General features: G+C 70.9%; 46 protein-coding genes (2 of these 46 only partly in view). 18 read left to right on the top strand and 28 right to left on the bottom strand.

Annotation, left to right across the window (positions count from 1 at the left end; translation table 11 throughout):
* A protein-coding gene (locus HV826_RS06420) for a DUF2378 family protein (RefSeq protein WP_163781006.1) crosses the window boundary here: on the top strand, window positions 1-593 show its 3' portion. The gene continues 31 nt to the left of window position 1, outside the view; only the last 593 of its 624 coding nucleotides appear in the window; the start codon falls outside the window, past its left edge; it ends in the stop codon at window positions 591-593.
* Here the strand turns inward: HV826_RS06420 and HV826_RS06415 are convergent.
* Window positions 494-1,168 carry a hypothetical protein gene (locus tag HV826_RS06415; RefSeq protein WP_176409492.1) on the bottom strand — a complete coding sequence of 225 codons (675 nt, stop codon included), beginning with the start codon at window positions 1,166-1,168 and terminating at the stop codon, window positions 494-496. The two genes, HV826_RS06420 and HV826_RS06415, sit on opposite strands and share 100 nt — an antisense overlap.
* Before the next feature lie 197 nt (window positions 1,169-1,365).
* Here HV826_RS06415 and HV826_RS06410 point away from each other — a divergent pair, with 197 nt between their 5' ends.
* A complete protein-coding gene (locus tag HV826_RS06410) occupies window positions 1,366-3,009 on the top strand; it encodes a YifB family Mg chelatase-like AAA ATPase (RefSeq protein WP_176416120.1) in 1,644 nt (547 codons plus the stop codon).
* 23 nt (window positions 3,010-3,032) lie between these two features.
* Here the strand turns inward: HV826_RS06410 and HV826_RS06405 are convergent, their stop codons facing one another.
* The gene (locus HV826_RS06405) at window positions 3,033-4,409 is read right to left on the bottom strand and encodes an NAD(P)/FAD-dependent oxidoreductase (RefSeq protein ID WP_176416119.1); all 1,377 of its coding nucleotides are present in this window, start codon (window positions 4,407-4,409) and stop codon (window positions 3,033-3,035) included.
* 292 nt (window positions 4,410-4,701) lie between these two features.
* Here HV826_RS06405 and recA point away from each other — a divergent pair, with 292 nt between their 5' ends.
* Window positions 4,702-5,733 (top strand): recombinase RecA, encoded by a 1,032-nt coding sequence (gene recA / locus HV826_RS06400; protein ID WP_176416118.1) that lies wholly within the window; start codon window positions 4,702-4,704, stop codon window positions 5,731-5,733.
* On the opposite strand, the gene HV826_RS06395 is transcribed toward recA, so the two are convergent.
* The 4 genes from HV826_RS06395 to pssA form a co-directional block, all read right to left on the bottom strand.
* Complete coding sequence (locus HV826_RS06395) at window positions 5,730-6,239, bottom strand: DUF1285 domain-containing protein (protein WP_176416117.1); 510 nt, start codon at window positions 6,237-6,239, stop codon at window positions 5,730-5,732. The genes recA and HV826_RS06395 overlap by 4 nt on opposite strands.
* Window positions 6,240-6,296: 57 nt before the next feature.
* The gene (locus HV826_RS06390; RefSeq protein ID WP_407938384.1) at window positions 6,297-7,622 is read right to left on the bottom strand and encodes a hypothetical protein; all 1,326 of its coding nucleotides are present in this window, start codon (window positions 7,620-7,622) and stop codon (window positions 6,297-6,299) included.
* 206 nt (window positions 7,623-7,828) lie between these two features.
* On the bottom strand, window positions 7,829-9,094 hold the full coding sequence (locus HV826_RS06385; protein WP_176416115.1) for a CinA family nicotinamide mononucleotide deamidase-related protein: 1,266 nt from the start codon (window positions 9,092-9,094) through the stop codon (window positions 7,829-7,831).
* Between the two features lie 111 nt (window positions 9,095-9,205).
* Window positions 9,206-10,072: a CDP-diacylglycerol--serine O-phosphatidyltransferase gene (gene pssA / locus HV826_RS06380; RefSeq protein ID WP_176416114.1), complete on the bottom strand. Its 867-nt coding sequence runs from the start codon at window positions 10,070-10,072 to the stop codon at window positions 9,206-9,208.
* Window positions 10,073-10,165: 93 nt separating this feature from the next.
* Here pssA and HV826_RS06375 point away from each other — a divergent pair, with 93 nt between their 5' ends.
* Entirely contained in the window at window positions 10,166-11,329 is a 1,164-nt protein-coding gene (locus tag HV826_RS06375; RefSeq protein ID WP_176416113.1) for an alpha/beta fold hydrolase, read from the top strand.
* A 40-nt stretch (window positions 11,330-11,369) separates the two neighbouring features.
* Here the strand turns inward: HV826_RS06375 and HV826_RS06370 are convergent, their stop codons facing one another.
* Window positions 11,370-12,701 carry a hypothetical protein gene (locus tag HV826_RS06370; protein ID WP_368670850.1) on the bottom strand — a complete coding sequence of 444 codons (1,332 nt, stop codon included), beginning with the start codon at window positions 12,699-12,701 and terminating at the stop codon, window positions 11,370-11,372.
* Between the two features lie 610 nt (window positions 12,702-13,311).
* Between HV826_RS06370 and HV826_RS06365 the strand changes: the two genes are divergently transcribed.
* Window positions 13,312-13,581, top strand: coding sequence for an HU family DNA-binding protein (locus HV826_RS06365; RefSeq protein WP_002635502.1), 270 nt, complete (start codon window positions 13,312-13,314; stop codon window positions 13,579-13,581).
* 21 nt (window positions 13,582-13,602) lie between these two features.
* Here HV826_RS06365 and HV826_RS06360 read toward each other — a convergent pair whose 3' ends face one another.
* Both HV826_RS06360 and ltaE read right to left on the bottom strand, forming a co-directional pair.
* Window positions 13,603-14,610, bottom strand: coding sequence for a M23 family metallopeptidase (locus tag HV826_RS06360; RefSeq protein ID WP_176416111.1), 1,008 nt, complete (start codon window positions 14,608-14,610; stop codon window positions 13,603-13,605).
* Window positions 14,611-14,709: 99 nt separating this feature from the next.
* Complete coding sequence (gene ltaE, locus HV826_RS06355) at window positions 14,710-15,735, bottom strand: low-specificity L-threonine aldolase (protein WP_176416110.1); 1,026 nt, start codon at window positions 15,733-15,735, stop codon at window positions 14,710-14,712.
* A 68-nt stretch (window positions 15,736-15,803) separates the two neighbouring features.
* Here ltaE and nth point away from each other — a divergent pair, with 68 nt between their 5' ends.
* On the top strand, window positions 15,804-16,520 hold the full coding sequence (gene nth, locus HV826_RS06350; RefSeq protein ID WP_176416109.1) for an endonuclease III: 717 nt from the start codon (window positions 15,804-15,806) through the stop codon (window positions 16,518-16,520).
* Here nth and def read toward each other — a convergent pair.
* The 6 genes from def to galU all read right to left on the bottom strand — a co-directional run bounded on the left by def (window position 16,474) and on the right by galU (window position 27,458).
* Window positions 16,474-17,007 (bottom strand): peptide deformylase, encoded by a 534-nt coding sequence (gene def / locus HV826_RS06345; protein ID WP_176416108.1) that lies wholly within the window; start codon window positions 17,005-17,007, stop codon window positions 16,474-16,476. The genes nth and def overlap by 47 nt on opposite strands.
* A gap of 89 nt (window positions 17,008-17,096) precedes the next feature.
* Window positions 17,097-22,577: a response regulator receiver protein gene (locus HV826_RS06340; protein WP_176416107.1), complete on the bottom strand. Its 5,481-nt coding sequence runs from the start codon at window positions 22,575-22,577 to the stop codon at window positions 17,097-17,099.
* A 15-nt stretch (window positions 22,578-22,592) separates the two neighbouring features.
* The gene (gene priA / locus HV826_RS06335) at window positions 22,593-24,935 is read right to left on the bottom strand and encodes a primosomal protein N' (protein WP_255208377.1); all 2,343 of its coding nucleotides are present in this window, start codon (window positions 24,933-24,935) and stop codon (window positions 22,593-22,595) included.
* Window positions 24,936-25,068: 133 nt separating this feature from the next.
* Complete coding sequence (locus HV826_RS06330) at window positions 25,069-25,695, bottom strand: glutathione S-transferase family protein (RefSeq protein ID WP_176416106.1); 627 nt, start codon at window positions 25,693-25,695, stop codon at window positions 25,069-25,071.
* A 108-nt stretch (window positions 25,696-25,803) separates the two neighbouring features.
* Complete coding sequence (locus HV826_RS06325; protein WP_176416105.1) at window positions 25,804-26,559, bottom strand: hypothetical protein; 756 nt, start codon at window positions 26,557-26,559, stop codon at window positions 25,804-25,806.
* Window positions 26,556-27,458, bottom strand: coding sequence for a UTP--glucose-1-phosphate uridylyltransferase GalU (galU, locus tag HV826_RS06320; protein ID WP_176416104.1), 903 nt, complete (start codon window positions 27,456-27,458; stop codon window positions 26,556-26,558). The genes HV826_RS06325 and galU overlap by 4 nt, the downstream gene beginning before the upstream one ends.
* A gap of 60 nt (window positions 27,459-27,518) precedes the next feature.
* Here galU and HV826_RS06315 point away from each other — a divergent pair, with 60 nt between their 5' ends.
* Window positions 27,519-28,367, top strand: coding sequence for a hypothetical protein (locus tag HV826_RS06315; RefSeq protein WP_176416103.1), 849 nt, complete (start codon window positions 27,519-27,521; stop codon window positions 28,365-28,367).
* Window positions 28,368-28,369: 2 nt separating this feature from the next.
* On the opposite strand, the gene HV826_RS06310 is transcribed toward HV826_RS06315, so the two are convergent.
* Window positions 28,370-32,896 carry a hypothetical protein gene (locus HV826_RS06310; RefSeq protein ID WP_176416102.1) on the bottom strand — a complete coding sequence of 1,509 codons (4,527 nt, stop codon included), beginning with the start codon at window positions 32,894-32,896 and terminating at the stop codon, window positions 28,370-28,372.
* 24 nt (window positions 32,897-32,920) lie between these two features.
* On the opposite strand from HV826_RS06310, the gene HV826_RS06305 reads away from it, so the two are divergent.
* Window positions 32,921-33,940, top strand: coding sequence for a glycosyltransferase family 2 protein (locus tag HV826_RS06305; RefSeq protein ID WP_176416101.1), 1,020 nt, complete (start codon window positions 32,921-32,923; stop codon window positions 33,938-33,940).
* Window positions 33,941-33,944: 4 nt separating this feature from the next.
* Here the strand turns inward: HV826_RS06305 and HV826_RS06300 are convergent, their stop codons facing one another.
* A complete protein-coding gene (locus HV826_RS06300; protein ID WP_176416100.1) occupies window positions 33,945-34,889 on the bottom strand; it encodes an RluA family pseudouridine synthase in 945 nt (314 codons plus the stop codon).
* A 173-nt stretch (window positions 34,890-35,062) separates the two neighbouring features.
* Between HV826_RS06300 and HV826_RS06295 the strand changes: the two genes are divergently transcribed.
* Window positions 35,063-36,583: a peptidase M3 gene (locus HV826_RS06295; protein ID WP_176416099.1), complete on the top strand. Its 1,521-nt coding sequence runs from the start codon at window positions 35,063-35,065 to the stop codon at window positions 36,581-36,583.
* An 18-nt stretch (window positions 36,584-36,601) separates the two neighbouring features.
* Here HV826_RS06295 and HV826_RS06290 read toward each other — a convergent pair whose 3' ends face one another.
* On the bottom strand, window positions 36,602-36,949 hold the full coding sequence (locus HV826_RS06290; protein ID WP_163787377.1) for a hypothetical protein: 348 nt from the start codon (window positions 36,947-36,949) through the stop codon (window positions 36,602-36,604).
* A 224-nt stretch (window positions 36,950-37,173) separates the two neighbouring features.
* Window positions 37,174-38,208, bottom strand: a complete 1,035-nt coding sequence (locus tag HV826_RS06285; RefSeq protein ID WP_176416098.1) for a hypothetical protein — start codon at window positions 38,206-38,208, stop codon at window positions 37,174-37,176.
* A 105-nt stretch (window positions 38,209-38,313) separates the two neighbouring features.
* On the opposite strand from HV826_RS06285, the gene HV826_RS06280 reads away from it, so the two are divergent.
* The 3 genes from HV826_RS06280 (at window position 38,314) to HV826_RS06270 (ending at window position 41,788) form a co-directional block, all read left to right on the top strand.
* Entirely contained in the window at window positions 38,314-39,189 is an 876-nt protein-coding gene (locus HV826_RS06280; RefSeq protein WP_176416097.1) for a DUF2058 family protein, read from the top strand.
* Between the two features lie 138 nt (window positions 39,190-39,327).
* Entirely contained in the window at window positions 39,328-40,089 is a 762-nt protein-coding gene (locus HV826_RS06275) for an SDR family NAD(P)-dependent oxidoreductase (RefSeq protein WP_176416096.1), read from the top strand.
* Between the two features lie 139 nt (window positions 40,090-40,228).
* The gene (locus tag HV826_RS06270; protein WP_368670849.1) at window positions 40,229-41,788 is read left to right on the top strand and encodes a PQQ-binding-like beta-propeller repeat protein; all 1,560 of its coding nucleotides are present in this window, start codon (window positions 40,229-40,231) and stop codon (window positions 41,786-41,788) included.
* Between the two features lie 5 nt (window positions 41,789-41,793).
* Here the strand turns inward: HV826_RS06270 and HV826_RS06265 are convergent, their stop codons facing one another.
* The gene (locus HV826_RS06265) at window positions 41,794-43,623 is read right to left on the bottom strand and encodes a methyl-accepting chemotaxis protein (protein WP_176416094.1); all 1,830 of its coding nucleotides are present in this window, start codon (window positions 43,621-43,623) and stop codon (window positions 41,794-41,796) included.
* Window positions 43,624-43,874: 251 nt separating this feature from the next.
* Between HV826_RS06265 and HV826_RS06260 the strand changes: the two genes are divergently transcribed.
* A complete protein-coding gene (locus tag HV826_RS06260) occupies window positions 43,875-44,474 on the top strand; it encodes a hypothetical protein (protein WP_176416093.1) in 600 nt (199 codons plus the stop codon).
* Between the two features lie 6 nt (window positions 44,475-44,480).
* Here the strand turns inward: HV826_RS06260 and HV826_RS06255 are convergent, their stop codons facing one another.
* Entirely contained in the window at window positions 44,481-45,224 is a 744-nt protein-coding gene (locus tag HV826_RS06255) for a PP2C family serine/threonine-protein phosphatase (protein WP_176416092.1), read from the bottom strand.
* Window positions 45,225-45,529: 305 nt separating this feature from the next.
* Between HV826_RS06255 and HV826_RS06250 the strand changes: the two genes are divergently transcribed.
* Window positions 45,530-46,639, top strand: coding sequence for a hypothetical protein (locus HV826_RS06250; RefSeq protein WP_176416091.1), 1,110 nt, complete (start codon window positions 45,530-45,532; stop codon window positions 46,637-46,639).
* Window positions 46,640-46,644: 5 nt separating this feature from the next.
* Here the strand turns inward: HV826_RS06250 and HV826_RS06245 are convergent, their stop codons facing one another.
* The 3 genes from HV826_RS06245 to HV826_RS06235 all read right to left on the bottom strand — a co-directional run bounded on the left by HV826_RS06245 (window position 46,645) and on the right by HV826_RS06235 (window position 50,155).
* The gene (locus HV826_RS06245) at window positions 46,645-47,937 is read right to left on the bottom strand and encodes a choice-of-anchor X domain-containing protein (RefSeq protein WP_176416090.1); all 1,293 of its coding nucleotides are present in this window, start codon (window positions 47,935-47,937) and stop codon (window positions 46,645-46,647) included.
* A 24-nt stretch (window positions 47,938-47,961) separates the two neighbouring features.
* The gene (locus HV826_RS06240) at window positions 47,962-48,849 is read right to left on the bottom strand and encodes a hypothetical protein (RefSeq protein WP_176416089.1); all 888 of its coding nucleotides are present in this window, start codon (window positions 48,847-48,849) and stop codon (window positions 47,962-47,964) included.
* Window positions 48,850-49,033: 184 nt separating this feature from the next.
* A complete protein-coding gene (locus HV826_RS06235) occupies window positions 49,034-50,155 on the bottom strand; it encodes an aminotransferase class I/II-fold pyridoxal phosphate-dependent enzyme (RefSeq protein ID WP_176416088.1) in 1,122 nt (373 codons plus the stop codon).
* Window positions 50,156-50,267: 112 nt separating this feature from the next.
* Between HV826_RS06235 and HV826_RS06230 the strand changes: the two genes are divergently transcribed.
* Both HV826_RS06230 and HV826_RS06225 read left to right on the top strand, forming a co-directional pair.
* Entirely contained in the window at window positions 50,268-50,741 is a 474-nt protein-coding gene (locus HV826_RS06230) for a TlpA disulfide reductase family protein (RefSeq protein ID WP_176416087.1), read from the top strand.
* Window positions 50,742-50,756: 15 nt separating this feature from the next.
* Entirely contained in the window at window positions 50,757-51,803 is a 1,047-nt protein-coding gene (locus HV826_RS06225) for an SDR family oxidoreductase (RefSeq protein ID WP_176416086.1), read from the top strand.
* Between the two features lie 3 nt (window positions 51,804-51,806).
* On the opposite strand, the gene HV826_RS06220 is transcribed toward HV826_RS06225, so the two are convergent.
* Window positions 51,807-52,904, bottom strand: coding sequence for an MJ1255/VC2487 family glycosyltransferase (locus HV826_RS06220; protein ID WP_255217063.1), 1,098 nt, complete (start codon window positions 52,902-52,904; stop codon window positions 51,807-51,809).
* Window positions 52,905-52,973: 69 nt separating this feature from the next.
* On the opposite strand from HV826_RS06220, the gene HV826_RS06215 reads away from it, so the two are divergent.
* Entirely contained in the window at window positions 52,974-53,282 is a 309-nt protein-coding gene (locus HV826_RS06215; protein WP_176416084.1) for a hypothetical protein, read from the top strand.
* Window positions 53,283-53,420: 138 nt separating this feature from the next.
* A complete protein-coding gene (locus HV826_RS06210; RefSeq protein ID WP_176409296.1) occupies window positions 53,421-54,326 on the top strand; it encodes a LysR family transcriptional regulator in 906 nt (301 codons plus the stop codon).
* Window positions 54,327-54,329: 3 nt separating this feature from the next.
* On the opposite strand, the gene rsmB is transcribed toward HV826_RS06210, so the two are convergent.
* The 3 genes in view from rsmB to fmt are tightly spaced (at most 20 nt apart) and all read right to left on the bottom strand, a layout consistent with a single transcriptional unit that may run on beyond the window.
* On the bottom strand, window positions 54,330-55,646 hold the full coding sequence (gene rsmB / locus HV826_RS06205; RefSeq protein WP_176416083.1) for a 16S rRNA (cytosine(967)-C(5))-methyltransferase RsmB: 1,317 nt from the start codon (window positions 55,644-55,646) through the stop codon (window positions 54,330-54,332).
* A complete protein-coding gene (locus HV826_RS06200; protein ID WP_176416082.1) occupies window positions 55,643-56,566 on the bottom strand; it encodes a type II 3-dehydroquinate dehydratase in 924 nt (307 codons plus the stop codon). Before HV826_RS06200 ends, rsmB begins: the two co-directional genes overlap by 4 nt.
* A gap of 20 nt (window positions 56,567-56,586) precedes the next feature.
* Window positions 56,587-56,797, bottom strand: partial view of a methionyl-tRNA formyltransferase gene (gene fmt, locus HV826_RS06195; protein WP_176416081.1) — the end only. The gene runs 728 nt beyond the window's last position; only the last 211 of its 939 coding nucleotides appear in the window; its start codon lies off the right edge, out of view — the gene reads right to left on this strand; its stop codon occupies window positions 56,587-56,589.

The following is a 56,797-nucleotide window of genomic DNA, read 5'->3' as shown; positions in this document are numbered from 1 at the left end:
CCATCGAAGCCCTGTTCCTGCGAGCGCTGCACGGGCGTCTGACGCCTGAGTGCAAGGCGCGCCTGCGGCAGGCAGGGCTTGATGTGGACCAGAAGCTCCGGCCGGCCTACGCCTTCGACGCGTGGATGACGTTCCTCCGCATCACCTCGGAGGAGCTCTTTCCCCAACTCCCGCTCGAGCAGGGCACCTGGAAGCTGGGCGAGTCCTATATCGAAGGCTTCCGCGAGACGATGCTGGGCCGCGCCGTGCTCTCATTGCTTCGCGTGCTGGGACCCCGCAGGACGCTGATGCGGGCTACGCAGAACTTCCGGGCTGGCAACAACTACACGGAATCCAAGCTGCGTGAGCTGGGGCCCACCCAGTTCGAACTCTGGATGAACGAGGTAGGCCCCTACCCTGCCTTTACCGCGGGCATCATCCACGCGGGGCTGCGGGTGGCCGGCGCGCAAGACATCGTCATCGAGATGTCCGGCTACGACGGCCACGCCTGCGTCTACCGAATCAACTGGAGCGAGGCCTCGGTCTCTTCCGGCGTGGCGGGCAGCGGAGACTCCAAGGCCGCCAGCAGGTCGGGGTCCATCAGCTCCCTGTAGATGAACTCCGCCAGCAAGCCCGTCACCATCCAGATGGGCAGGATGTAGAGCGAGGTCATCTGCCAGAGAATGGCGCCGGCATCCGCGTAGTACCAGATGCGGTACCCCGTGAGCCGCTCCAGCATGACGCCGGAGAAGCCCTCGAAGAGCAGGATGACCACTCCGTACACGGCGGCGCGCAAGCCCGTGTGCTGGTACAACATCCAGCGGTAGAGCGGCTCGATGAAGCAGAAGCACGCCACGCCGTAGATGACGAACATCCACAGCGAGCACTGCCCGTACGCCGTGGCGATGGGCGTGTCCCAGATGGCGTTGAGCCCCAACCGGTCATCCACGCGCCATTGGAAGCGGAAGAGCGCCTCCAGCAGCGGTACGTGCTGGGCAATCCGCACCAGGTTGTAGAAGAAGATTTCGGCGCTGAGCCCCACCATGCCGTAGAGGCAGAAGCGGAACACGCCGAACGCCACCTTCATCCGTTGGCCACGTTTGATGTCCGCCCTGCGGATGCGAACCTGCCGGCGCTGACGAACGACCCCCGATTCCACTGCAGCCTCTGCCCCCATTGCGTCCCCCAAGGTGGGTGAAACGCTACCGGACTCGTCAGGGCATGGCTAGTCCTGGCTTCACAAATACCACGGGACTGAAACTCCGCCTCCCGAGGCTGAGATGGGCATCCGCTGCCGTGGATTGGCGCGCGCGAGCCGATGCCTGGGGTGGGACTCGGTACGTGCATTGCTGAAGGACTCCGCGCGGCACGGCGAGAGGACGGGACATGCTGGCGAGGGTGCGGTCGGGGGCGTTGATGGGTATCGACGTGGTGGTGGTGGAGTGTGAGGTCGACATGGCGCTCGGCCTCCCCTACTTCAACGTCGTGGGGCAGGCGGAGGGAGCGGTCCGGGAATCGAAAGTCCGCGTCATCTCCGCGCTGAAGAACACGGGCTTCGAGCTTCCCCAGAAGCGAATCACCGTGAATCTGGCGCCCGCGGATTTGAAGAAGGAAGGCGCGGCGTTCGAGCTGCCCATCGCATTGGGCGTCCTGGCCGCCGCGAAGCTGATGGACGAAGCCCCCCTGGGACGGCTTCTCTTCGGGGGCGAGCTGTCCCTGGACGGCACGCTCCGCCCCATCAAAGGGGTGCTTCCGTTGGCGGTGGCGGCGCTCAACGGCGGCTTTGAAGGCGTCATGGTGCCCTGGGCCAACGCGGCCGAGGCGGCGCTCGTCGAAGGACTGCACGTCTTTCCCGTGAAGACCCTGCGGGAGGCGGTGGAGCACCTGACGGGGGTTTGCAGCATCACGCCCTATACGCGGCAGCGTGAGCCCAGGCTCCTGGCACCAACGGGACAAGCGCCTGACATGTCCGATGTGCGCGGACAGGCAGACCTGAAAATCGCCCTCGAAATCGCCGCGGCGGGGGGCCACAACGTCCTGATGTCCGGGCCACCGGGCTCGGGGAAGACGATGCTGGCGCGGCGCCTGCCCGGCATCTTGCCGGAGATGACGTTCACCGAGGCCATGGAGGTGACGAAGGTCTACTCGGTGCTGGGGTTGCTGGGCGAAGACCACGCCTTGATGCGCGAGCGCCCCTTCCGCGCGCCGCACCACACCCTCTCCGACGCGGGGCTGGTGGGAGGTGGCCTCTCGGCGAGGCCCGGCGAACTCTCGTTGGCGCACAATGGCGTGCTCTTCCTCGATGAGCTTCCGGAGTTCCGGAAGAACGTGCTGGAAGTGCTGCGCCAGCCCATGGAGGAAGGCGTCATCCACCTGGCACGCGCCAACCAGAACATCACCTATCCCTGCCGGGTGATGTTGGTGGCCGCGATGAACCCCTGCCCCTGCGGCTACTACAACGTCCCCAACCGCCCCTGCACGTGCGGCGAGCAGCGCGTCTTCGACTACATGACGCGCGTCAGCGGGCCCCTGTTGGACCGCATCGACATCAGCCTGCAGACGCGCCCGGTGGAGTATCACCACATGGCCCGCTCGACGGTCCAGGAACCCTCGAGCCGCTATTACCGCGAGCGCGCCCAAGTCGCGCGCGAGCGTCAACGCGCCCGCTATCGCGATGAGCCGGGAATCCACTGCAACGCCCAGCTTCCCGCGCACCTGCTGCGCCGGTACTGCGACATGAGCGAACGGGCCGAGCACATGCTGCAGCAGGCGGTGCGGATGTTCGGCCTGTCCGCGCGAGCCCATGACCGCCTCATGAAGCTGGCGCTCACGCGGGCAGACCTCGAGGGACACGAGCGCATCGAGCAGTCCGACATGCAGCTCGCCATCAACTGCCGCATGCTGGACCGACGCGGGGCGATGCAAGGCAAGCTTCACGGCGCCCGCCCTGCCCCTCCGCCAGACGCCGCCGTCTGGCGGAACACCGGCCCCTCCGGCAGGGCCAGCCCGCTGGAGGACCTGGATGGCTGAGGACTGCCGCGCGCGGCAGTGCATCAGTGCGTCGCGGGCTCCGCGTGAGACGCCGTCGTCTGGAAGCGGGGCTCCGGGATGGACGGGGTCTCTCCGCCCACCGGCGAGGCGTGGGTGGACTGGAGCCGATCCAAGCGAGGCGAAGGGCCGGTGATGATGCGCGCCGACTTGCCAAACGTCAGGTACGAGTAGGCCCAGTTGAGCAGCACCGCCAGCCTGCTGCGGAAGCCGATGAGGAAGGTGATGTGGATGAACAGCCAGGCCATCCAGGCACCGAAGCCCGCCTGCTTGAAGCGACGGAAGGCGATGCCCACGGCGTGGCCACGGCCAATCACCGCGTAGGAGCCACGGTCCCAGTAGGAGAAGGGCTCCATCGGCTTGCCCTGCAACTGGCAGCGGATGTTGTGGGCGGCGTGCTTGCCTTCCTGCATGGCCGCGGGAGCAAGGCCTGGCACCGGCTTGCCCTCCGCATCATTGAGCGAGGCCAGGTCGCCAACGACGAAGACTTCATCGTGACCTGGCACGGTCAGCTCGGGCGTCACGAGCACGCGCCCGGCCCGGTCGAGTTCGACGCCCAGCGACCTGGCCACGGGCGATGCCGCCACGCCCGCGGCCCACAACACCGTCCGCGCGGGGATGAACTCCTTGCCAATGAAGACGCCTTGCTCGGTGATGTTGGTGACCCGAGCCCCCGTGCGAACCTCCACCCCCAGCTTCTCGAGCGTGCGGCAGGCCTTCTGTGACAGGTCATCCGGATAGACAGGCAGGACCCTGTCCACACCCTCGATGAGGATGATGCGCGCATCGCGCGGGTCGATGTTCCGGAAGTCCCCTGAAAGCGAATGCCGGCTGATTTCCGCCAACGAGCCCGCGAGCTCTACACCCGTGGGGCCCGCGCCGATGATGACGAAGTTGAGCAGCGAGCGACGAATCTCCGGGTCCGTCTCCCGCTCCGCCAGCTCGAAGGCCACCAGGATCCGCCGGCGAATCTCCACCGCGTCCTCAATGGACTTCAGGCCAGGGGCGAACTGAGCCCAGGCGTCATTGCCGAAGTAGGAGTGCGTGGCTCCCGTGGCGATGACGAGGTAGTCGTACCTCAGCTCTCCATCGGTGAGCAGCACCCGCTTGCCGGCGGTATCCACGCCCGTCACTTCCGCCAGCACCACCGCCACCTGGTGCTGCCCCAGCACCGCGCGGAGCGGCGCCGCAATCTCACTGGGACTCAGCGTCGCCGTGGCCACCTGATAGAGCAGGGGCTGGAACAGGTGATGATTCTGCCGGTCCACCATCGTGACACGCACGGGTGCCTTGTAGAGATGGCGGGCGGCATAGAGGCCGGCAAAACCACCGCCGAGGATGACCACATGGGGCACGTCTTCGCGCTTTGATTTCGGGCTCACGCAGGGAAGTTCATGCCTGCCCAGCTCATCTTCAACGCAAAGCACCATCCGCCATGCCGCCATGCGTGGGCTCCCATACTTGTTTCTCATGCGACTGCCGGAACGGCGCGCGCACACTCCACGCTACCGGACACACAGCCACGCACCTGGACACCTCGACGCTCATCTCTCAGGGGGGAGCGGGCGGCACAGGGGTTGCTTTCCTGTCTGTCCGCTGCGCTGGTGGCGCCATGACGGCGTCCCTGGACGCGGCATCCAACACAGCAAGGGCGGCGAGGGAGTGGCAGACGCGATGAGCAAGCTGGCGGAGAAGCTGAAGGCGGTGGCGGCGGCGGTGGCGAGCATCGAGAAGCAGTTCGGACGAGGCTCGGTGATGACGTTGGGCGGAGAGGCGCGCGAGCAGAAGGTGGCCGTCATCCCCTCCGGCTCGGTGGGAGTGGACCGCGCGCTGGGCGTGGGCGGCTACCCGAGGGGCCGTGTGGTGGAGGTCTTCGGGAACGAGTCCTCGGGCAAGACGACGCTCACCCTGCACGCGATTGCCCAGGTGCAGGCAGCGGGAGGCGTGGCGGCCTTCATCGACGCGGAGCACGCGCTGGACGTGTCCTATGCACGAAAGCTGGGCGTCCGAGTGGAGGAGTTGCTCGTGTCGCAGCCCGACACCGGCGAACAGGCGCTGGAAATCACGGAGCACCTGGTGCGCTCCGGCGCGGTGGACCTCATCGTCGTCGACTCCGTGGCGGCCCTGGTGCCACGGGCCGAAATCGAAGGGGAGATGGGAGACGCGCACATGGGCGTCCAGGCGAGGCTGATGAGTCAGGCGCTGCGCAAGTTGACGGGCGCGGTGAGCCGGTCGGGCACGTGCATCATCTTCATCAACCAGATTCGCATGAAGATTGGCGTGATGTTCGGCAATCCGGAAACCACCACCGGCGGCAATGCGCTGAAGTTCTACGCCTCCGTGCGCATGGAGATTCGCCGCACGGGCAACATCAAGGACGGAGACGCCGTGGTGGGCTCGAAGGCGCGAGTGAAGGTGGTGAAGAACAAGGTCGCCCCGCCCTTCCAGGAAGCCGAGTTCGACCTCATGTATGGCAGCGGCATCCACCGCGTGGGGGAAGTGCTCGACCTCGGCGTGGCCACGGGCCTCATCGAGAAGTCGGGCAGCCACTTCAGCCTGCGGGGAGAGCGCATCGGCCAGGGACGGGAGCGCGCCGCCGAGTGGCTGCGCGAACACCCCGACGTGCTGGAAGCGCTGGGCAAGGAGCTCACGGGGACCTCCGCCCTGCCTTCCCCGACTGCACCGGTGGAGGTCGCGGCCGCCTAGACGGAGGACGCCAACGCGTCCAGGGCGACAGGGACGGCGAGCTTGCGCTGACCGACACTCAGCACGAGCCCGCCGTCGGGCCCCTCCTCCAGGAGCAGCCCGAGCTGGTACTGCGCGTCGCGGGAGAGACGCGCCTGGGCCCGCCCCTGCTTCACGCGGCAGGACAGCACGCCGTCCGCGTCCAGATGCAGGCTGGCGACGTCCAGCGCCTCCGCAGTGCGATCACTCAGGCGCACGGACACCCGCTCGTTGGGAGTGACGTCCACGGTCCGGACCTCGTAGGCGGCGCCTTCCACCTGGATGAAGCACCAGTCGTTGCCAATGCGGAGCTGGTAGCGGCCCGCTTCGTCCAGCACGAGCGAGGCGTTGAAGAGTTCGATGATCTTGGGATGGAGGATGGGCTCGTCGTCGTGCCACCAGCGCATCCTGGCGTCGAGGCGGATGCCGCTGTCCTCACGGGTGTGCCAGCGCTTGCCGGGAGGCGGCTGTCCAGTGGGTGGTTGCATGACGTCTCTCATCTGCGCGTGGAGCGCGAAGGTTTCAAGCCCATGAAACGTGAGGCACTACCAGTTCCGGACAAGTTCCGTGTAGCCGCGGAAGGCCACGGCTCCCCAGAAGTTCACCAGCACGCCAAGCGCCACCGCGGCCAGCACCGCCCGACTCCGCAGGGACCAGCCACCCAATGCGAAGAGCAGGAGCAGGTAGGGCGTGTAGTCGAGGCTGAACCGGAAGCCGAACTGCATGTAACCGGTGTTCTGGTAGAAGAGCCCGGGCAGCGCGCACACCGCCACGGTGAGCCACACCGGCCAATGCAGGCGCGGGCGCGTCTTCGGTACCAACAGGAAGACGAGCAGCGGCAGCGTCAGCAGCAGCGTCAGCCCGTGCGGGTCATATCCCAGCTTCAACGGCGACAAGGACACCGAGGGCAGCTTGAAGAAGGCCGCCTCCAGGTTTCGTGGCAGGTACTCCCAATTGAAGAGCCCCGTGCGGTCGATGTCCACGTTGACGCGGTTGTTGAAGAGGTATGCGTGCCCGAACTCGCTCAGCCGGCCGTAGCGGTAGACGTTGTAGGCGGCCGCGAGCGCCGCCAACGGCGCGGCGCCCAACGTGAAGAGGCCCAGCTTCTTCGCGGCGGGCTTCCAGTTCCGCGCCAGGGCCTTGAGCTGCGCCAGACGAGGTTCCGGCCCGGGACACAGCGCCTCCAGCACGAAGAAGAGCCCCGTGAAGAGCAAGGGCGTCCGCGTGAGCGTCGCCATGGAGAAGAACAGGCCCGCCAGCAGCGGGCGATGCGCCCGGACGGCGTTGCGAACGTAGAGACAGGTGAGCGCCACGCCCATCACCTCGGCGCTGAACCAGACCTCTCCTCGGATGGCGCAGTAGAAGAACAGGGTGCCGAAGGCGAGGATGAGCGCCAGGGCCACGTTCTCGTTGCGGTTGCGCTCCGTCTCCCCTTCCTTCGCCAGGAAGCGCAACAGCGAGAAGAAGAGCGCCACCGCCAACGCACCGACGACGACGCCGAACGAGGTGTCATTGAACTGATAGCCGTGCAGTGCGACGAAGGGCAACATCGCCACCGCGGGGAAGGACGGGAAGCTCACGAACCAGCGGTCCGTTGGGAGCGGGCGCCCGGTGCAACGGACCTTGTCGCCGTTCACCATGCGGACGCAGGCCCAATCCTCCATGTTGGGCAGCACCTGCGGGTCCACGTCCAGCCGCCCCTCCAGCCACGCCTGGGCCTGGTAGACGAAGTGAGGCGCGGCGCTCTGGCGCAGGAAGCGCTGGGAGCTGAAGCTGGCGAGCACCACGAAGGCGACCACGAACAGCGCCACCTCCACGCGGTAGGCGGACAGCCACACGCGCGTGACGTTCAGCGGCAGTCCTCCCGACATGGGGGTACCCGGTGAGGACGCGGGCTCGGGTGACACCGAAGGCGAGGCGGCTTCAGGCTCGGAGGAAGGGACTGGCGCGCTGGCGGCCGCGGGCCCCGCATCCTGCTGCGGAGCGACGGGCGCGACAGCGGGCGCTCCTGACGCGACCGGTTCGGAAGCTCCCGGTTCGGAGGAGGACGGACGGGGGCGCTTGGACTTGGAACGGCTCATGGGGTAGCGGACGCGGCGAGCAGGTGCTGCCGCAGCATTTCAAGCGTGTGGGAAGCGGCGAACAGGCGCACGCGATCTCGGTCGCCGGTGACAGAGATGCGCTCACAGCGGGTGGGCACGCCAGGCGCCGACAGCGCGCAGTACACAGTGCCGACCGGGTCCTCCCGCGTGCCGCCACCCGGGCCCGCGTATCCCGTCACCGACAAGCCATGGGTCGTGCCGCAAGCAGCGCGCACGCCCTCCGCCATGGCCTCGGCCGTCTCGCGCGAGACAGCCGTGTGTCGTGCGAGCACGCCGGGAGGGACGCCCACCCATGCGGATTTCATCTTCTCCGAATACACCACCGCGCCGCCGATGAAGACCTCGCTGGAACCCGGCACGGCCGTGAGCTGCTGGGCGATGAGGCCACCGGTGCAGCTCTCCGCCACCGCCAGGGTGGCACCCGCCCGACGAAGCGTTTCGAGGACCACCGCGGCGTACGCCTCCGAGTCCACACCGAAGAGCTTCGTGCCCAGCAGCTGACGGCACTCCACCTCCACGGCGGCGAGCGCGGCATCCGCCTCCGCTTGCGAGGGGGCCTCCGCCATCAGCTTCAGGTGGTTTTCGGGTGCATGGGTCCGGAAGCCGAACACGATGCGGGGATGCCGGGGGCCCATGGGCGCGACCGCCAGGTCGAGCTCCGACTCCGGGATGCCCACCGTGCGCAACAGCCGGAAGGCCCGGTAGGTGCGCTCGGGGCGTGCGTCCAGCGTGGCGCGGATCCGCGGCAGCACCTCGCCTTCCAGGAGCGCCTTGAACTCACGGGGCACCCCCGGAAGGAAGAACACCTGGGCGCCTCCCAGCGTCATCAAGACGAGCGGCGCGGAGCCCTCGGGGTTCCTCACGGGCTCGGAGCCTCGAGGGACGCGGGCCATGCGCAGTGCGCTTGGGTTGGGCGACAGGCCTCGCGCGGCGTAGCGCTGGCGCAGCCAGTCGAGGACCTGGGCATCCTCCTCCAGCGGCACCCCCGCGGCCTCCGCGGCGCATTCGAGGGTGAAGTCGTCCGACGTGGGACCCAGTCCTCCCGACACCACCACCACGTCCGCACGCGAAGCGGCTTCCTTCAGCGCCTGGGTGATGTCCGGCCGCACGTCTCCCACCAGGACCACGCGCTCCACCTTAACGCCAAGGTCAAAGAGGCGGGCCTCCAGGTACGTGCTGTTCGTGTCCGTAATGAGGCCGGTGACGAGCTCGTCACCGGTGCACAGCAGCTCGACGCGCATGGGCCGCGCATCCTAGCGGCAGCCGGGCGACTGGGCACGGACCGAAGCGCCCCCCAGCCGCAACGCCCCCTGGTCTGGAAGGGGGCCGGGCGGGAAACAGCGGCCTCCAGGTCAGAGGTACGCGGGCCCGTCGTTGCCCTGGGTGGACTCCGTGTCCTCTTCTTCCTCGTCGTCGATGACCGTGGCCACAGCGACCGCGGCCACCGCGCAGGGGTCCGCCACCTTGCGAGCAACCAGCCGGCTGCGAACCAGCATCGCCGACTCCACCAGCCCCAGCGCGAGGTAGGCGCCGCAGCACGCCACCAGCACCCAGGCCGGGTGCAACTGGGTCGCGATGACCGTGCCGCCCACCACCACGAGCATGAAGGCCAGGGCGCTCTTCCGGTTGGGCCGCGTGTCCTTGAAGGTGCGGTAGCGCACCGTCGACACCATCAGCAGGGAGAGTCCCGCCACCGCCACCGCCATGGGCACCAAGGCGCCGTCGGCCAGGGGCTCCCCCTGCGTCGCCGCGTGGTGGGAGATGATGACGGAGACCAGCATGCCGGCCGCCACGGGGATGGGCAGGCCCACGAAGAAGCTGCCACCACCTCCGTGCGGGTTGCGCGCCGCCAGCACGTTGAAGCGCGCCAGCCGCAATGCGCCACAGGCCGCGAACGAGAACGCGATGAACAGCCCCACGAAGCCCAGGGGCTCAAGCGCCCACTTGTACACCAGGAGGGAGGGCGCCGCCCCGAAGGAGATGACGTCCGCCAGGCTGTCGAGCTGCACGCCGAAGTCGCTCTGCGTCTTCGTCAGCCGGGCCACCCGGCCATCGAAGCCGTCGAAGAACATGGCGAAGAAGATGGCCAGGGCCGCCTGATACAGCTGCACCGGTTCGGCGTCCCCTGTGCACAAGGTGATGGCGTAGAAGCCGCAGAAAATGGACGTGACGGTGAAGAGATTCGGCAGCACGAACATCAGTTTCCGCAACTTCATCATTCCCTCGACTTCCTCTGATGGCCGTGACTTCCCGGCGGCAGGACGGCGGGTGAACCGACCTTAGCAGGGTTTTATTTTTGAGAAGGAGGATGCATGGACGCTTCGCGGTGGGTGGTGTGGGTACTGGTCGCTGGAATCGCCCTCGTTCTTTGGAACGTCCTTTGGGTCGTGGCCGTGCGGCGATGGTACCGACCCAGGGCGGAGTTGCCCCAGGTCCTCCGCGCCCGCTGCGAGGACGGTTGGGAGCTGGTGATTCACGCGCGGCGCGCGACCGTGCGCCGATTCGAGGAGCCCGTGCTGCTGTGCCACGGGCTCGCGGCGAACCGGTTCACCTTCGACTTCGAGCCCCCCTACTCCGTCGCGCACTACCTGACCGAAGCGGGTTTCGATTGCTTCAGCGTCGAGTGGCGCGGCACCGGGCACTCACGCCAGCCGCCTCGAGGCCGGAGGTACACGGACTTCACCATCGACGACCACATCGTCCAGGACGGCCCCGCGCTGTTGGAGCTGGCGTTGAAGGAGACGGGTGCGAAACGCGCCTTCTGGCTCGGCCATTCCCTGGGCGGGCTGGTGGGCTACGGCGTCGGCCAAGGCCCGCACGGGGAGAAGCTTGCGGGGTTGCTCACGCTGGGCGCGCCCGTGCACTTCAAGTCGGAGCCCTTCCTGCGTACCCTCATCTCCATGGGCGTCCGCGCCGCCTGGCCCGCACGCTTCCGGCAGGAGTGGATGAGCGCAAGCCTCGCGCCCTTCCTGGGATACGTCACCCTGCCCCTGTCGGACCTGCTGGTGAACCCCGAGCACATCCCCCCCCGCATCCAGCGGCAGGTCTACGCGAACATGATGTCGTCAATGAGCCGCAAGGTGCTGCTCCAGTTCCAGGACTGGATTGAGCACGACGTGTTCCGCTCCTTCGACCACGCGAAGGACTGGCGCGCCGGCATCGCGCAGCTCCAGCTTCCGCTGCTCGTCATGGGCGGCAGCTCGGACCGGCTGGCCACGCCGGCCAACGTGGAGTCGCAGTTCGCGCTCGCCACCGCGCCCGACCGCACGCTGCACATCTTCGGCACGGACCACGGTGACAAGATGGACTACGGACATGGGGACCTCATCTTCGGCACCGGCGCGCCGTCGGAGGTCTACCCCGTCGTCCGAGAGTGGCTGGAGCGACATGCCTCCGCCCTGCCCGCCGCCATCACCGACCCCGCCCCCGAACAAGTGGAGGAGGCGCCTCGCGAGCCGGAGCGCTCCGTCCCCTGAGCATCCAGTCGGCGGGAGCAACGTTTGTCGCCGTGCGGGCTCACTTCGGACTGGCGTGGACACACCGCGCCGACAGGCCTCGCGTGTCCTCGGAGCGGAATTCCTTCAAGTGCACCTGCGTGGTGCCCTCGCACTCCGCATGGATGAACCCCGACTCCAGGCCACTCGCGGAGAGGGATTCCACGCGCAGTTCGCCGTTTCCCAGAGCGCCCAGCGCCGTCGCCGCCCCTTGAATGTCCACGTTGGCGGCGTTCATGCGCGCCAGGGTGTCCGTCAGCAGGCCCACGTACCCGCAGGTCTCCAGCTTCGCGCCCCGCAGTGACACGCGGGCATTCTGAGCCGCGAGGACACACGCGCCCTGCGCATCGCGCACCACGACGCCCTCCACGTCCGCTTCGACCTGACGCAGGTGCAGGCCATCCCCGGTGACACCGTCGGCCGTGTGCACCCGGCGGATGTCCACGTCGCGGAGCCGCAGCTTCCCGCGCAGCGCCATCACCCCGTACTCGGCGGCGCCGTCCACCCGAACGCCCTGGACGTCCAGGTCCCCGCCCGAGAACTGAAGCCCTCCATAGGCGCCGCTGTCCCGAATCACGATGTCTCGAAGCCGGGCGCGCGACACCAACAGTCCCATTCCAGCCCGAGTGGCCCGCACCGACGTGAAGCGGTGCACATCAAGCCTGCGTGCTCGCATGGAGGACACGCCGTACTCGTGCCCCATCACGGAGACCTCATCCAGGATGAGGGTGCCGTCCATCACCGAGAAGGCCGCCGCCTGCCCACCTTCCGCGGTGGAGCGCCGCACCTCGGCGTACGCGCCATCCACGCCCACTGCTGTCGCGGCACCCGTGAACTGGAGGGCCTCCAACGTGGCCCGCACGTCCGCGCCGCGCAGCCGCACGGCACGACGGTAGGGGCCGGTGAAGGTGCTCGCGCGGATGTGGGCCTCTACGGTGACTCCGGACTGCCTCGGGCCTCCCTGCCGCGCTCCAGCGCCCGTGCCAGCTTCGCTGTCGTGGTGGGCGCGCTCGGCGCCGTCCGTGTTCGACAGCACCTCGGGCGTGAACGAGGCGTCTCGCGGTGACGATGGCTCGCCACCCTCCGGAGACGGGGCGCGCCCACTTTCGAGCAGCACCCCCACCGTGGTCGCTGGCGCCGCCTCAAACCGACTGTCCTCCACGTCCAGCCGCCCCGCCGCCACACGCACCGCTCCCGTCACCTGCCCGCTGAAGCCCACCCGCCTCAGCCGGACACGACCGCCGTCCGTGAGCTCCAGCCCCCAAAGCCCACCCTGGACGACCAGGTCCGACAAATACGCATCTTTGCTCACCCGAAGCGCCGCGCGAGCGGAGTCCTCCGCGTGCAGAACCACCCCCGGCCCCTGCCCCTCCACCCGGACGCCGGGTGGGATCAGGAAAGGCCCCGAGTAGCGTCCGGGGGCTACCCGCACGGTCAGGCCCCCGGGCCGCGCCAGTGCCTCGCCAAGGCGGCGCAGCGGGCGCTCACGCGAGCCGTCGCCAGGCTCCGCTCCAGCCGCATCCACCCAGAGGGGGTCGGGAGCAGCGGACGACGCAGGCGGTGGCGCCCCGCGAGGCGCCGGGCTCCGGCAGGCGCTGGCGAGCAGCAGGATCAAGACCAGGAAGGTTCGAAAACGCACGCAAGCGAGCATCCTAGCGCCTTCCCGCCGGAGTTGACGCGAACGCGATCAGACCCCCTTCTCAAGTGATCAATATTCCAAAGACTTTCTTGAAAACACGATCACACACGGCTTTTTCCAATTCACCGCGAATGGGTGGCGACGATGTATCGGAAAGCGACGCGCCACGCTCTTCCTACGCCCGGTGTTTCAGAGGGCCAACTTTTCGTCTGGAGGCCGATTTTCCGGCTCCAAACCGCGGTCGGCATTGACAGGGAAAAGAGCGATTTGTTACCACCAGCCGGGTTAAAGCACTTCAAGGCCAGACAACGGACGGAGGGGCGTAATGACCAAGGCAGAGCTCGTCGAGGTGGTGGCGGCGCAGACACGTCTCACCAAGAAGTCGGCGGCGCAGATCCTCGACATCGTCTTCACCAACATCGGTAAGGCGGTGAAGAAGGACGCCCGCTTCAGCTACCCCGGCTTTGGAACCTGGTCGGTCCGGTCGCGCAAGGCTCGCAAGATTCGCAACCCGCAGACCAACGAGATGATGAAGCTCAAGGCGTCGAAGACCATCGGCTTCCGGCCCGCCAAGGAGCTGAAGAACTCCCTCTAGGACACCGCCCAGGGACTTCGCTCAGGGGCGCTCACCCGAAAGGGGGCGCCCCTGTTGCGTTGCGGGGTAGCGCCCGCCGGGCCCCCGGGCCACGGACGGCATGGGCTCCGGAGGCGGCTCCGCGTCACCCAGCGCATCCAGCGGGTCCATGGGCTGGCCGTCGCGCCACAGCTCGAAGTGGAGGTGGACGCCGGTGGCGAGCCCCGTCTCCCCCGCGAGTCCCACGGCGTTGCCTCGCTCCAGCACCTCGCCCGGGGCCACCAGCACGCGGGACAGGTGGCTGTAGCGCGTCACCCAGCGGCCGTCGTGTTGGACCGCCACCTGGAGGCCGTGGTCGCCATTGTGGCTCGCACGCAGCACCACGCCCTTGTCCGCCGCGTAGATGGGCTGGCCCTGCGTCGCGGCCAGGTCGACGCCCAGGTGGCGTCGGTGCACGCCCGTCACGGGGTGCCAGCGGTAGCCGAAGAGGCTGGTGACGGACACCGGCTCCACCGGCCAGGTGAAGCGCGGAAGCCGCTCCTCGGCGGGCTCGGGCGGCTGCTCCAGGCGGCGCAGCTCGGCGGTGCGCAGCGCCAGTCGGCCCACGCGCAACACCACCGCCTCGGCCAGGGGTGCCGGCATGTCGCCGTAGGTGAAGCCGTCCCGCTCCAGCTCGGCCTCCAGGACGCTCTGGGCCTGCAGCAAATCATCCGAGCCGACGCGCGGCGCCGCGGGACGCGACAGGAAGCCATCCAACGCGAAGGTCACCTGCTCCCAGTTCTCCACCTGGGCGGCGGGCATCGTCCCGCCTCGCGCCACCTGCTGACGGAGGCCCTGCGCTCGCGACGCGAAGGCGGCGAGCACGGCATGCAGCTCCGGTGCGGTCTCAGGCGCGGGCGGACGCACTCGGAGGGGCGCGGGCGCGGCATCCGGCGCGCGCGGCCGTGAAGCCGAGGTGGCGTAGAGCTCCTCGAAACTCATCTTCGGCTCCGCGCCACGGGTAGCGCAGGCACAAACACCAACAAAGGCGAGGAGGCTGAGGCGGCGCACGGCGGTGCGAGCCTACCATGCCCCGCCTGGAGCGCTCCTTCCCCACCCCGCGCGCGCCCAGGGGTGTCCACGGGCGCGAGTTTCACCCCAAGGCTTTGCTCAGCCCACGGCGCGGCGGATGCGCCGCAGGGCTTCGTCGATGTCGGCGGCGGACACATCCAGGTGGGTGACGAGGCGGAGCGTCCGCGGAGCGCCCGCGGGGTTCGTCAGGACCCCGTGCTGCTCCAGGCGCGCCACCATCTCCAGGGCGGGCCGGGAGAACTCCGCGAAGAGCATGTTGGTCTCCACCCGCGAAGCGTCGACCTTCACGCCAGGAAGCTCCGCCAGCCCCTCCGCCAGCCTGCGGGCGTTCGCATGGTCCTCCGCCAGCCGCTCCACATGGTGCTCCAGTGCATGGAGCGCCGCCGCCGCCAGGATGCCCGCCTGCCGCATGCCACCGCCCAGCCGCTTGCGCAGCCGGCGCGCCTCGCGAATGACGTCCGCGCGTCCCGCCAGGGCCGAGCCCACCGGAGCACCCAGGCCCTTCGAGAAGCACACGGACGTCGTGTCCGTCAGCGCGGCCCAGGCGGACACCGGCACGCCCAGGGCGACACCGGCGTTGAAGAGCCTGGCCCCGTCCAGGTGGACGACCAACCCCGCCTTGCGCGCCGCTTCCACGACGGCCCGGAAACGCGCCACCGGCCACACCGAGCCGCCACCCCGGTTGTGCGTGTTCTCCAGCGACAGCAGGCGCGTGCGCGGGTTGTGGATGTTGTCCTCGCGCACGGCCGCGCTCACGTCCTCCGGCGACAGCAGGCCACGCTGTCCCGGCAGTGGCTGCGGCTGCACGCCCCACAAAGCAGGCACCGCGCCCCCTTCGTAGTGGAGGATGTGGCTGCCTGCCTCGGTGAGCACCTCGTCTCCCGGCCGGCAGTGCGCGCCGATGGCCAGCTGATTGGCCTGCGTCCCCGAGGGCACGAAGACAGCGGCCTCCAGGCCGAGCCGCTCGGCCACCAGGGCCTCCAGGCGGAGCACCGTGGGGTCTTCGCCATAGACGTCATCGCCCACCTCGGCTTCGGCGATGGCGCGCCGCATGGCGGCCGTGGGCTGGGTGACAGTGTCGGAACGGAAGTCGATGCGCTTCATGAATCTCCCCGAATGGGTGCGTCCAACCGGAGCTTGGGCTCGCAGCCGGTGTGACATACAACGGCGCCGTGCCTGGACGTGAGACAGTCACTGAGAAGCGAAAGCGCGCGCTGCGGGTGATGGACCGCCTGGCCGCGGACATGCCGGATGCCCGCATCGAGCTGGACTACCGGACGCCCCTGGAGCTGCTGGTGGCCGTCATCCTCTCCGCGCAGTGCACGGACAAGCGCGTCAACCTGGTGACGCCGGCCCTCTTCCAGCGCTTCTCCGACGCCCGGGCCTACGCGGAAGCGGAGCCGTCGGACGTGGAGCCCTTCATCCGCACCTGCGGCCTGTACCGCGCCAAGGCGAAGAACATCGTCGCGGCCGCCCGGGCGCTGGTGCGGGAGCACGCCGGGCAGATTCCCTTGCAGCGGGACGCGCTGGAGAAGCTGCCAGGCGTGGGCCGCAAGACGGCGGGCGTGGTGTGCATCCACCTGGGAGGCGACGCGGCGTTCCCCGTGGACACGCACGTGAAGCGGCTCGCCTTCCGGCTCGGGTTCACCACGAAGGCGGACCCGGACAAGGTGGAAGCCGACATGCAGGCCGTGCTGCCGTCGGAGCGGTGGACCCTGGGCCACCAGCTCCTGGTGTGGCACGGGCGGCGGACCTGCTTTGCCCGCTCGCCCGCGTGTGAGCGCTGCGTCGTCGCGGACCTGTGCCCGAAGAAGGGCGTGAAGGGCCAGAAGGACGCCAGCGCTACGGAGACGCCGGCGCGCTCACCTCGCGCTCGCGCGAAGTCTTGAGGCGCTTCATCCGCTTGCGGATGAACTCGCGCTTCAGCGACGAGATGTGGTCCACGAAGACGGTGCCGTCGAGGTGGTCCGTCTCGTGCTGCACCGCGATGGACAGCAGCCCGTCACAGCGCAGCGTCTGCTCCTGACCGTCCGGGTCCAGGAACTTCACGGTGACCACGGCGGCCCGGTCCACATCCGCGGCCTCGCCGGGGATGGACAGACAGCCCTCGTTGTAGGTCGTGTCGCCTTCCATGGCGATGATCTCCGGATTGATCATCGCAAGGGGCTTCAGCTCCGGCTGGCTGTGCGTGGTGTCCAGCACGATGACGCGCTGGAGCACGCCGATTTGCGGGGCGGCCAGGCCCACGCCTTCAGCGGAGTACATCGTTTCGAACATGTCCTTCACCAGCGTGCGGGTGGAGTCATCCACCTTCGCCACCGGCTTGGCCTTCTGCTTCAGGACAGGGTCGGGCCAGATGAGGATCTCGCGGACCATGGACGCCGTCTTAATCTCCCCGGAGCGCACGGGCAACCGCTCCGGGTGAGCCGCCTCGCACTCCCGGGAGGCCGTCCGTCCAACGGGCGTCAGTCGAGCAGGCTCCGGGCGTACTCCGCGCGCAGCCGGTCGTCACCCAGGGCCTGGGCGGCCTCGGCGAGCACGGTGCGAATCTGCTGCGCGCGGTGCTGGAGCGCCGGGTCGGGGTGCCCCGCGAAGCGCAGGGGGTGGAACTCGGCGGCCAGCAGCGTGTAGGCGCGCTTGACCTCCTCGCCCCCCGCCGAGCGGGCCAGCCCCAACACCGTGAAGTAGTCCGCGTCCTGGACCTCCTCGAACTTGGCCTCCAGGCGCCGGACGTCCAGCTCCGGCGGCAGGTCGCCCGCGTCCGCATCCGTGGCGGGCTCCAGCGAGACGAGCCCCAGCGTCCGCGCCACCGCGAGCGACTTCAAGGCCGTGTCCTGCGGCAGCCCCGCCCCCAGGAGCAGCGCCTCCAGCGTGTGCTCTCCGTCCACCTGGGACAGGAGCTGGAGGTCCCGTGAAGGCAGGCCGAAGTCATCCGGGACCAGGTGGATATCGCCGCGGGTGACGCGCGCGCGCAGGCTTCCCGCGGCCTCCAGCAGGGATTCGGAGGTGAGGGTGTTGCGCAGGGCCTCGGCCAGCAGGTGCAGCGGCGGACGTGTGGCGGCGGCGAGCGCCACCTCGTGCGGCGCCGGCTCTGGCACCAGGCGGTAGAGCGTCGAGGGCTCCGCCAGCGCGTCCAGGAAGACCTGCTCGGTGTAGCGCTGGACCAGGGGCACCGCTTCGGATTCCCGCAGGTAGCCCCGGCCCCGCAGTGCGTCCAGCAGCGCGGCCGTGGTGGCGCTGCGCACCAGCCGCAGCTCCCCTTCCTGCCGCGCGTCGATGAGCCCGTCCGCGCGGGCCCGGTCGACCAACGACTCCCCTGGCGCGGAGGAGACGGCGCCCACGAGCGACCCGTCCCTCAACCAGAGGACGCGCAGGGCGTTCATCACCTTCAGCTCCAGCCGCATCTCCATGCGGGCCTCGCAGAGCCGGAGCACCAGCTTCGTCAGGCCATCCTGGGTGACACTGCCACTGCGAGCCACGGCCAGCTCGGGTCTGCCGGGAGGCGCCTCCAGGGGCAGCATGGAGGCTCGGGCCTGGGCGGCGGCTTCCTCCGCGTCTCGGAGCGCGCGCTCCTCCAGTTCCAGGCGCTCGCGCTCGGCGCGGGCTCGCTGCTCGGCGGACTCGGTGCGCAGAGTCTCCAGGGCCTGCTCGAGGGACTCGCGTGCTTCGCGCTCTTTCGCCAGGTTCTCTCGGGACTGCTGGTGCTCCAGGCGGAGCTCGGCGAGCTCCTCGGAGATTCTGGTGTTCTCCGCGAGGAGCCGGGACTCGGACTCGTTGCGGGCGCGGGACTCTTCTTCGAGCCGGGACTCCAGCGTCGCGCGCTGCTTCGCCTCCGCGTCCAGGCGGACTTCGAGGGCCGTGCGGTGGCGGCCTTCGGCCTTCGCGCGGGCGGTCGCTTCGGCTTCGGCCTGGGCGGATTGCTGGACGCGAGCTTCAGCCTCGGCACGGCGCTTCGCCTCGGCTTCGGCGCGGGCTTCCGCTTCGCGCCGTGCGTGGGACTCGGCTTCCGCCTGGGAGACGCGGAGTTCTTCTTCCGTTTGGGCCCGTGCCTTCTCGGCGGCGAGGGACTGTCCGTCTCGCCTGGCCCGGGCTTCTGCATCGGCGCGCTGCTGGGCCTCCTGCTCGGCGCGGGCTTCGGCTTCCGCGCGGGCCTTCGCTTCGGCTTCCGCGCGGGCTTCTGCTTCGGCGCGGGCCTTCGCTTCGGCTTCCGCGCGGGCTTCGGCTTCCGCGCGGCGCTCCGCCTCCGCAGTGGACTGTGCTTCTGCCTCCGCTCGTGCCTGGGTCTCCGCCTTCGCGAGCACCTCGGCTTCGGCGCGCAACGTGGCCTCGTGCTCGGCACGCGCCTCGGCTGCGGCTCGCGCCTCGGACTCACGGGATGCACGCGTGTCCGCGTCGGTTCGAGAGGATGCCTCGTTCTCCGCACGGACCTCGATTGCCGCACGCAACTTCGCCTCGCGCTCGGCGCGGGCCTCGAGTTCGGACCGTGCGGCCACCTCGGCTTCTGCTCGTGCATCGGCTGCGGCGCGCGCCTCGGCCTCGATTTCCGCGCGGGCTTCGGCTTCGCGTCGCGCGAGGGCCTCGCTTTCCGCTCGGGCCTCCGAGGCTTGCCGTGCGGCGGTCTCTGCCTCGGCGCGGGCCTCCGCGGCTTGCCGGGCAGCGGCTTCGCTCTCGGCTCGGGCCTCGGCGTCTTTCAGCGCGGCTGCCGCAATCTCGGCTTGGGCCTCGGCGTCTTTCAGCGCGGCTGTCGCGCGCTCAGCACGGGCTTCGGCCTCAAGTCGTGCAGCGGCTTCTTGCTCCGCACGGGCTTCGGCCTCCGTCCGGGCCGCGGCCTCGCTGTCAGCCTGGACCTCTGCGTTTGCACGCAGCTCCGCTTCCTTCTGTGCCCGGGATTCCGCCTTCTTCGCGCGAGCCTCTGCGTTCGCACGGGCCTCCGCTTCCTGTCCGGTGCGCGCATCAGACTCGGAGGTGATGCGGGTTTCCGCTTCCTCACGCGCGCGGGCCTCGGCTTCGGCTCGGGCTTCCGCTGCCTGGCGAGCCAGCGCCTCGGCTTCAGCACGCGCCTCGGCATCGACTCGCGCCGTGGCCTCAATCTCGGCTCGGGCTTCTGCCTCGGCACGCGCCGAGGCTTCAATCTCAGCTCGGGCCTCGGCCTCGGCACGCGCCGAGGCTTCAATCTCAGCTCGGGCCTCGGCCTCGGCACGCGCCGTGTCGATGGACTCCAGACGCGCTTCGGCGTCCATCCGAGCCGCGGACTCAATCTCCGCCCGGGCCTCCGCCTCCGCCAGCGCCGTCGCGACCGATTCCACCCGGCCGTCGGCTTCGGCGCGCGACGTGGCCTCAAGCTCCGCTCGCGCCGAGGCTTCGGCAAGCGCCGCCTCCGCGGACGCCAACCGTGCTTCGGCGTCCACCCGGGCCGCGGATTCAATCTCCGCCCGAGCCTCCGCTTCGGCCAGCGCCGCGGCCACGGACTCCGCACGGGCGTCCGCACCGGCTTCCGCCTGCACACGTGCCTCGGCGTCCGCCAGGGCCCGAGCAACCAGTTCCGATTGGGCTTCCGCCTCCGCCTGCGCACGCGCAGCCAGCTCCGCGCGCGCCTCCGCCTCCGCCAACGCACGCGCCGCCAGCTCCGCGCGCGCCTCCGCCTCCGCCTGCGCACGCGCAGCCAGCTCCGCGCGCGCCTCTACTTCCTCAAGGGCTCGCGACAGGCTCCGCGCACGCGCGTCCGCTTCGAGCCGGGCCTGTGCCTCCACATCAGCGCGGGCCTCCGCGGCCTCGCGGGCACGGGACTCCGCGTCGATGCGCGCTTCCGACACCGAGGTCAGGTCCTCGGCGGACTCGACCCGGCTCTCCGCAGCCTGACGGGCCTTGGACTCCGACTCGGCGCGGGCCTCTGAAACGACGCGCCCCGCGGCCTCCGACTCCAGGCGCGCCTCGAGCGCCTGCAACGCCTGGGTGCTCGACTCGGCGCGAAGCTCCGCCGCCTCACGGGCCTGTGTCTCGGCCTCCGCGCGGGCCTCCGCGTCGACGGCCCGAAGCTCCGCTTCCGCGCAGGCATCCTCGAACCGGCGGACCTGGGCCTCGACCTCGGCGGTGAGCGACTCCGCTTCCTCACGGAGCCGGACTTGCGCCTCCAGCTCCTCGCGCAGCGCCGAGAGGTCGCCCGTCTCCTGCGCGTCACGCGCCAGGGCGGCCCTGGCGGCGGCGTCCATGGACGAATGCGGCTCTCGCTGACGGAGCCCTTCCAGCTCCGCTTCGGCTTCCGCCCGCAGCAAGGACTCTCGCGAGCGCTCCTCTTCTTCCGCCGCGAGCCGCTCCTGGAGCCCCTGAACCTGCTGCTCGAGCTCGCGGCGCAGCGCGGCTTCCCGCTCCAGCGCCTCGGTGACGGAGCTCACACGCGCGTGGGCCTCCTCGAGCTGGCGCTCCGATTCCTCCTGCTGGGCCTGCCACTGCGCCATCAGCGCGGGGACCGCGAAGCCACCGGCGCCCGGGGCAGGCGTCTCGACGACGGGTGGCGCCTCGGGCGCGGGGCTCGACGCCTCCGCATCCGAGTCGAACCAGTCATCCCCTACGCTCGACGACCGCGACTCCGTGTCATCGTCGGACGGGGCCGACGCGGATTGCAGCTCCGCCTCCAGCAACTCCCAGTTGGACGCGGAGACCGCCGCCGCATCCGGGCCCTCAGCGGCCTGTTCCGGCTCCGGCGCGTCCGCGGATGCACCCAGCGCCGCCTCCGTGCCCCACGCGTCATCTGTCTCCGACGACGGCGATTCCGGCTCGGCGTCCACCGCCTGCTCGGGCTCAGCCGACGGGGCCTCACCGGGCATATCGCCCGCCCCATCCAGCTCCGAGTCCGCGCGCGCGGCGTGCTCCAGTTCGGGGTCCGGGGGCAGCTCCGTCCAGGACGAGCCATCCGTGGCCAAGGACGCGAAGGAGGCCTCCTCACGCATGGCGGACAGCTCCGCCTCCGCCGCGGAGAGCGCAGCTCCCGCCGGGGCCTCCGGCGTGTCGACATCGAAGAACCCCTCATCGCCCAACCGAGGCGCCAGGGCCGCCGTGCGCAGCGTGGACTGAGAGACGGCCTCCTCCGTCCAGGCCAGCTGCCCCACCGGCGGCGCATCCTCGACCGGCGAGTCCTCTTCACCCTCGAGCCCCGCGGACGCCTCGTGCGCGTCGCCTCCGGGCGCCTCGGCGGCCGTCTCACCGTCCACCGCCGAGCCCCAGTCCTGCCCCTGCGAGGGCTCGCCCCACCCATCCGCGGCGTCCGGAGCAAGCGCAGAGTCGATGGAGGCCATCGCCTGGGCCTCCACTTCCAGGTGCGCCCGCTCCATGGCGGTGTCCAGGTCGCGCGTGCGCTGACGCTCGCTGTGCCGCGCCGCCTCGTGGGCGGAGCGCTCCGCGTCCGTCATGGCCGCCAGCTCCCAGTCCGTCTGGTGCAGCGGCGCCAGGTCCCCGAAGAGCGCGTTCGCCAGCGCGGGGTCGCCCGCCACCGAGGGCGGCGGCGTCGCGTGCCAGGACTCCGCCTCCTCACCCGTGGCCGCCGAGTCACCCCCACCAGCCGGAGGCAGCTCCCGGTTCTCCACCACGTGCCAGGCGTCCGCATCCGCGGGAGCGTTGACCAGCGAATCCACCAGCGCGACGAAGGCCGCCCCTTCCAGGGGCAGCTGGGCCACGGGCGCGCTGAAGCCGGGGATGGATTCACCCAGGAGCAGCACCCGGGCCGACTTGCCATCCGGGTGCTGGAGCAACTCTTCCAGCACGAGGTGGCCCCGGCCGCTCTCCACGCCGGGCGCGAGCACGAGCAGCACGGGCAGGTGGTGCCCGTACGCAATGAGGGCATCCGCGGCGGAGGTGGCGAGGATGACCTCGTACCCTTCACGCGTGAGCAGGCGCCGCACGGCGGCGATATTGGCGATGTCGTCGTGGACGAGAAGAACCGGTGCGCCCATGGGGGGGCACCGAGTCTACAGCATGGCCCCCGGATCCACGTCGATCACGACCTTCACCGCGGAAGGAACATCCACCAGGGCCGCTTCCACCCTGGCGAGCAGCGGGGCGAGCGCCGTATGCGTTGGCCCCTTCAAGAGGAGTTGCCAGCGCGTCTTGCCCCGGATGCGGGAGATAGGCGCCAGGGCCGGCCCCAGCATGCGGACCCCGGCGGAGGCGGGGGGCATGTGCCGGGAGACGATGTTCCCCAGGGAGCGCGCCACGCTGGCGGTCTGCTCGGGGTGCTCCCCCTCCAGGCGGACGGCGGCCATGCGCGAGTAGGGAGGGTAGGCCAGCGCCTTGCGCCACTCCAGTTCTTGACTGGCGAAGCCGTCGAAGTCATGGGCCAGCACGCGCCGCACCGGCTCCGCGTCCGGATTGTAGGTCTGCACCAGCACGCGCCCCGGGTCCTTGCCCCGGCCCGCGCGGCCGGACACCTGGGTGAGCAGGTGAAAGGTGCGCTCGGCGGCGCGAAAGTCCGGGATGGACAGCGACGTGTCCGCCATGACGACACACACCAGCGTCACGCCCGGGAAGTCGTGCCCCTTGGCCACCATCTGCGTGCCCACCAGGACATCCAGCTCCCGGCGCGCGAACGAGGCCAGCAGCTCCGTCAGCCGCTCGGCGCTGCTGGCCGAGTCCCGGTCCAACCGGGCGACGCGCGCGGTGGGGATGCGCTCCAGCACCTCCGCCTCCACGCGCTCGGTGCCGATGCCCAGCTTGAGCAGGGGGCCGGTGCACTCCAGGCACTGCTCCGGCACCGGCATGGCCAGGCCGCAGTAGTGGCACACCACCCGGTTCTGCGAGCGGTGGTGCGTGAGGCACACGTCACACTCGCTGCACTTGAGCGACAGGCCGCACACCTCGCACAGGAGGACGGTGCTGTGGCCCCGGCGGTTGAGGAAGAGGATGACCTGCTGGCCGCGGCCAATCGTCTCCGCCATCGCCTCCAGCAGCGGCGGGCTGAGGATGGGCGCCTCCTCCGTCACCACGCCCTCGCGCGGACGCTCCACGCGCAGGTCCACCAGCTCGATGGTGGGCATGGGCCGGTCATCCACGCGGCGCTTCAGCTCCAGGAGCTGGTAGCGCCCGCGCTTCACGTTCTCCAGCGTCTCCAGCGCGGGCGTGGCCGAGCCCAGCACCACCACCGCGCCGGCCTGCTTGCCGCGCACGACGGCCAGGTCGCGCGCCTGGTAGCGCAGCTTCTCCTCCTGCTTGAAGGACGGGTCGTGCTCCTCGTCCACGACGATGAGCCCCAGGTTGTCCACCGGCGCGAACACCGCCGAGCGCACGCCCACGGCGATCTTCACGTCGCCCCGGCGCAGCGCCTGCCAGTGGAAGAGCCGCTCCCGGTCCTTCAACGCCGAGTGCAGCACCGCCACCTCCGCGCCGAAGCGGCTGCGGAAGCGGCCCACCAGCTGCGGCGTCAGCGCGATCTCCGGCACCAGGATGAGGCTGCCCTTCCCCAGCGACAGCGCGTGCTCCGCCGCGCGCAGGTACACCTCCGTCTTCCCGCTGCCGGTGACGCCGTGCAGGAGGAAGGGCTGGAAGGCGGCCGCGTCCAGGGCCGCGCGCAGCACCACGCCCGCCGCGTCCTGCTCCGGCGTGAGGTGGTCCGGGCGGCCCTGAATCAGGCCCTCCTTCACGCTGGCCTCCACCGTCTTCTCCTCCAGACGGGCGAAGCCGCGCGTGGCCAGCTTCTTCAGCGTCTCCCGCGCGCCCGGAATCGCGTGGGCGACCTCCTCCAGCGGCGCGCGGCCTCCCACGGCCAGCAGGTATGCGAGCGCGGCGGATTGGGCGGGCGCGCGCGAAAGCTCCGGCGGCACCTCGTTGACGAGCGCCACCGCGAAGTGCTGCACGTCCGGCCTGGCTTCCTTCTCATCCACGGCCTTCGACAGGCCGGGCGGCAGCGCGCCGCGAATCACCTCACCCAGCGGATAGCGGTAGTGCACGGCCGCGAAGCGCAGCAGCGCGATGAGGTCCTTGGGCAGCGACGGCGAGTCCTCCAGCACGCGCTGGACGGCCTTGAGCCGCACCTTTTCATCCGTCGGCGGAGACGCGGGCCCCAGGTAGAAGCCCAGCGCCGTGCCCCGGCCAAAGGGCACCAGCACGCGCTGCCCCGGCGCCAGGCGGCCCGCCAGCTCGTCCGGCAGGGAGTAGGTGAACTCGCCCCGGACGGGGCGGCCAACGGCGATGGAGGCCAGGACGGGAGTGCTCACTTCGGCGCGCACTGTAGCGGCGGCGGCGGGCTCAGACAGTTCCCGGCGGCTTTTCACACCGGAGGTGCGCACCGCCCCGCTCCACAAGGGTCGCTGTTCCATGACACTCCCTTCAACCAGCACCCCGGCCCCATCCGTCCTGCTACCGGGGTCCACAGTGCGCGAAGGGTCTGACATTCCCCGCCGGGTCCCGCCGTGAGACGGAACCCGGGGTGTCAGGAGGCCACTTCCGGGCTCAGGCCCCGGTGACCTTCTTCCACGAGGCACGGCTCCGCACGCGCTCCCACCAGGTCGCCACGTTCGGGTGCTTGCCGACGAGCTCGCCACCCCCCGCGGCGACGAAGAACTCCATGTAGGGCATCCACGTCACCTCGGCGAGCGAGAAGCCGTCCCCCGCCAGATACGGCTGCTTTCCCAGCACCGGCTCGATGATGCCGAAGACGCGCTCGACGCCCTGCAGGCCATCGTCGATGCGGGCCTGGTCCGGCGCGCCGCCCCCCAGCATCCCCTTGAAGAGGCGCTCCCAGATGACCTTCATCGCGTTGGGCGTGAAGTAACACTGCTCCACGCTGATGTACTGCTCCATGCGCGCGTACGCCTGCACGTCGGACGGCGTGAGCGCGGCGCCCGGCAGCTTGCGGTCCAGGTAGCGGATGATGGCGCGCGACTCGTAGAGCCGGAAGCCGTCAGAATCCTCGAACGCGGGGATGACGCCGAAGGGGTGGCGCTCCACATGCCCGAGGCTCTTCTGCTCACCCTTCGTGAGGTCGACGAGGACGAGCTCCGCCTCCTGGCCCTTCTCCGCCAGGGTGGCGAGGACCATGCGCGTGGCGGTGCTCATCGGGTGGCCGTACACCTTCATGGGACATTCCTCTGCGTCGCGGGCCGGGGAGAGTCCCGGCCAGGCGGGGCCAGACTCTTCATGGCCGCCGCCACCGCCGCAAGGAATTCAGGAAAGTGCCGGTTTTGACTACAGGGTGAAGAGCGAGTCGGGCAGGTTGGCCCGGTTGTCCCCCTTCAAGGCGGTGAAGCGCAGGTTGCGCTGTCCTCCGCGCCACACCTCGATGGTGCGGGGCATCCACTCCCCCGTGGCGGGCGAGTTGTAGTCCAGGAAGCGGACATCCCAGGCCGTCCCCGACGCGTCCGAGTAGCGCAGCCGGGCCGGGCGGAAGGAGTCCTTGTAGACCCAGAACTGCGGGCGGCCCTCGGCCATGTCGCCGATGACGTAGGCCACCTCGCCGCCGAAGCGCGCCAGTCCGGTGCGCCCCGTCTCGATGCCCAGGCTCTGGAGGTGGCGGAGCACCGCCTCCTTCAGCTCCTGCACGTTGCCGCTGCCCGTGGCGAGCAGCGGGCACACCTGCGCGACGAGCGCCGACATGGAGGGAATCTCGGTCCCCTGCACGCGGCGGCGGCCGCCCGACTGGACCACCGTGGACTGGGCGTTGCCGTCGGGCACGGAGGCCTCGAAGCGGCAGCGTCCGGGAACGCGGAGGGACAGCACGCCATCACCCTGCACCTCCGGGCGGTCCGTGGGCGCCCCCAGCGCGGCGCCGGCCTCCTTGACGGCCGGACCTCCGAAGCTGAGGGAGCCCTCCACGCGCAACGTGGACAGCCTCAGCTCGGCGCGCTCCGCCGACATGCGGCGGATGATGGAGCTGCCGGGCAGCACGTAGGCGGCCGCGGCGAAGGAGACCAGGACAGCGAGGAGTGCAACGGTGCGCTTCACGGCTTCTCCGTCTTCACGACTTCACGCATGTAGGCAAGCAGCCCGTCCCGCAGGTCCGGGCGCTTGAGCGCGTAGGCGATGTTGGCCTTCAGGTACCCCACCTTGTCGCCCGCGTCATAGCGCTGACCCTTGAAGCGGTAGCCGAGCAGCCCCTTCGTCTGCTGGAGCGCGGCCAGGCCATCCGTGAGCTGGATTTCCCCGCCCACGCCCGGCGTCTGGTTCTCCAGGATGGGGAAGATGTCGGGCGGCAGCACGTAGCGGCCGATGACGGCGAGGTTGGAGGGCGCGGTGCCCTTCTTCGGCTTCTCCACGATGCGGTCGATGCGCATCACGCCATCCCCCAGGTCCGTGCCCGCGGCGATGCCGTACATGTGCGTCTCACTGTCCGGCACTTCCATGAGCGCGATGACCGCCTGGTTGTACTGGCGGTACACGCGAGCGAGCTGGCGGATTCCCGGCTCCTCGGCGTCAATCATGTCGTCGCCCAGCAGCACGCCGAAGGGCTCGTCGCCGATGACGCTCTTGGCGCACAGCACCGCGTGGCCCAGTCCCTTGGGCTCCTTCTGGCGGATGCTGACGACGCGCACGAGGTCCGCGATGGCGCGCAGCTTGTCGGCCTCCGCCTCCTTGCCGCGCGCGCGCAGCGTCGTCTCCAGCTCGAAGGCGATGTCGAAGTGGTCTTCGATGGCGCTCTTGCCGCGGCCATTGATGAGGACGACATCCTCGATGCCAGCGGAGACCGCCTCTTCCACGATGTACTGGAGCGTCGGGGTATCGACGATGGGCAGCATCTCCTTGGGAACCGCCTTGGTCGCCGGCAGGAAGCGCGTGCCCAGGCCGGCTGCCGGGATGACACACTTGCGGATGAGGGGCTCTACCTTCGAGGTTTTGGAGGCCATGAGGGCTGGGAATCTATTGATGGCCTCTGACCCCATCAAGCCGGATAGGATGGACTTGTCATGTTGCTCCGCGCCCTGGTGCTGATTGCCCTTTGTGTGTCCACTACCGCCCTGGCGCAGCCGGCCGAGGACCTTCGCGATGTCATGAGCGCGCGCGCCTATGGCATGGGCGGCGCCTACCGGGCCCTGGGGCTGGGCACGGATGCCATCCTGGGCAATCCAGCGGCGATGGTCCTCTACCCGTCCTACCGGGTCGAAGGCACCGGCGCGTGGGATACGCGGCGGAAGGAAGGGCTGCTGGGCGTCTCCGTCATCGACGCGGCCACGAGCCGCCTGGGGATGGGGGTGGACTACCACTGGGTGAGCGTGGGGCGCGGCGGCGCGCGCGCCAGCGCCCACCTCAGCTCGATGGGCGTGGGACTGCCCGTCAGTCAGGCGCTCATGCTCGGCGCCACGGTGCGTTATCTGCGCATGAGCGGCCAGTCGCGGTTCGCCAACTCCGTCACCGGCGACGCGGGGTTGATGCTCCGGCTGTCGCCGTCATTGATGGCGGGCTTCTCCGCGCACAACATCGTGGACACCGGCAATGAGGAGCTGACGCGCTACTACTCGGCGCACGTCGGGGTGATGACGGGGCTGCTGACGCTCGCGGGCGACGTGCGCGCGGACTTCACGACCAATGACGTCACGACGTTCACCTACCACGGCGGCCTGGAATACATCCTGGGAGAGCTGTTCCCGGTGCGCGCGGGCTACTCCTACGACGGCTTCACGCGCACGTCGCAAATCAGCACGGGGCTCGGCTTCATGTCCGAGGGCGGCGGCGGCCTGGACTTCGGGTACCGCCACGACCTGGGCGGCCCCAAGGGGCGCATGCTGGCGCTCACCATCAAGCTGAACACGAACTGACGTCAGCGCGGCGCCCGGAGCGGCAGGTAGCGCTCCGACGCGGCGAAGCGCAGCAGCTCCACCAGCTCCGCCTCGTTGCCCCGGCGGGTCCGCAGGACGGACAGCGCGGGGCCAATGCTCCCGCAGGCCACCAGGCCCGCGCGGTTGGCGGAGTCTCGCGCGGCATCCGCGAGCGCCGACGCCTTGAAGTTCTGGGTGCCGGGCTCCAGCAAGGCCATGGCGCGCTCCAGGGCGCGTGGAGACAGGGACTCGCGCACCACGCGGGCCTCGGCTCCGGAGGCGCGCGGGTCCTTCAGCACCGTGGCCAGCAGCGCCAGGGCGCGGAGGAGCTGGCCGCCCTTGAGGGCCCGGAGCGCGAGCAGGTCCGGCGACAGGGACAGCAAGGCGCGGCCCACGTGGAAGCGCAGCTCCGGGAGCGGCATGGGCTCACGCAGCAGGAGCCGGCCCACGAGGAGGCGCGGGTGGCCCGCGTGCACGGCGGTGAAGGGCGGGCCGTCGTCCTCGGCGAGCACCAGCTCGGGCAGGTGGACGTCCAGCATCCGCGCGGCGGTGTGCAGCGCGTCGAGCACGGCGGGCGCACAGGGCCCCGCGGTGGCGCGCAGCAGCTCCGAGGAGCCGGCGGCGCGGCCCTCCGCTGGGAACAGCCGGCAGAGCGCGATTCCGGTGCAGGCCAGCAGCTCTCCCGAGGGCGTGCGCAGGCCGGGGTGACGCAGGCCGGCGCGCTCGTCGGAGGTCAGCGGCGGGCGCTGGCCGCGCGGCGCGGGGGTTTCGAGCCCGTCGAGCGCGTCGGCGATTTCGCGCATGAGCGAGGCACGCGCAGGGTCTCCGCGTTGGTCGAAGTACTCGGCGAGGAGTCGATAGGGCTTCGCGTCGAGCGGGCGCTCGCGGATGTGCCGGAAGGCGTCGGGCTCGGTGTCGGGCGACGGCGCGTAGGCGGGCGCGGGAGATTCGCGCGGGTCCATGACGCCGGGGACAGGCCGAGGAGGCTCGGGCGCCGCGGGTGGCTTCGCGATGAACGTGCGGCCCGGCGCCGGGGCGGAGACCGTGCCCTCCGGGCGCGCGCGGACGACGCGGCGCACCGGGTCCATCCGGCCTGGCGGCGCTTCCCAGGAGATGACGCGCGTTTCGGGGACAGGGGCGTCTCCGAGGTCCACGACCTCGCCCGTGAGGAGGTCGGTGGCCCGTGGACGACGGGCTCGGGCCTCCGCGTCGCGAGATGCGGGCGCTGGCTCCGCTTCGCTTCCGGACGCAGCGGCGCGTGGCGCGGCCTTGTCGCCGCGGGCGGACGCGGGGGGACGCTGCGCGGCCGGCGCCTTGGGGATGGCGGCGTCAGCGGGAGCGCGGGGCGGCGGGGCCGCTGTGTTTCCCGGTGATGAGGGCGGGTTGCGGCCTCCGCCCTTGGGTGGCGCCGCGGCGAAGCCCTCCACCGGAACGCGCGGCGCACCTTGCGCCGGCGAGGCGGTGTCGCGCGCCTCGCCCATGGACTGAGGGGCGGCGGCAGCGGCGCGCGCTTCGCCCTTGGGAAGCGCGTCGGCGGAGGTTGCGGCGGTGCGTGCGTCGCCCCTGGGCTGGGCCGCAGCGGCAGCAACCGCCGGGGGCGCGGCGGCGCGGGCCGCCGCCTTGGGCTGGGACGCAGCGGCAGCGTCGGAACGAGCCTCCCGCTTCCTCTTCCGCCCCGAAGGGCCGGGCTCCGGCGAGGCCCTGCGGCCCTGCTCCACCGCGGCGCCCGGGGAAGCGCTCCCGACTTCATCGCGGGCCGGCGCCACGCTTTCAGGCGCGGATGGCGCAGCCCCCATGTCCGTGTTGGACGTCTCCTCATTGGCCAGGCTCGCGAGGTTCGCGGACGCCTGCGTCAGCACCGGGGGCGCCGCGACGAGCGGCGCACGGGGGCCGCTCGACTCACGGCGAGGGACCGCGGAGCGCGGCGGCTCGGGAGGAGGCACTTCTCGCGCTGCGCGCGCCTGCCGGATTCCCTCTGCGCGGCGGGCGTAGACCTGCGCGCGCTCGGGATTGCCCATCACCTCCCGCCACAGACGCGCGAGCCGGTCCCAGGTGCGCTCCCGCTCCGCATCGTCCTCCATGGCGGTGGCCGCGTGCTCCAGGGCCCAAGCCGCCTCGCCCAGGTGGTCGCGCGCGAGGAGACGCTCCACCAGCAACAGCCACGCCTCCTTGTGGCCCGGCTCGTAGCGCACGGCCTGGCGCAGCTCATTGAGCGCGGCATCGGCGTCGCCCTGGGCCTCCAACGTGGCGACCAGCTCCAGCCGGGCCTCACGCGCGGCGGGCCCTCGGGATTCGCGGGCGAGCTGCGCACGCAGAAGCCGGCTGAGCACCGTCGTGTCGCCGAGCTTTCGCGTCAGCGTCGTGAGCTGCACGCGAGCGTGCTCACTGTCGGGACTCTCCGTGAGCACCTCGCTCCAGGCCCACTGCGCGAGCCGCAAATCGCTCAGCGACTCCTCCGCGACCTGGGCCAGGACGCGCAGCGCTTCCACGCGGTCCGGCGCGCGGCGCGGTGCCGCCGCCAGTGCCACCCGGAGCCGCTCCGCGATAGCGGGACGTGCCGCGGCCGACACGCAGCGAAGCAACCCCGCGAGCACCGGAAGCAGTCCCGGCGCGGAGGACTCCGCCGCCTCGAAGTCCGCGCGAGCCTTCTTCAGCTCGCCCATGTGGAGCCAGCGCTCGCCCCGCGTGAGCAGCGCCCCCGCGCGTGCGCGGCCAGCGGGCGCGCGTCGGATGGCCTCGTCCAGCGCACGGCGCACGAGGGACGCGTCTCCCCTCTCGGCGAGCAACCGCACCTGATCTCGAAGCGCGGCGCGGTCCCCCGTCAGCTCCACGATTTCCCGGTACATGCGCGCGGCGCCCGCGGGGTCGTGGAGTTCGTTCTCCATCACCTCCGCGAGGCGCGCCAGCGCGTCGGCGCGCAGGGACGCGTCCTTCGCCCGGTCCGCCCGCTTGAGGTAGAGCTGGGCCAGCTCGGCCCAGGCTCGTCGAGCGATGAGCTGGGCCTCGACCTTCTGCGAGCGGGTCAGCTCCTCGGTGTCTTCTTCACGAGGGCCCACGCTCGCCTCGGAAGCGCTGCCCTTCTTGTTCGGTGCATCACCGGAAGCCGCGGCGAGCGCGGCCTCCAGCTCCGCCAACGACACCTCCATGGTGCCCGCGCGAGCATCCGGCTCGGGCGTGGCGCGGGACGTGGCCGGAGGTGGCGACGCCTCGGACGGGGGCGGGGTCTTCCGCCGCTCGCCCTTCGAGGAGACAGGCGTCTGCTGGCGCGGTGGCGGACTCGAGGTGTCAGCGCCGACGAGAAAGGGCTGTGCCTCCGAGGTGACTTCACTGTCGCCGGCATCGTCGAAGGTGGCGCGGGCGGGACGCGGCGCCGGCGGTGCTTCGCGGGCGACCGGCGCGGGCTCGACCGCGTCGTCGTCCGGGGCATCGACCCAAGGCACGGACAGGGGCGCGCGCCCCGGAACGAACGTCTTGGCCACACCTGGAGCCGGGGGCACGGCGACGTCCCCCAGCGCGGGCAGCTCCACTTCTGTCTTGCGCGCCTCGAAGTCAACTGCCCTCGGTGGCACGACCACCGCCGGCATTTCCACGACGGTCCTGGGTGCGTCGGGAGCAGCGGCACCGCGAGGAGTCACCGCGGGCAACTCCACCGCGGGCATCTCCAACACCGTCTTGAGCGACTCAGTGGCAGGAGCAGGCGGAGCCACCTCTACCGCCACGGACGTTCCCGGCTCGCTCTTGACTGAGGCAGGCGCGGTCCCCAGTGGTTCCGAAGCGGGCGACACCTGCACCGGCGGACCTACCGGTCCACCCTCGCGGGACGTGGCAACAGGTCCGCTGGGGGCAACCACGCCACCCGCCTCCGGAAGCCGCGACGCCGAGGCCGCCCTCGCGGAGAGCGGCGGCCCCACCACTGTCTCGATGAGGTAGACCCCCTCGTCGTTCTCCCAAGAGGTCGCGACCGGCGCGCCTTCCTTCCGCGCTGGGAGCTTCGCCAGCACACCCTGCTCGTCCCCCTCCACCGTCGGCGCGCGCACACCCGCGTCGAACACCACCTTGCCCTCGATGCGCGCGCGCAGCACCTGGAGCACGCGTTGGGCACGCCGGTCCTCGGGCCAATCCACCAGGAGGGCCTCGAGCGCGGCGGCGGCACGCGGCAATTGGTCCACCCGTCGCAACACCCGCGCGAGCTGACGCCGGACCGCGCGCCGACTGGAGACCACCGCGGGCGCCACTTCCAGCAAGGTGATGGCCGCCGCCTCGGTGCCCGCCAGCAGCGCCATCCGCACAATCCCGGCGGCCAGGCGCGGCGTCATCGGAAGGGTCCGGCTGGCGCGCGCAAGCTCTCCAAACGCGCGCGCGGCGGAGCCCTCGCGCAACTGCCGGGCCGCGGACCGGAAGTGCCGGTCCACCACGTCGCTGACATCCTCCGCGGGCTTGACATCGGACGCGCCGGGCCGCAGCGCCTCCTGTCGGACCGCTGCGGGCTCCGGCGTGCCGGCGTTCTTGCCGTTTCTCACGCCACCCATGGGTGCGGCAGTCTACACACAACGATGCCCGTTCCGGCTGTTACTGTCCTCCTCCCCGCGCGAAACGCCCAAGCCACCGTGGCCCGCGCCGTCCGCAGCCTCTTGACGGGTACCGTCCGCGACCTCCGTGTGCTCACGGTGGATGACGGCTCCACGGATGGTACGCGCGAAGTGCTGACCGACCTGGCTGCGAGCGACTCGCGCGTGGAAGTCCTTGACGGCCGGGGCCGAGGTTTGGTGGCGGCGCTGAACCTTGCGCTGCGTGAAGCCACCTCCCCCTATGTGGCCCGGATGGACGCGGATGACGAAGCCCTCCCCCAGCGACTGGAGGCGAGCCTCACCGCGCTGGAGGCAGAACCCAAGCTGGCGGGCGTGGGCACGGCCGTGGAGCTCTTCCGGGATGACCAACCCGTGAGCCCCTCGCTCCAGGCCTATGCCACGTGGATCAACGGGCTGACCTCCGCCGAGCGACTCGACCGGGAGCGCTTCATCGAAAGCCCCCTGTGCCACCCCTCCGTCTGCCTGCGCCGAGACGCCCTGGTGGCGGCGGGAGGCTGGCAGGACGGCGACTTCCCGGAAGACTACGCGCTGTGGCTGGAGCTGCTGGACCGGGGCTTCGCCCTGCGCAACCTGCCCGAGGTCCTGCTCCGCTGGCGCGACAGTGACGGACGGATGACGCGGACGGACCCGCGCTATGCCCTCAAGCGCTTCATGTGGATGAAGGCGCGCTACCTGACGCGAGGCCGTGGCCCCCTTGCAGACGGACGCCCCTGCACGGTGTGGGGCGCGGGCCCGAGCGGCAAGACGCTGACGTACTTCCTCCACCAGGAAGGCGCCCGCGTGCGGCGCTACGTGGAGGTCCACCCTCGCAAGGTGGGCACGCACATCCATGGCATCCCCGTCATCTCCCCGCAGGAGCTCGGCGCCCCCGGGGACGGACACCTGCTGATTTGCGTGGGCGTCCGCTGGGCCCGCGCGGAGATTCGCGAGGACCTCACCGGCTGGGGCTGGGTGGAGGGCCGCGACTTCACCTGCGCCGCGTGAGGACTCACGCCGCCCCGGAGCCCGCGCCGCGAATGGCCCCCGAGGGGGCCGGGACGCCGGCGGCCAGGAAGAACCGCATCAAGTCCTCTGGCACCGGGGCCTCGATGCGCAGCAGCTTGCCCGTGCGCGGATGTCCCAGCGCCAGCGCCTGGGCATGCAGCAAGCACCGCGCGGCCTCCACGCCTTCCGCCCGGGCCGCGCCGCCGTAACGCGCGTCCCCCAGAATCGGAGCGCCCAGCGCCGTCAGGTGCGCGCGGAGCTGATGCGTGCGGCCCGTGTGAGGCAGCAGTTCGACGACACAGAACGCCGGCCCCGAAGACAGCGTGTGGAAGTCCGTCAGCGCGGGCACGCCGTTGGCCGCCCGGGTCGCCCGCCAGCGCCCGGGGCGCGACGGGTCCTTGGACAACGGCAGGTCCACCGTGCCCGACGGGGGCAAGCCTGGCCCGGTGGCCGCGACGTAGCGCTTGCGCGCCCGTCCCTCCCGGAACTCGGCCGCCAGCGCCGAGGTGGCCTCCGCCGTCTTCCCGAACACCGTCACGCCGGACGTCTCCCGGTCCAGGCGGTGCACCAACCCCGCGGGGCGTCCCAGCTTCGCCCCCACCAGGTCCACCAGGCTGTCCCCCACGCGCCCCTCGGTGGGCTGCGCGGACACACCGGCCGGCTTGTCCACGGCGATGACGTCCGCGTCCTCGTACAGCACCCGCAGCTCCGGCGCGGGGGGCGCCTCGGCCAGGGGGCTCTGCCCGCCCTCCTCCAGCACCACCGTCACCACCTGCCCGGCCGTCAGCCGCGCGTTCGCATCCCGGCTCCGCTTGCCCGCCACGTAGACGGCGCCCGCCGCCACCAGCCCCCGTGCCCCCGGCTCGGGCAGACCCAGCTCATCCGCGACCGCGAGGGCCACGGCCTTCCCCACCAGCGCCCCTTCCACCCGGAACGTCCGGCGCTTCATGCCGCCACCTCGCCCACCGGGCCGACAACCCCAGCGCATGCGCCCGCGCCGTGCGCCGCCCGCTCCGGCACGCCGGCCCCCAGCCCTGTGTCCACCGCAGATGTCATGCGGCGGCACTCTACGCGCGCATCGCCCTTTCGCGCCGCCCGCTTCCTGTTACCTTCCGCGCCCCCATGGACCGTCCCCTGCACTCCGTCCGTACGCGGCTGGACGACTTCCTCGCCGAGCTCGCCACGCTGCACTACCGGCACGGCGCCGGGCTCGCGCTGGAGGTCTCCCCCAGCCAGCTCCTCGCCTCCTTCCCCGAGCTGTCGTCTCCGGACACCTTCGCCGCCGCCAACGAGGCGCTCGCCAAGGCCCAGTCGAAGAACGAGCCCCTCACCGTCCGCCGCATCCGGCTGGTGCGCGAGCTGGTGGCCTCGCACGTCGAGGACGCGCTCGCCGCCCGTCACGTGGAGGCCATTGCCTCGCTGGAGGCCCAGGCCCGGCTGATGGTGGACGACCAGACCTACGCCTTCGGCGAGGCGCTGGGCCGCATTCCCCACGAGCCCGCCCGAGGCCGCCGCGCCCTGCTGGAGCGCGCCACCGGCGAGTTCCTCTGGCAGCACCGCACCCGTTACGGCGACCGGCGCGACGCGGCCCTGCACACCGCGGAGCAGCTGGGCGCGAAGAGCTACGCCGCCCTGCGCCAGGACGTCACCGGCATCGACTTCGCAAGGCTGGCCGAGTCCGCCGCGAAGCTGCTCGCGCGCACGGAGGACGCCTACCGCGACGTGCTCGCCTACGTCCTCAAGAAGGTGGACCCGCTGCTGCGTCCGCTGCCCGGCGGAGAGGCCCGCAGGCATGACTTGCAGGCCGCGCTCCAGGCCCCGTGGATGGACGGCTTCTTCCGGCGCGAGGACGCCTTCCCCGCCGTGGCGCGCTGGCTGGGCGAGTGGGGCCTGACGCCCAACGCCGGAGGCCGCATCCGCATCGACGACGAGGCCCGGCCCGGCAAGTCACCGCGCCCCTTCGTCGCCGTGGTGCGCGTGCCGGAGGACATCCGCCTGGTGCTCCAGCCTCGCGGCGGCATCGACGGGCTGGCCGGCCTGCTCCATGAGATGGGCCACGCGCAGCACCGCGCCCACGTCTCCGACACGCTGCCCATGGAGCTGCGCCGGCTGGGCGACGCGTCCGTGACGGAGGCCCACGCCGCCGTCTTCGAGCGGCTGCTCCTGTCCCCCGAATGGCTCAAGCGCTACCTGGGACTGCCCACCCTGGCCGCGCGGGACACGGTGCGGCTGGCCGCCTTCCAGGCCCTCACGCTGCTGCGGCGTCACGCGGCCAGGTTGACCTACGAGCTGTCCCTGACGCAGCGGGGCGCCTCCACGGAACGCGCGGACGAATACGCCGACGGGCAGCGCCACGCGCTCTTCGTCGAGCCCCACCACGGCTTCTTCCTCCACGACGTGGACCCGCAGCTCTACGTGGCGCACTACCTGCGGTCCTGGGCCCTGGAGACCCAGCTCACCGCGCGCCTCACGGAGCGGTTCAACGAGGACTACTGGCGGAACCCCATGGCAGCCGCCTGGTTGAAGGGGCTGTACGCGCGTGGGGGCACTGACGATGCGGAAGGACTGGCCACGGAGACGTCGGGCACGCCGTTGGCGTTGCCCGAGGCCGGGGAGCGCCTCGTGGCCATCCTCAACCGCTAGGGGATACCCGCGAGACGACTACTTCTTCTTGCGGAGCGCCCGGACAATCTTGTCCTTGGTGGGGTTGGCGGCGGCATCCCGCGCGCGCGTGGCGGCGACGGGCTTGCTGCTGGCGGTGGCCACGGGCTTGGCACCCGCGCGAGCGCGCATCGCCTTCATCAGCTGCATCTCGATGAGGAGCAGCTCGTCGCCCAGCTCCTGGTTGTCACCGGCGGCACGGGGCAGCGGTGCACGGGTGCTGGAAGCGCCAGCACCGTGGCGCATGCGCAGAACCTTCTCCTCTTCGGCCGACAGCGTACGCGTCTTCTCCAGCGCCGCTTTGACCTCCTTGGCCGTCACCGTGCTACTTCCGACCTTGCGCTCCATCGCCGCTCCCTTGCTGTGAAGCCCCGCTGAACATCCGAGCATGTCGGACGCGTCCGGGCCGCAACCGTCGAGGATTCTAGAGGACGCAAGGGTCAGCGCAAATTTTCTTCCAACATCCCGCTGCCGGGATGTAGCGCCGACCCCTCCACCCCCGTCCGGGATACCCCGGAGTCCCGGCCAGCCGTTCACCGGGAAACAGCGCCCGAAAGGACGCCGGAACCCCGTCAGGTGCCCTCTTCGTCCTCGGGCTCCGGGGCCGCCGCCGGGCTGGCCTCGTCCGAGTCCGTGGGCTTCTTGCGCTGGATACCGAAGGTGTCGAGCGCGTCCGCGATGCCCTGGGGCTTGTCCGCGTCCGGGAGGAAGTCCTCGGGCGGCTGGAGCCGTGGGTCCTTGCCTACCTCGGAGAGGGCGGCCTCCAGCGTCAGGCGCAGCTCGGCCGCCTCGGGCGTCTTGTCCCCGGGCACGCCCATGCGCCCGTCCAGCCGGGCCTTGAGGACCACGGAGGTGGCGGAGTCCACCAGCACCTCGCCGTCCAGCGAGCGCGGCAGGCGGTGGGCGAAGAAGTTGGCCCGGCGGACCGTCGTCTCGTCCGCGCCGCCCTTCTTGACCTGCGGCATGGGCGGCAAGGGCCGGGACGCGTCCGCCTGGGCGGCGGGGGCCAGCGTCACCACGTAGCGCCAGGCCGTGCGGCCCTCATGGGTGACGGTGCCCTCGGGGGTCAGCTTGATGCGCCCCTGGAAGAGGCTGTCGAAGTCGCGGATGGCGCCTGTCAGCTCCGCGCGGGTGCGCTCGGCCATGCCGCGGTCGCGCAGGCGCTGGCGGAAGGGGCCGTACCGGTTGCGGGCGAACACCTGCCCCGCCACCCGCATCACCTCCAGGCCCTGGTCCCGGGAGTTCTCCAGCACGCCGTGGAAGTCCCCGCTGACCCCGCCCGGACCGGCGTGGAAGGTGCGCGTCTCGGTGAGCTTCACGGGGATGGAGGCCTCGGAGGTCCACTCGTACCCCAGCGTCGCCTGGTAGCGGTGGGGGCCCAGACGCTCGGTCACCTCGGCGGCGTCCATGCCCAGGATGCGGCGCGCCACCTGGGGGTTGTCCGCCACGTCCTCGGGGGGCAGATTCTCCTTCGCGGACGCCACCACCTTGGGCGGGTCCTCCGGCGAGAAGATGCGTGCCTTGGCCGCCTTGTCGACCGGGTCCGAGCAGCCGGCGGCGGCCAGCGCCACGGCGAGGGTGAAGGCGGACTTCTTCAGACGGCTCACGACTCCTCCGGGAGGGTACGACAGGGCCGGCAAGTTACGTGGGGCATACACGAGCGGCAAGCAGTGGCTTGCGTGCGGCCGTGCAAGGGATAGAACGCCCAACTCATGCAGAACCTGCGCGACAAGCTATTGAAGGCGGGCCTCGTCACCGAGGCAGAGGCCAAGAAGGTGGAGACGAAGCCCAGCCAGGCGGAAGCCCGGCGGCCCGGACCCCAGGAGGGCGGCCGTTCAGGCGGCAACCGTCCGCCTCCCCGCCGTGATGACAACCGGACACAAGGCGGCCCACCCCGAGGCGAGGGTGGAGGCCGTCCGAGTGGCGGCCGTGACGCCGGCCGTCGTGAGGGCGGCGGACGTCCCGGCGGCGGCTTCGGGGGCCCCCCCCGGCACGGCGGAGGTCCCCAGCACGGGCGGCCGGCCGCGGCGGCGCCGGAGCGGGCCATCCCCAAGCTGCCCCCCATGCCGGGCTCCAAGGCCTACCAGCGCGCCGAGTCCAAGCGGCAGGTGGAGCTGGACCGCGCCCTGCGCGAGCTGGTGCTGGGCTCCCAGGTGCCCGTCGAGGCGGGTGAGACGACGTTCTACTTCATGACCCGCAAGGGCAAGCTGCGCAGGCTGGAGCTGAGCCCGGCGCAGGCGAAGCAGCTCGAGGAGGGCGAGCTGGGCGTGGTGGAGCGCCCCGAGCCCGCGCAAATCGAGCACTCGCTGGTGCCTGCGTCGGCGGCGGAGCAGATGTTCGCGCTGTCGAAGAAGTCGGTGCGCTTCTTCAACCGCAAGGAGAACCCCGTCGGCTTCATGAACGACGAGGAGCTCAAGGCCCAGCAGGCCGCCGAGGCGGCGGGCACCGCGCCCGAGCTGTCCGACGAGCCCGAAGGCGCGTCCGAGGCCTCTGCCGAGCCCGAAGGCGCGTCCGAGGCCCCGGCCGAGACCGCGTCCGAAGCCCCGGCCGAGCCGAAGGCCAGCGGCGACGAAGCCCAGGACGGCTGAGCCGGACACCCGCGTCTTCCCACCCTCCTCTTCCCTCGTGGACCTGGGGAGGGTGGCGATGAGGCCCGTGGCGTTCAGCGCCACGCGGCCTTGGCGCGTCTTACTGCCAGCGTGAGGGCCCGGCGCTAGGCTGTCCTCATGACGACAACCTCCAAGACGGTGGTGGTAACGGGCGCCAGCCGCGGCATTGGCCGCGCGGTGGCGCTCGCTTTCGCGAAGGCGGGCCATGACGTGTGGGCCCTGGCGCGTTCGACGGAGGCGCTGGAGTCGCTCCGGCAGGAAGGCGGCGAGCGCATCCGGCCGCTCGCGGTGGACGTGGCCGACGAAGCGGCGCTGGTCGCCGCGAGCCAGCGCATCCTCGCCGAGGGGCCTCCTCGCGTGCTCGTGAACAACGCGGGAATCACCGTCTCCGCGCCCCTGACGAAGACGCGCACCGAGGACCTGGCCCGCGTCATGGCCGTCAACGTGACGGCGCCCTTCCTCCTCTGCCGCGAGCTGATGCCAGCCATGGCCCAGGCGGGCGGTGGACGCGTCATCAACATCGGCTCCATGGCCGCGGTGCGAGGCGTGAAGTACACGTCCGCGTATTGCGCGTCGAAGCATGCGCTGCTGGGCCTGACGCGCGCGCTCGCGGTGGAGTACGCGAAGAAGCAGGTCACGGTGAACATCGTGAATCCGGGCTGGGTGGAGACGGACATGTTCGCCGGCGCGACCTCGGCCATCAGCGCCTCCACGGGCCGCAGCGCGGAGCAGGCGCGCGAGGCCCTGGCGTCCATGAACGCCATGGGCCGCATCATCACGCCGGAGGAAGTCGCCGCCCTGTGCCTGTTCCTCGCGTCGGACGCGGCGGGCGGCATCACCGGCACGGCGTACGCCATCGACGGCGGCGAGCCAGGCTGAGACTTCACTCCCATTCCGCCTGACTGCCTGCCCGGCCGCCACCCGTGGCCGGGTGTGTTGCGCAGCGGGAATCCCATCCCCACTGTGGCTGGCCACCTCGGCGCCAGGCCGCGCGGTGGCCGGCAATCGGGAGGCGGGCGTGAGTGGACTGCGAAGCTTGGTGCTGGGCGCGTGTCTGTGGGTGGGCTGTTCGTCGTCCGTGGAGGACGGCGCGGCGCCCACCGTGGAGCCCCCCACGGAGGTGACGCCAACGCCCAGCCCCGGTGGGGAGCTGCCCGCTCCGCAGGCGCCCACGCCGGAGCCGCAGGTGCCGCCCCCGGCGACCTCAGCGGCGTGCTCCGGACCGGAGGGCACGGCGCGACTCGCGTGGAGCTACGACGCCGCGTGGAACCTCACGGTGGACTTCCGGGGGACCATGGACTCGGACGGGCACACCTACTGGACGGAGTGCGAGAGCAGCTATTGGGTGGACAAGGACCCGAGCCAATTGGCGTGTCAGCTCGTCTCCGTCACGGCTGAGGGGATTGAGCGCTACCGGCGCGACCTTCCGCCCCCTGGCGCCTGGGGCGTTCACACGGTGGCACAGGGACAGCTCTTCGTCACGGGCCGGCTCGCCCTGCTCTCAGCGCGGGACAGCGCCACCGGACAAGAGCGCTGGAGCGTGTCGCTGGGGGCCGTGAAGGACGAGGACCCGCGGGCGCACCATGCGCTTCGCATCGAATCGCTCGTGCTCAGCCCGCCCTATCTCGTTGCGCTGGTGCACGACACGTTTGGAGACGTGGGCGCAGAGGACCTGCTCGTCGCGGTGCACGCGGACACGGGCGCGGTGGCGTGGAGGGCGCCCGTGCCGCCCGTCCATGCTCCGCTGGTGGTGGATACGGAGGGCAGCGTCTATGGCGGCGCCTCGGACGTCCTGGAGCAGCGGACAGAGCTCTTCTCGTACGCGGCGGATGGGCACCTCCGCTGGCGGACGGAGCGCGCGGGCGTGCTCGAGCCCTCGGCCGTGGACGGCGGGACGTTGATGCTGGGCCGCGCGGAGCTGGCGGACGCGGCCACGGGAGCGCCCATCGCCACGCTGGCGACTGCTTCCGCGCAGTCCTTCTATTACTCGCTGGGCCGCTCCAGCTCGACCTACGGCCGCGCGGCGATGCAGGCGGACCGGCTCCTCGTCCTGCCAGACATGCGGTGCGCCAGCGAGGGCTGCCCCACCACCACGCATCCGGGTGGCACGTTCCTCTATGGGCTGGACCCCTCGAGCGGAGCGGTGCGCTGGCACCGGGCCGTGGGCACCTGGCCGATGTCACCGCTCCTCACCCAGCGTGGCTCGCTGCTGCTGGTGGACCGGCCGGTGGACGAGACGTGCGGCGAGCACGCCTGCGCCGGTGATGACGCCGCGTTCGGTTCGTTCCTGCGGGAGCTGGACCCGGATGGGAACGAGCTGTCCGCCTGCGCGCTGCTGGGAAAGGCGCCGTACATCACCCCGCCCGCGCTGCACCGGGGACGCGTGGTGCTGGGGGCCTGGACGAACTGGGATGCGAGCAATGACTGGACGCAGCGGATGAGCATCCGCGCCTTCGACCTGACGGCGCCCGATGAGCCTGCCTCCAGCGGCTGGGTGAGCGCGGGCGGCGGCAACGCGCGCTCGGGCCAGACGAAGCCCACGGGCGCGGCGGCGCAGGCGCGGGCCACCGGCCGATAAACGCGCTAGAGCTGGTACCGGCCGACGATGGCGCTCAGCTCGGCGGACGCCGCGGAGAGCTGGATGGCGGACTGCTCGCTCGCGGCCATCCGGTCGACAATCTGGTCCGCCAGGTCGGCCATCGAGCTGAGCGCGGCGAACAGCTCCGCGATGCCCGCGTCCTGCTGGCTCACGGCATCGGCGATGCTGCGCACCGTCTTGCCGTTGCTCTGGATGATGCCCGCCAGCGAGCGCAGGCTCTCGCCCGCCGCGCGCACCTGCTCCAGGCCACCTTCCACCTCGCGCGCCCCGCCCTCACTCGTGCTCACCGTCTGAGAGATGGCCCGGCCGATATCACTCAGGATGGACTGCACGCGCGTGGTCGCCCCCGCGGACTGGTCCGCCAGCGACCGCATCTGCCGTGCCACCACCGCGAAGGAGCGGCCCGAGTCACCGCTGCGCGCCGCCTCGATGGAGGCATTGAGCGCCAGCACGTTCGACTGGTCCGCCAGGTCCTTCACCGTGCGGGTGATGTCGCCCACCTGCCGCGTGCGCTGGTGCAGCTCCGCGACGGTGCGGCCAATCTGCTCCACGTGCGACCGGATGTGCGTAAGCCCGCCCACGCTTCCGGACACCGCGGCCTCGCCCGCCTCGCCAAAGCCACTGGCCTTGTCCGCCTCCTTCAGGATGACATCCACGCGCCGCGCCGCCGCGCGCGAGGCCTCCTGGAGCTGCTGCGCCGCCAGCTGCGTCTCATGCAGCGCCACCGCCTGCTGCGACACCGCCTCGTTCTGGACGGACGCGGACTCGGTGAGTTGGGTGGACGCTGTCTCGAGCTGCTCGGCCGAATGGCGCAGCGCCATCAACAGCTCGCGCAGCTGCGACATCAACTCCGAGAACGAACCGGCGAGCTGGCCAATCTCATCCTTCGAGCGCACCTCCAGCGCGCCCCGGAAGTCGCCCTCCGACACCACCCGCGTGGTGGCCACGGTCAGCTCACGCAGCGGCTCCATCATCCGCCGCACCAGCAGGAAGATGGCAGTGCCCGCCGCCGCCGTGACGATGATGCCCAGCAGCACCACGAGCAGCATCGACGCGCGGAACCGCTCCGCTTCCTTCCCGCCGTCACGCGTGAGCAGCAGCTCCACGCCCGCCCCCATCTCCACCCGGCGCAGCTGCAACGACACGCCCTTCACCGACACCTCGTCCGGCCGGCCCTTCCCCTCCAGCGCCGCGAGCAAGGCCTCGTCAGGCACCGCGCTCAGCGCGTGCGCCACCGGCTCCCCGCTCACGGTCAACACGCCCTCCACGCCGCGCTCGTCACGCAGCGCCTGGAGCTCCACCTCGCCCAGGGCCCGCCCCACCACCACGTACCCCACGGTGCGGCCCTCGGTCGTCGTCACGGGCTGCGCCACGGCCTGATAGGGCACCGCATCCACCAGGAGGATGCGCGCGCCGCCCTCCTTCACCAAAGCCTCCATCCCCGACAGCGCACCGGGTGGCGTGCCCACGCGCACGCCCGCCTCGGTGTCCACCGCGAGCAGCAGGTCCACGCCCAGGAGCGACTGCTGCCCACGCAGCGAGGGCTCGAGATGCTCCCCGACCCCGGGGCCGCTCGACAGCACTGTCCGCAAGGACGTGCTCGCCGCGGCGACCCGGGCCAGGGCCGTCAGCGATTTCACCTCCTGGGACAGGACGCGGCTCCACGCGGCTTCGTCTTGCGCCAGACGGGACGTGACGGCTTCGTGCGACCACGTCCGCAGCGACACGCCCGTGAGCGCGACGCTCAACGTGGAGAGACAGAGGATGACAAGAGAGAGCGCTGCGGTCAGGCGCGCGGCAAGGCTGTGCGTCATTCGCTACAAGGCCAGGGGATGGGCGGGGGGACCCAGTGGGGGGACGGCCAGCCTACCGCGATAGCGCCCTGCTGTTGAGCGAGGAACAACAGGTGGCAGGAATGACCCGGAGGCCTGTCTCGTGAGACACAAAGCGAGACCTACACCGAGGTCGTGCGCCTACGTCTTTGTCGTCGACACATGCGGGGTCAAAGACACTCACCCTGGCGTTGCATTGACGGGCGTGGAAGCGGCGCGGTTGCGTGCAGGGCATGCGCTCGCCCTCCATTCCAGCCGCCCTGGCCCTGCTTGCCCTCACGCCTGGCGGACTGCGCGCGGAGGAGGCCGCCGGAGAGGCACGCGCGAAGGCCGAGCCACCTCGCGCGGCGCGCAACTTCGGCAACCTGCGCGTGGGGGGCTCCACTGCGAACGGTAATGGCCGGCCGGAGCTGTGCCTGGAGTTGTCCCCCGTGGCCTTCCTGTCCCTGGAGAGCTGTGGCACCGGCAGTGGGTTCCTGCACGGCGACCCCGAGCCGGAGGTGGCGCACTTCCGCGCCAAGCTGCGGCTGGCCAGCTTCGACGTGGAGCGCTGGGGCACCTTCCAGCCCTTCCTCGCCGGGGGCTTCGCGGAGGCGCAGGTGGGCCGCGACGACCCAGGGTTCCAATTCAAGGGGACCGACCGGCGCCGCGTGGCCACGACGGGGCCCGAGGGGGGACTCGGGCTGCGCTTCCTCCACCCGCTGGCCGCGGGCTTCGAGCTGGTGGGCGACTTCAACTTCAGCCTGGCGTGGCTGCCCCACGCTCCCGAGCTCATCCAGCCCGCGAACACGTGGCTGCCCTCCGCCAGCCTCTCCTTCGGCGTTGGCTTCTGACGCGCCTCACGCCTCCGCGACGCGCAGCACCACCGCGGTGATGTTGTCCTTGCCGCCCGCCTCGTAGGCGTCCGCGACCAGCGCGTCACAGACGTCGCGCGCGGAGGACATCATCAGGCGCTTCATCAAGCCCTCCGTCCCCAGCGGCTCGTAGAGGCCGTCCGAACACAGCAGGAACACGTCGCCCGGCTCCGCCCACAGCCGCTGCACGGTGGGCTCCGCGTTCTCCGTGCCCAGCGCGCGGGTGATGAGGTGACGCAGGTTGCCCGAGCCTTTCGGCGGCTCCATGCCCGCGTCCCGGAGCTCCTCGATGAGCGAGTGGTCGCGCGTGAGCGGCTCCAGCTTGCCGGCACGCAGCCGGTACAGGCGGCTGTCGCCCACGTGCGCCACGGCCGCGCCGTGCTCGCTCACCGCCAACGCCACCACGGTGGACGCCATCTCCCGCAGCCGGCCCACGCGCTGCGCCTGGAGGTTGCGCTGCGCCAGCGCCGAGCACGCCGCCAGCAGGTTCTCTTCACGGCTGCGGCGCGGGTCCGGCACCGCGGGCCACGTCGAATCCCGGTCCTGTCCCAGGCGCAGGCCAAAGCCCACGAAGGTGTCCACGACACACCGGCTGGCGACTTCGCCCCCCTCTTGTCCGCCCAGCCCATCCGCCACGACGAACAGCCCCAGCTCCGGCGCGACGCAGAACGCATCCTCGTTGTGCTGCCGCCGACCGATGTGGGTCTGTCCCGCGCTGTCCATTCTCATGACTGCCTCCTCGGGCCTTCCACCAGCAAGTGGGAGGCCAGCGTCCTTCCCCCCGACGGACGCATGGAACGGATACTCCGGTTCTGGGGATTCCTGGGAAGGGAGTGCCACGGGGCCCTGACAACCACCCCTCACCCGTCCACTGGCAGACGCTGCAAGTGCCCTCCACCCGTCAACAGCCCCCAGAGCGTGGGGTCGCGACCCCACACCTCCGCCCGGCCCCCGGGCCCGTTCCCTGGCAACTTCTCCGGTGATGAGGCGACAATTCCGATGCGGCCCGGAGTGTGCGCCGCAGGGAGCCTTTGATGTCGTCCATCCGCCGCATCACCGCGAGCATCTCCAGCGCCATCTCCCGCGCCCGGCTCGACACGAACGTGGAGTCGGTGTCGCCGCTCACGCCCCGCGAGCCGCTGCAGCCGATTCCCGCGGTGCGGCGTGGCTATGCCGATGAGAGCGAGTTCCAGGCGGAGGTGGATGACCTGGACACGTCGCTCGCCGCGCATGCGCCGAGGCTGGCGGGTGTGGACGTGGACGCGCTGGACGCGGAGGCGCCCGAGCACCTGCGCGTGTTCGCTGGCGAGAGCTCCTTCGAAGCGGCCCCGCCGCGGTATTCGCAGCTGCTGGGCTCGCAGCTCCCCACCGCGCTCGGCGCGCCCCGTGAGTCCGTGAGTGGCGCGGCACACCGGCCGCCTTCCTTCCGAGGCGCCAGCACCCAGGACATGGGCAGTGACCTGCTCTCGCCGGAAGCCGCCGCGTGGGAGCTGCAGAACCGGGACACCTCCACCGCGCCCACGCCCATGGAAGCGGAGGACGTGCTGTTCATGCTGAATGGCCCCGGCGCCGCGGCCGACCTGGAGCCGCCGCTGGAGCTGGGACTCGAGGACATCTTCGAGGAGGCCCCGAGACTGCACGCCGCGGAAGACGCCCTCTTCACGGCTGGCGCCGATGACGCTTCGGCCGCCAGCTCCAGCGCGCCGGTGAACTTCGCGACCGAGGCCGCGGGCATCGACGCCGCGCCCGCCGACCTGACGACGGCCGCGGCCGGTGACGCGCGCGTGGATGATGCGCCCGCGGGCTTCGCGCTGGGCAGCGCCTACGCGGCCACCTACGGCCAGCAGTTCGCCGTGCGGCAGGCGCTGGACCCGGCCATCAGCCCCGCGGGCCCGGATGAGTTCCTCGCGGACCCGAATGACTTGGACCTGCTGCCACCGGAGGAGCCGTCCCTGGACGATGCCGCCGTGGCGGGCGTCCTGGGCTCCCTCTCCGCAAACCCCGCGGCGGCCAGCGCGCCGGTGGCCGCCACCTTCGCCGCACAGGGCGTGGAAGTGGTCGCGGAGGCGTTGGAGCCGGAGCTACGGCCCGAGGCGAACCCCGACGCCGCCGAGGCGCCGGCGCCCGAGAACCCGCGGGACTGAGCCACTCACGGCCTGGGCGGCGCGTCTTCCAGGCCGATGTCGTCGAGGTGCGCCTGCGCATCGATGACGTCCCGGTGCAGCTCGTCCAGATAGCGCCGCCGCTCCTCGCTCTGCCACTCCGCGGGGGAGAAGGACGCTGCGGGATAGTCATTCGTGGTGTGTACGTACCCGCGCAAGCTCGTCATCAGCTCCCGGTCCGGGTCCCCCCGCTCCTTGAGGAGGAAGCCCTCCACGTCGCGCAGCTTCAGGGGGAAGGTGGGCACTTCGTCCAGCACCAGGTTGCCGGCGATGGTGAGCTTCACCTCCTGCTCGCCGCGCGTCAGCTCCTCGTTGAAGGACACGTGCGCGAAGGGCATGCCGCTCTCGTCATCCACGCGGCCCGCCACCACGTACCGTCCGGCCTTCTGGACCTGAATCCCCAGGTAGAGCTGAAGCGAGCCTTGCTCCAGCACCTCCCGCACCCGGCCGGTGAAGAGCGCCGGAGGCGACGGCGTGTACATGATGTCGAAGAACGCGGTGCCCTCCGCGCCCCCCGAGCGCACCTGCACGTCCACGCGCAGCGTGCCTGAATAGATGGGGAACCCCTGCTTCGACGGCTGGAAGCGCCCGGTGAAGGTGCCGTCTCCGGAGAGCGCGTCGCCCGCGGCGCCGTCGTCGGAGAAGAGGAGGGGGACCGCCGGCATGCCACCCGCGCCGGGCATGTGCTCGGCCTCGTGCGCGGAGGCGGACACCACCTGACAGGGCCTGGGCACGCGGTGCGCGTCCTCGCAGCCGACGAAGAAGTGCACCACCTCGTCGCCGACGACGAAGACGCGGTCCTGCTTCAGCCGGAGCTGGATGTCGGAGCCGTCCTTGTTCAGCGGGCGCGTGCGCTCCGGCTCAGCCATCTCCATCTGGTCCGGGTGCTCACTGGCGGGACGCGACTCCGGCGGATAGCGCGTCGCCTTCATGTACGACTCCAGCGTCTGCTTCGCGCGCGCCAGCCGCTGCTCCCACAGCTGGCGCCGCGCGGCCCGCTCCGCTTCCTCCGGCCCGCGAGCCGGGTCCTGCACGGCCACGCCCGGCACGCTCCCCGCCGGCGGGCCCATGCCGCCTCCCGACTTCCGCGGCGCCGGGCCGGGCATCGCGGACAGCGAGGACGACTGCCACGCGCCGTCCTCGCCAGAGGGCTCCGAGCCGGCACCTGCGTCCATCCACCACCACCCCATGCCCCCCAGCACCAGCGGGATGAGGGGAATGGCCCACAAGGCGCGGCGCGCACGGGACGCGGGAACGGAGACGGTGCCAGTCGGAGTCATGTCGCTTCTTGCGGTGGAAGGGGCTCAGTACGCGTAGGTGACCACGTCCTGGCGAACCGGAGCGATGATGCCACCCCAGTTGCCTCCGGCGTAGTGGTTGTACGCCTCACCGTCGTCGCGCAGCTCCAGCGTGTGGAAGCTCCACTTCGCGCGCCCGTCGCTGCTCGCGGCCGTGCCCAGGTTCAGGGTGGCGCCGCAGAACCAGTCGCCGCCGTTGCACTGCGAGCTGCCCGCGCTGCCCGACACGCCGCCCGTCGAGTGGTACGCCACCGCCTCATCGTCCTGGCCCGGGAGCACGAAGGAGTACAGCGTGCCCTTGGCGGCCGCGAACATGTAGAACCACACGTTGCGCGTGGTGTTGTGGTTGTACATGGAGCGCGCGGTGGTGGTGCGCAAGTCACTCACCAGCGGCTCGTTCACCGCCCACTCGCCGATGTCGGCCAGCTCGCTGCCGCCACCCGCGCCCGAGGCGACGTTCACCCAGCGGATGTTCCAGCCCGTCTGCGTCGCGCCGCCGCTGGCGTTGCCACACACGCCGCTGGCGTTGGGCGAGGCGTTCTTCACCTGACGCACCGAGCCGCCGTACATCGACAGCGCGTAGCCAATCTGGAGGTTCCCCGCGCTGTGCGCGGCGACGTAGCACCAGTTGCTGCCGGTGCAGAAGCAGTCCAGCGCGTCGCGGATGCGGTAGTTCTGCGAGCCGATGCGCTCACGGCCGTCCCAGTTGACGGCCTTCTTGTTCACGCCCGCCGCGACGCTCGCCGAACCCCAATAGCTGAAATCGTTGTAGTTGCCGGCCTGCGTCGTGCCGCCGTTGCGGCCATGAATCCACAGCGTGTAGTTGGCCGCGGCGGCCTCCGTGCCCGCCAGCATCGTCGCGGCGACAATGACCGTACCGATGAGATTCTTCATGTTGAGCGCCTCCAGCGCTGTGTAGGGGGTGCCAACCCGGCGGGGGACCAGGCGGCGGGGCGTACTGTAGAGGCGCGGTGTGTAAAAGGTCGAGATCACGGAAATCTAGAAGTGCGCGCGAGAACTGACGCAACGCATCACCCCTGTGGATTCCCGCAGGTAGGTGACATTCGAGACGGCCGCGTCAACGCGATGTGTCAGCCACGTAGCGCTCCAGTCGTTCCAGCGCGTCGGGCAGGTTCGTGCGGCCCAGGCCCAGGCGGAAGTGGTTGCCGGGGAAGTCGTAGACGTCCCCGGGCAGCAGCAGCACGCCTTCGCGCTCGCGCAAGTCCTCGGTGAAGCGGGCCACGGGCGTCTCGCGCAGCAGCCTGGGGAAGGCCACGCTGCCCGCGCGCGGGCGCACCCACTGGAAGGTGTCCGGGTGCCGCGCGAAGAAGCCATCCAACAGGGCGAGGTTCGCCGCGAGCAATTCCCGGCTGCGCGCCAGCACCCGCGCCTTCGCGCGCAGCGCGATGAGTGCCAGCACCTCGCTGGGCGCGCTGTTGCAGATGGTGGTGTAGTCCTTGTAGGCCGCGCAGCGCCGCAAGAGCTCCACGTCACGGCAGGCCAGCCACCCCACGCGCAGCCCCGCCAGTCCAAAGGCCTTGGACATCACCCCCAGGCTGATGCCGTGCGGCGTGTGGCTGGCAGCGGGCGGCAGCGTGTCGCGTGCGTCGTACTCCAGCAGCCGGTACACCTCGTCGGACAGCAGGTGGATGCCACGCTCGCGCGACAGCTCGCACAGCGCGTCGAAGGTGGCCCGGTCCAACAACGCGCCCGTGGGGTTGTGGGGGAAGTTCACCACCAGCAGCCGCGTCTGGGGCGTCAGCGCGCGACGCAGCGCCTCCAGGTCCAGCGCCCAGCCGTCCTCCTCGCGCAGGCGCAGCAGCGTCACGTCCGCGCCGGTGGCGCGCGCCACCTCGTGCAGGGACTGGTAGCCCGGCCAGGTGACGACGGCGTGGTCCCCGGGGCCCAGCAACACGTTGACCAGGACGAAGAGCGCCTCCTCCGCGCCGGCGAAGGTGAGCACCTGCTCCGCAGAGAGCCCCGGGTACAGCGCGGCAAGCTCCTCGCGCAGCGCGGGCAGGCCGGTGGACTCGGTGTAGCCCAGCGTCAGCCCCTCCCAGCGGGCCCGCTCGTCCGGGCCGGCGAGCGCCAGCAAGTCGCCCATCCTCCAGCCCTCGATGTCCGAGGAACACAGCAGGTACGGCGCCGCGAACTCCCAGCGCGCGAAGTACCGCTCCAGCTTGAAGTCGGGGATGCGCATGCCCTGAGTGTCTGCCTGCTTCGCGGCCTGCCGTCCAGCGCCGCCCGGAGGCGGCCACGCGTGCCTAGCTTGAGTCGCGTCCTCTCCGAACCCAGGCCTCGTTGGAGCCCCTATGCCCACGCTCGACATTCCCATCACCCTGCTGGACCCGGATGGGGGGTGGATCAACATGCCCGTCCATGTCTCGGAGCTGGATGAGGTTCCCGTCCTCCTCCACTTCTTCACCGTCAGGCAGCGCGGCGTTGACGAGGACATCGACGCGGTGAAGCGCACCCTCGCGGAGCACGGTTCGCGCGGGCTGAAGGTCATCAGCGTGGACGTCACCCACTCCGACAAGGAGCTGCGGGACACCAACGCGGTGGAGGCCTTCGCGCGAAAGCACGGGCTCTACCACTCCATCGCCGTGGACGACGGCTCCATGGCGCGGGCCTATGACGTGACGGACACGCCCGCGTGGCTGGTGTTCGACGCGGACTCCGGCCGGCTGCGCCACCACTTCTCCGGCCGGAACGCGTCCCACCACGCGCGGCAGGTGCTGGAGCGCTTCGTCCAGGCCAGCGCCGCGGCCCCCTCTCCCGCCCCCTGACTCCAGGAGCCCACCATGCCAGCTCGCCGCAAGGATTCTGACTCGTCCCGTTTCTCGCTCGGCACCATGGCCGCGGCCAGCATCGGCGCGGCGCTGGGCCTGCGCCGCATCCTCCGCTCCCGCATCCAGTTCAAGGACTGCACCGTCCTCATCACCGGCGGCTCGCGCGGCCTGGGGCTGGTGCTGGCGCGCCAGCTCGTGAAGGAAGAGGCCCGGGTGGCCATCTGCGGCCGGGACGAGCAGACGCTGGCGTGGGCCCGCGAGGAGCTGGAGCGCGCCGGCGGCGACGTCTACGCCATCCCCTGCGACGTGAGAGACCCCGTGCAGGTGGAGGCCATGGTCTCCACCATCCACGAGCGCTGGGGCACCGTGGACGTGCTCATCAACAACGCCGGCGTCATCCAGGTGGGGCCGCTGGAGTCCATGACGCTGGAGGACTTCGAGGAGGCCATGGACACGCACCTGTGGGCGGCGCTGTACACCACGCTGGCCGTGCTGCCGGAGATGAAGCGGCGCGGGAAGGGGCGCATCGTCAACATCGCCTCCGTGGGCGGCAAGGTGAGCATCCCCCACCTGGTGCCGTATTCGGCCAGCAAGTTCGCGCTGGTGGGCCTGTCGGACGGCCTGCGCGCGGAGCTGCGCCAGGACGGCATCCTCGTCACCACGGTGTGCCCGGGGCTGATGCGCACGGGCAGCCCGCGCAACGCCTACTTCAAGGGCAACCACGAGGCGGAGTACGCGTGGTTCGCCACCGGGGACTCACTGCCCATCGCCTCGATGAGCGCCGAGCAGTCCGCGCGCGCGATTCTGGACGCGTGCCGGCGGGGCGACGCCGAGGCGGTGCTGGGCGCACCGGCGAAGCTGGCCGCCGTGGGCCGCGCGCTGGCGCCCAACCTGACGGCCGCCCTCACCGCCTGGGCCAACCGCTTCATGCCCCAGGACAGCAGCCAGGACCGCTACACCGGCAGCCAGAGCGAGACGCCGCTGACCCAGTCCTGGCTCACCGAGCTGACGCGGCGCGCGGCCGAGCGCAACAACGAGACCGGGGTGCCGCTGCACTGACGGTCAGTCCCGCGCCAACTCCATGGCCCAGTGGCCGCGGTGCTCGTAGGCCAGGGCCAGCTGCTCGCGCAGGGCGGCCAGCATCCGCGTGTTGCCGTCCTGCTCGTAGCCCTGGAGCGCCTGCTGGCAGCGGGGCACGCGCGCCAGGAACTCCTTCACCGCGTCCACCGTCAGCGCCTTCACGTACATGCCGTACCCGAGCCGCTCCAGGTACAGCGCGTTGATGACCTGCTCGAACTGGCCCACCAGCGGCACGCTGAGCACTGGCTTGCGCAGGTACACCGCCTCGCTCATCAGCGTGTAGCCGCCGCTGGCCACCACGCCCCGCGCGGTGCGCAGGTCGTCGATGAAGCCCTGCTCACTGAAGGGCCGGTACGTGAGGTTGCCATCCACCAGGTCCTCGGTGAGGTCGCGGCGCAGCCCGTACACGCGGCAGGGGATGCCCGCGGCCTTGAGGATGTCCGGCAGCGCCGTGTTCGTCGTCGACGTCTGGTACACGAGCAGGTGCTCGCCGGGCTCGGACTTCGCCTCCAGGATTTCAGGGCGCAGAATCGACGGGGCCAGCGTGGTGCGCCGCTTGCGGAGCTCCGGGTAGAAGAACGTCGTGACGAGGTAGTGGAAGGCCCCCGGCAGCTTCGCCTTCACGATGGCGCGCGACGTCTCGTAGCTGTCCTCGTGGCCCGCCAGCAGCGCCGGCTCGTGCTTGCACCGGTTGATGACCTGCATGTTGTCCACGCTGATGACGGGCAGCCGGTGGTTGCGGGCGAACATGTAGCTGAACGACTCGAAGTCGCTCACCACCACGTCCGGGCGGAAGTCGTCCACCAGCTCGAAGTACTGGCGGATGTTCTGCGGCCAGCCCTTCACGGCGCCCGTGAGGTTCTGCAGCACCGTCTGCCACTTCTTCACCGAGTTGCCCTCGTACGCGAGCGTCAGCCCCCAGATGCCGTGCACGTTCTGGAAGCGCCTGGCCAGGTAGTCCTGGGCCCGGCCGGAGACGACGATGTGGACCTCGTGCTCCTTCGTCAGCGCCTCGAGGAGGACGCGGGAGCGCGTCGCATGGCCCATGCCTTCGCCGACGACACCGTAGAGGATTCGCATGCCCGGCAGCATACGCGCCCGCCACGCCCCCGTTGAGCCCGCCCCACCCTCGCGGCTATAGCTGCCCGCATGCCCTCCTCTCCGGAGCCCTCTTCTCCCCAGCGGCCGTCCCTGGGCCGCTCCGCGGCGACGGGCCTGTCGGGCGGCCTGCTCCTGGGCGGCCTGGGCCTGCTCGCCGTGGGCTTGAGCAACAGCTTCACCGCCACGGGCTGCGCGGGCCTCACCAGCGCCGAATGCAACCTGCTGACGGACGCCACCCGGGAGGTCGGGCGCACGCAGCTGCTCGCCGGGGGCGCCCTCACCGCGCTCGCCGCCTCCCTCTTCGTCCTGCTCCGCCCGCGTCCCCCCACCCCGCCCGAGGGGCCAGAGGCCTCCTGAGCCCCCCTCGCGCAATCCCCCTGTCGTCCGATGAGCGGCCGGTGGGAGCCCTGGCGGGTTAGGCAGTTTGCCGGCGAAGGAAAGACATTCTAATTAACGCTGGCCTAATCATTGGGTTTGAGGGTAGGAGACGGCCTTATGCAGCTCGAATCCTTGAAGATGTTCTGCGACGTGGTCGAGACAGGCTCCTTCTCCCGCGCCGCGCAGCTCAACCACGTCACGCAATCGGCGGTGAGCCAGCAGATTCGCGCGCTGGAGAACCGGTACGAGCAGAAGCTGCTGTCGCGCAGCGCGCGGCAGGTGACGCCGACGCCGGCCGGGGAGCGGCTGTTCCGTGGGTGCAAGGAAATCCTCGCCCGCTTCTCCGAGGTGGAGCAGGAGATTCGCGAGCAGGCCACCGAGGTGGCGGGCACCACCACGGTCTCCACCATCTATTCGGTGGGGCTGCACGAGCTGAACGCCGTGCAGAAGCAGCTGCTCAAGTCGCACCCCAAGGTGAACATGCGCCTGAACTACCGGCGCAACGACCAGGTGTACGACGACGTGATTCTGGGCGCGGCGGAGATTGGCATCGTCGCCTATCCGCAGCCCCGCGCCGGCGTGGACATCCTCTCCTTCCGCGACGACAAGCTGGCCGTCGTGTGTGCCCCCGGCCACCCCTTCGCCACGAAGCAGAAGGTGAGCCTCACCGCGCTGACGGGGGTGCCCTTCATCGCGTTCGACCGAGAGGCGCCCACGCGCAAGGCGTTGGATCGGCTCTTCCGCGAGAAGAACATCGACATCACCCCGGTGATGGAGATGGACAACGTGGAGACCATCAAGCGGGCGGTGGAGATGGGCCTGGGCGTGGCCATCCTCCCCATGGCCACGGCCCTGGGCGAGGTGAAGGGCGGCTCCCTGGTGGCCAAGCCCTTCGCGGAGGGGCCGGTGTCGCGCCCCATTGGCCTGCTCATCCGCAAGGGCAAGTACCTGGACCGCGCGTCCGCCGCGGTGTTGGAGGCGTTCAAGGCCGCCGCCAACCTGCCGCACGCCGACGACGACTGAGCGTCAGTAGAGCTTCCGGAGGCGCGCGGCGAAGAACCCGTCGAAGCCCTCCACGCCTGGCAGCGTGCGCAGGTACGCCTGGGACATCGGCAGCTTGAGGCCGGGCAGCACGGGCGGCTCGGCCGTCCACTCCGGGTGGCTGCGCAGGAACATCTCCACCTGGTCCTGCCCCTCCTGCGGCTCCATGGTGCACACCGCGTACACCAGCAGGCCCCCGGGCGGCACCGCCTCCTGGCAGTTCTCCGGGATGCGCCGCTGGAGCGTGGCCAGCCGGGAGATGTCCTCCTCCTTGCGGCGGTAGCGCAGCTCCGGGTGGCGGCGCAGCGTGCCCAGCCCCGAGCACGGCGCATCCACCAGGACCGCGTGGAACTCCCCCCACGCCTCCGGGAAGGGCTCCGCGGCGTCGTGCGCGTAGGCCTTCAGGCGCGGCTGCACGCCCAGGCGCCGGGCCTCCGCTTCAATCTTCCGCAGCTTGTGCGCGTGGAGGTCCACCGCCACCACGTCGTGTGACTGCGCCTGGTGGCAGGACTTGCCGCCCGGCGCGGCGCACGCGTCCAGCACGCGCGCCGTCTCCGGAATCGCCCCGTAGACGCCCACGAGCTGCGCGGCCTCGTCCTGCACCTGCCACAGCCCCTCCGCGTAGCCGTACACGTCCTCCACGCGGCCCACGGACGGCAGGGTGATGCCCACCGGCGATATCGAGGTGGCCTTCGCGTCCACGCCCAGCTCCTGGAGCTGGGCGAGCAGCGCGTCGCGCGTCACCTTCGCGGTGTTGGCGCGCACCACCACCGCGGGGGACTGGTTGTCGGCCACCAGCATGGCCTCGGCGCGCTCGCGGCCGAACTGGCGCAGCCAGCGCTCCACCAGCCACTGGGGATGGCTCTCCCGCACGGACAGGTGCAGCGCCACGTCGGACGCGGAGGGCAGCGGCGGCGCGGGCAGGGCCGCCAGCTTGCGGAGGATGGCGTTGGTGAAGCCCGCCGCGCGCGACAGCCCCACTTCCTTCAGGGCCTGCACCGTCTCCGCCACCGCGGCGCGGGCTGGCACGCGGGTGTGGAATATCTGGTAGGCGCCGATGCGCAAGGCCGCCAGCACCTTGTCCTCCAGCGCGTCCAGCTTGCGGTCGGCGAAGCGGGTAATCGCGTAGTCCAGCGCGAGCTGCCGCCGGGTGGCGCCGTAGGCCAGCTCGGTGACGAGCGCCGCGTCGCGCGGGTCCTTCGGCGGTGATTCGGACAGCTGCGTGTCCAGCACGAGGTTGAGGTAGGCGTCCGTCGCGCGGACACGCGAGAGGACCTGGATGGCGAGTGCGCGGGCGTTCATCCTTCGTCGAGCCGGGTCAAGAGGTCCACGAGCTGCTCATCCGAGAGCCGCGTCGCGGGCAGGTTGGAGAGGGTGAGGCTCTGGAGGCTGTCCTCCAGCAGCGCGCGGTGGCCATGCTCCGCGGGAGCGCCACGCTGCACCGCCTGATACTGGGAACGGGCCCAGGCGGCCAGCTCGGCGGCGGAGAGCCTTCCCGAAAGCCGGTCTGAAATCTTCTGACGCACCAGCGCGCGCGTGAGCAGGTCCGCCGCGGGGGTGAGCCCCTTGCCGCCGCCGCGCCCCAGCGTCTTCGCCTGACGGGCCGCGCGCAGGTCCTCCACGGGCGCCAGCTTGCGGCCCAGCGTCTTCGTGGGCCCCGCCGTCTTCACCGCGCGGGCCAGGGACTTCGCCGTCTCCGACGAGCCGTCCTTGCGCGCGGCGCGCTTGAGCACGGTGATGGGGGTGACCTTCGCGCCCTTGGTGGGGCTCCCCTTCTTCTTTCCCAGGAGCTTCTTCGACTCCGGCTTCTCCGTCGTGAAGACGCCGCTGCCGAAGGTCTCCAGGGCCTGCAGGTAGGGCTCGAAGCCGGGCCCGCCGTGAATCTGGAGCACGCAGGCCTCCCCCACCACGGATTCGCGGGCCGGGGGCTTGAGCAGCACCTCGATGGCGGGCAGCCCGGCGGCCTCCAGCCCCTCCTTGAGGCAGTAGGAGCCGAACAGCCCGGCCGGGTTGATGATGATGCCGTCCAGCGCCTCCAGCTCCGCGCCGAGCGCGTCCAGCAGGTCGCCTTCGTGGTTGGACTGCACCACCGTCAGCTCCTGCCCCAGCTCCTCCGCCCGCGCGTGCATCGCCGCGTCCAGGTCTTCCAGCCGCCCCCCGGACGAGCCATCCCGCACGCCCAGCAGGTTCAGGTTGGGTCCGTGCAGTACCAGCAGTCTCATGGCCATCACCCGTTCTCCCGTCAGCCCGCGACGAAGGGCTGGCTGCCCGGCGCCAGCTTGTGCCCCTGCAGGAAGTCCGCGGCGCGCATCACCCGCTTGCCTTCCGGCTGGAGGTCCAGCAGCACCAGCGAGCCCTCGCCGCATGCCACCTCGATGCCGTCCGGGCCGGACGCCAGCACCGTGCCGGGAGCCCCACTACCACCCCTGGCCTGCGCGCGGTGGACCTTCAGC

The organism is Myxococcus sp. AM010 (genome assembly GCF_013372585.1).
Lineage (GTDB): Bacteria > Myxococcota > Myxococcia > Myxococcales > Myxococcaceae > Myxococcus > Myxococcus vastator.
This window is presented reverse-complemented; position numbering and strand designations above follow the sequence as displayed.

Excerpts from the sequence above, each read along its gene's own strand:
- HV826_RS06410 (WP_176416120.1), top strand. The coding sequence starts at position 1,366 with ATGCTGGCGAGGGTGCGGTCGGGGGCGTTGATGGGTATCGACGTGGTG.
- recA (WP_176416118.1), top strand. The coding sequence starts at position 4,702 with ATGAGCAAGCTGGCGGAGAAGCTGAAGGCGGTGGCGGCGGCGGTGGCG.
- HV826_RS06395 (WP_176416117.1), bottom strand. The coding sequence starts at position 6,239 with ATGCAACCACCCACTGGACAGCCGCCTCCCGGCAAGCGCTGGCACACC.
- HV826_RS06390 (WP_407938384.1), bottom strand. The coding sequence starts at position 7,622 with ATGTCGGGAGGACTGCCGCTGAACGTCACGCGCGTGTGGCTGTCCGCC.
- HV826_RS06385 (WP_176416115.1), bottom strand. The coding sequence starts at position 9,094 with ATGCGCGTCGAGCTGCTGTGCACCGGTGACGAGCTCGTCACCGGCCTC.
- pssA (WP_176416114.1), bottom strand. The coding sequence starts at position 10,072 with ATGATGAAGTTGCGGAAACTGATGTTCGTGCTGCCGAATCTCTTCACC.
- HV826_RS06375 (WP_176416113.1), top strand. The coding sequence starts at position 10,166 with ATGGACGCTTCGCGGTGGGTGGTGTGGGTACTGGTCGCTGGAATCGCC.
- HV826_RS06365 (WP_002635502.1), top strand. The coding sequence starts at position 13,312 with ATGACCAAGGCAGAGCTCGTCGAGGTGGTGGCGGCGCAGACACGTCTC.
- ltaE (WP_176416110.1), bottom strand. The coding sequence starts at position 15,735 with ATGAAGCGCATCGACTTCCGTTCCGACACTGTCACCCAGCCCACGGCC.
- def (WP_176416108.1), bottom strand. The coding sequence starts at position 17,007 with ATGGTCCGCGAGATCCTCATCTGGCCCGACCCTGTCCTGAAGCAGAAG.
- HV826_RS06340 (WP_176416107.1), bottom strand. The coding sequence starts at position 22,577 with ATGGGCGCACCGGTTCTTCTCGTCCACGACGACATCGCCAATATCGCC.
- priA (WP_255208377.1), bottom strand. The coding sequence starts at position 24,935 with ATGGAACAGCGACCCTTGTGGAGCGGGGCGGTGCGCACCTCCGGTGTG.
- HV826_RS06330 (WP_176416106.1), bottom strand. The coding sequence starts at position 25,695 with ATGAAGGTGTACGGCCACCCGATGAGCACCGCCACGCGCATGGTCCTC.
- galU (WP_176416104.1), bottom strand. The coding sequence starts at position 27,458 with ATGGCCTCCAAAACCTCGAAGGTAGAGCCCCTCATCCGCAAGTGTGTC.
- HV826_RS06315 (WP_176416103.1), top strand. The coding sequence starts at position 27,519 with ATGTTGCTCCGCGCCCTGGTGCTGATTGCCCTTTGTGTGTCCACTACC.
- HV826_RS06310 (WP_176416102.1), bottom strand. The coding sequence starts at position 32,896 with ATGGGTGGCGTGAGAAACGGCAAGAACGCCGGCACGCCGGAGCCCGCA.
- HV826_RS06305 (WP_176416101.1), top strand. The coding sequence starts at position 32,921 with ATGCCCGTTCCGGCTGTTACTGTCCTCCTCCCCGCGCGAAACGCCCAA.
- HV826_RS06300 (WP_176416100.1), bottom strand. The coding sequence starts at position 34,889 with ATGAAGCGCCGGACGTTCCGGGTGGAAGGGGCGCTGGTGGGGAAGGCC.
- HV826_RS06295 (WP_176416099.1), top strand. The coding sequence starts at position 35,063 with ATGGACCGTCCCCTGCACTCCGTCCGTACGCGGCTGGACGACTTCCTC.
- HV826_RS06290 (WP_163787377.1), bottom strand. The coding sequence starts at position 36,949 with ATGGAGCGCAAGGTCGGAAGTAGCACGGTGACGGCCAAGGAGGTCAAA.
- HV826_RS06280 (WP_176416097.1), top strand. The coding sequence starts at position 38,314 with ATGCAGAACCTGCGCGACAAGCTATTGAAGGCGGGCCTCGTCACCGAG.
- HV826_RS06275 (WP_176416096.1), top strand. The coding sequence starts at position 39,328 with ATGACGACAACCTCCAAGACGGTGGTGGTAACGGGCGCCAGCCGCGGC.
- HV826_RS06265 (WP_176416094.1), bottom strand. The coding sequence starts at position 43,623 with ATGACGCACAGCCTTGCCGCGCGCCTGACCGCAGCGCTCTCTCTTGTC.
- HV826_RS06260 (WP_176416093.1), top strand. The coding sequence starts at position 43,875 with ATGCGCTCGCCCTCCATTCCAGCCGCCCTGGCCCTGCTTGCCCTCACG.
- HV826_RS06255 (WP_176416092.1), bottom strand. The coding sequence starts at position 45,224 with ATGAGAATGGACAGCGCGGGACAGACCCACATCGGTCGGCGGCAGCAC.
- HV826_RS06250 (WP_176416091.1), top strand. The coding sequence starts at position 45,530 with ATGTCGTCCATCCGCCGCATCACCGCGAGCATCTCCAGCGCCATCTCC.
- HV826_RS06245 (WP_176416090.1), bottom strand. The coding sequence starts at position 47,937 with ATGACTCCGACTGGCACCGTCTCCGTTCCCGCGTCCCGTGCGCGCCGC.
- HV826_RS06240 (WP_176416089.1), bottom strand. The coding sequence starts at position 48,849 with ATGAAGAATCTCATCGGTACGGTCATTGTCGCCGCGACGATGCTGGCG.
- HV826_RS06235 (WP_176416088.1), bottom strand. The coding sequence starts at position 50,155 with ATGCGCATCCCCGACTTCAAGCTGGAGCGGTACTTCGCGCGCTGGGAG.
- HV826_RS06230 (WP_176416087.1), top strand. The coding sequence starts at position 50,268 with ATGCCCACGCTCGACATTCCCATCACCCTGCTGGACCCGGATGGGGGG.
- HV826_RS06225 (WP_176416086.1), top strand. The coding sequence starts at position 50,757 with ATGCCAGCTCGCCGCAAGGATTCTGACTCGTCCCGTTTCTCGCTCGGC.
- HV826_RS06220 (WP_255217063.1), bottom strand. The coding sequence starts at position 52,904 with ATGCGAATCCTCTACGGTGTCGTCGGCGAAGGCATGGGCCATGCGACG.
- HV826_RS06215 (WP_176416084.1), top strand. The coding sequence starts at position 52,974 with ATGCCCTCCTCTCCGGAGCCCTCTTCTCCCCAGCGGCCGTCCCTGGGC.
- HV826_RS06210 (WP_176409296.1), top strand. The coding sequence starts at position 53,421 with ATGCAGCTCGAATCCTTGAAGATGTTCTGCGACGTGGTCGAGACAGGC.
- rsmB (WP_176416083.1), bottom strand. The coding sequence starts at position 55,646 with ATGAACGCCCGCGCACTCGCCATCCAGGTCCTCTCGCGTGTCCGCGCG.
- HV826_RS06200 (WP_176416082.1), bottom strand. The coding sequence starts at position 56,566 with ATGAGACTGCTGGTACTGCACGGACCCAACCTGAACCTGCTGGGCGTG.